The organism is Chitinophaga japonensis (genome assembly GCF_007830125.1).
In the GTDB taxonomy this organism is placed as follows: Bacteria; Bacteroidota; Bacteroidia; order Chitinophagales; family Chitinophagaceae; genus Chitinophaga; species Chitinophaga japonensis.
The window spans coordinates 1,505,115-1,562,785 of the sequence record NZ_VLLG01000003.1; the positions used below are offsets into that span (position 1 = coordinate 1,505,115).

Here is a 57,671-nt window from a genome sequence, read left to right on the forward strand (position 1 = left end):
AATTTTACGATTGAGATCAGCGACGGCAACGGCGGTACCACTACTGTGACTGTCAATATAACCGTTGCCGCTGTAAATGATGCTCCGACTGGTACGGGAGATACGCAGACCACACTTGAGGATACACCGGTGAATGGCGCTGTATCTGGCTCGGATACCGATGGTGACGCGCTCACTTTCGCCAAGTCCAGCGATCCCACGAATGGTGCAGTAGTCGTGAACCCGGATGGTACTTATACCTACACGCCGAATGCCAACTATCACGGCCCAGATAATTTTACGATAGAGATCAGTGATGGTAATGGCGGCACCATTACCGTGACAGTCAATATTACTGTTACTACTGTAAATGATGCTCCGACCGGGGCGGGTGATACACAAACGACGCCAGAGGATATACCTATAAGTGGCGCTGTATCCGGTTCAGATGTAGATGGCGATGTACTGACTTTTACCAAATCTGCCGATCCTGCCAATGGTACAGTAGTAGTGAACCCGGATGGCACATATACCTATACACCGAATGCTGATTACCACGGCCCAGATAATTTTACGATTGAGATCAGTGATGGTAATGGCGGCACCACTACCGTAACAATCAATATTACCGTTACACCGGTAAATGATGCCCCAACTGGTACGGGAGATACGCAAACTACAAATGAGGATACGCCTGTAAGTGGCTCGGTAAGCGGTTCAGATGTGGATGGGGATGCGCTTACTTTCATCAAATCCACTGATCCAATAAATGGAACAGCAGTAGTCAACGCCGACGGCACATATACCTATATACCGAACGCCAATTACCACGGTCCGGATAGCTTTACCATTGAGATCAGCGACGGTCAGGGAGGAACAACCAGTGTTACGGTAATGGTCACCGTTACCCCGGTAAATGATGCGCCAACCGGCACGGGAGACGACCGCACCACCAATGAAGGAACACCGGTCAGCGGTGCTGTAACCGGTGCAGATATCGACGGTGACGCCCTCACATTTACCAAAGCCACCGATCCAATCTATGGCATCGTGACGGTCAACCCCGATGGCACGTACACTTACACGCCAAACGCCGGTTATACAGGTACAGATCATTTTACGATAGAGGTCAATGACGGCCATGGGGGGACAATCACGGTGTCCGTAACCATCACCGTACTGCCGGTGACGGCCAATGCGGGTATCACGCTGGTAAAACTCGCCCTGCTGCGCTCAGATAAAACCAGCATTACTTATATATTCAATGTTACCAATACCGGCAATGTACCCCTGCATAATGTAACGATCACGGACCCCATGCTGGGCCTGAACAGAACGCTCACCGCCGTCCTGCAGCCGGGCGAGCTGGCTACAGAAACAGTCCTGTACCAGTTGACGCAGGAAGACAGGGAGCGGGGCAGCGTGAGCAACACGGCCACCGCAAGCGGGCAGACGCCGGTAAATACAACAGTAACGGATATCTCGGGTACCGCCGCTAACAATGACACACCTACGGAAACAGCCGTGCCGGCTGCACCACGGGCACATAATGACGAGGCGGAAACAAGAATGAACACGCCGGTTACTATCCCGGTGCTGGCAAACGATGATGCGCTGCATTCCGAATTCAACCCGGCGACCGTGACGATCATTACCATGCCGGTACGCGGACAGGCGACCATAAATGAAGACGGCACCGTGACTTATATCCCGGCGAACGGCTACACCGGGGACGATCATTTCAGCTACCAGGTGCAGGACGAGGACGGCTACCTGACGAACATCGCCATGGTAACGTTGAACGTGGTTGTGGGCGATATCAAAATTCCTACCCTGTTTACACCCAATGGTGATGGCAAAAATGATGTATTCGAAATACGCGGGCTCGACAGGTACCCGGAAAATGAGCTGATCGTGATCAACCGCTGGGGCAACGAGGTATTCCGGCAGCAGCATTATCAGAATAACTGGAAGGGCGACGGGCTGAACGAAGGCACTTACTATTACCTGTTACGCATTAGGAAAACCAGCGGGTCCGGGTGGGAAGTGTTCAAAGGATATACGACCATCATCCGCAAATTCAAACAGTAAAACCGATGAAAAGAGGGGCCATATTGACGATGTGCTTATTGCTGGGCAAACTGGTATTTGCCCAGCAGGATGCACAGTTCAGCCAGTACATGTTCAATGGCATCTATATCAACCCGGCCTATGCGGGTTACAAGGAGGTGCTGAACCTCCATGGCTACTACCGGGCGCAATGGACGGGCATCGAGGGGGCGCCGCGCAGTTTTTCATTGGCGATGGACGGTGTCACGAACGATGGCAATGTAGGGCTGGCCCTGCAGGTGGCCAGCGACAAGCTGGGCGCCCAAAGCACGCAATCCGTGTATGGCAGCTATGCCTATCGCATACGGATGAATGAAGATGGCACCGCCCGGCTGGCATTTGGCATCAGCGGCGGGATCGTACAGTTGGGCATCAACGGTGCGCTGCTTTCCACGCAGGACCCTGAGCTGGATATGCCTGCCGGTACACAAAGCACTATTGTGCCGGATGCAAGGGCGGGCGTCTATTATGCGGATCAGCGTTTTTATGCCGGCTTTTCAGTGGATAACCTCATCTCCCCGCATATCAATAAGTCGCGCTATGTATATATCCCGCAGCCGAAGCCGCACTACTATTTTACCGCCGGTATGCTGTTCCCGCTAAGCGAGCAGGTACAGTTCAAACCTTCTTTCCTGCTGAAGGACGACCGGGGCGGTCCTACCAGCCTGGATGTAAATGCGTTCATACTTTTCCGGGACAAGATCTGGATCGGCGGTTCTTACCGTACCCGGGTAGACCTGTATAGTAAGGACTACCTGCAGAAATCCCTGGTGGGCCGTAATGCTGCGGTAGCCGCGGTGGAAATATTCCCGGTTCCCAGCCTGCGCATAGGCTATGCCTATGATTTTTCAATAGGCCCGCTGGAAAGCTACAGCAATGGATCTCATGAGCTGTCCATTGGATTTTTGTTCCTGTCTTCCGGCGGTAAGGCCAAACGGGACCTGCGTGTAAGCTGTCCGAAATTTTTCTGATTCGTCGTATTCACTTATCCAGCACAGCCTGCAACTGTGCATGCAATGCCGCTATTGCACCTGGGGCGGCGGTAGCTGCTATGTTGGCGGATTCTTCGGCATCCTGTTCATGATCATACAGTTCGCGCGCTACTATGGCGTCACTTCTCATTTGCCGCCATTCCGTGTAGCGGTAGCGCTTGGTGCGCAAGGAATAGCCCATTACGGCAATGTTTTCCTCGTGGAAAAGCGCGTTGTAGGGCCTGATGAACTGGCTGAGCGCAAAATTTTTAAGGGGAGTGCCGGCGCCATTTAAATAAGGCTGCAGGCTGATACCATCCAGGGGCGCATGCGCCGGCAGGCCGCAGAGATCAAGCAGGGTAGGGTAAATATCCACCAGCTCCGTCAGCTCCTTGACGTGGGCGCCGCGCTGTTTTGCTGCAGGATCGGCAATGATCAGGGGCACCCTGGCGGCATTTTCAAAATTGGTGGCCTTGCACCACAAGCCCTGCTCTCCCAGGTGATAACCATGATCCGACCAGCATACGATAATGGTATTTTCCAGCAGGTGCAGCCGCTGCAGCTCGTCCAGCAGCCGGCCTACCTGTGCATCTACATAGCTGACAGTGGCATAGTAGCCCTGCCATAGCTGTTGCGCTGTCGGCCCGCTGATCGGGCCTTGCTTCGGCATATCCCGGTAGCCTCTTAACTCCTGGGAATGATGCAATGCCAGGGAAGGAACCTGTTGCGGTGGTTGGTCATTACTGATCACGAAGCGTTTTCCCTCATGCATTCGCCAATATTTGTCCGGTGCGGAAAACGGCAGGTGCGGGCGCCGGAATCCTACTGCCAGGAAGAACGGGTTGTCCTTTACCTGCCGCAGCAGTTGCAATGCTGCATCTGTTACTTTGCCGTCAATGTACGCGCTGTCCGTTACAGCCAGCCTTTCGGTGGCGTTACCTTTACCACTCCCCAGGTTTTCCGGCAGTATATATTTATGCCCGGGATCATTTTTTGTGATGTTATACCGGGCAGGTATAGACCAGGATGCCGGGTCCTGGTGGCTTTCCGGGTCATGGAAGATCTTCCCGGCCGATGCCGTTACATAACCATTACGTTTAAAATACTCGGGGAGCGTGACCAGCCGGGGATTACCGGTCCGGAAATGTTGGGTAAGCCCCCACACTTTCAGTTGGTCCGGGCGCAGGCCGGTAAGCACGGACGACCGGGACGGCGCGCATACGGCTTCCTGGCAGTAGGCCCTTTCAAACAGCAGCCCCATTGACGCCAGCCGGTCCAGGTTGGGCGTATAGGCCAGGCTGTCGCCATAGCAGCCCAGGGTAGGACGCAGGTCGTCTATTACGATGAAAAGCACATTGCGGCGTGCGGCGGTGGAACCTGTCTGTCCCATGGCCAGCATAGCGGGCAGCAGCAATATCCCGCATAGCAGGGCGGGTATCAGTTTACGATGGAAATACATACAGTACAGGCATGTGGTTCCCCGAAAGATATAATAATTATAGTATTTTTATGCGTCATGGAAGATGATAAATCCGTAATGCTTGCGTAGTGAACAATTTTTATGGGACGCCATCAGGAATAGCGATGTAACCGGCCTTGAGATGCTGTACAAGCAGTATAACGAGGTGCTTTACAGCTATGGGAAGAGGTTTACCGGGGATACGCACCTGGTGGAGGACGCCGTACAGGAAACATTTATCAGCATATGGAAATACCGTCACAACCTGGCCGCAGGCAGTAATCCCACCTATTACCTGCTCCGGTCATTCCGCAATACCTTGCTGCAATTGTTACAAACCCGCTCCGGTACTACCTATACGGAAGAAAGCCTGGATTTCTCTTTTGAAGTGGCTTTTGACAGCAAGCTGATAGCAGGAGAGGAAGCGGCCATACTTTCCCGGCGCGTACAACAGGCCCTGGCGCAGCTCACCGGCCGGCAGCGCGAGATCATTTATTTCCGGTTCTTTGAAGGCTTGTCCTTCGAGGAAATTGCCGGGATCATGCAAATGCAGGTACGGGCCACGTACAAGCTGTCCGCCAGGGCGCTGGCTGCCCTCCGCGGGATCATGGCTTCCGGGACCGGTAGCCTGCTACTGCTGGTCCTGATCCCGCATTGGGCCTAGCAAAAAAAAAAAATGAAAATAGTGGGGCACTTTTGGCCCCTTTCCTTCTTTATGCAAGTATAAGACCGTCATGAAGCACTCCATTCAATATTATGCGGACCTGAACATGTACCAACTGGCAGCGGAGCCCTACTTCCTGGAATGGGTGCGTTGCCCCGATGATGAGAACCGGGAGTTCTGGGAGGCGTTCCTGGCTGCTTTCCCGCGTAAAAAGGAGGACGTAGCCCGTGCGGCGGCTATTGCCGGCAGCATGTATGTCAAAAAAGACAGGCCCCTTCCTGCACAGCAAACGGCCATGTGGGACAGGATACGCGCCGGTATCGATGCGGACGTGGTTACCGCTGCTCCCGGAGGAATGCTGTATTTCCTGCGCAGGTATGCCTGGAAAGCGGCTGCGGTATTGGTGCTGGCGCTTGTGGCCTCCTGGTTGGTGTTCCGCCAGGATCAGCGGATGGTGCAGGTTGCTTCAGCATATGGAGAGGTAAAGCAGCTCATTTTACCGGACGGCACCATCGTAGTGCTGAATGGTAATACCAGCATACGGTACAGCAAATCATGGAATGCCGGCAAACCCAGGGAAGTATGGGTGGACGGGGAGGCCTTTTTTAAGGTAAAGCCCCTGGCGGTGAACGGGCCGCAGCAACGGTTTGAGGTGCACAGCAACGAGGTGGACGTCCGGGTGCTGGGCACATCCTTCAACGTGCGCAACCGCCGGGGAGTGACCGCGGTAGTGCTCAATACCGGTAAAGTAATGGTGGCCGCGGCAGACAACCGGCAAATGCTGTTGTCAAAGCCGGGGGACATGGTCCGGTATAAAAAGGGCGCGGGAAACCTGGAGAAAAGATCGGTACCGGTAAAGGCCTGTCTCAGTTGGCAGCAGCACAAGCTGCAACTGGACCAAACCAGCGTGGCCGACCTGTTTGCCATGCTGGAGGATGATTGGGGGTACCATATTGTGCTTAAAGACAGCTCGCTGCTGCATAAGCAAATAAGCGGCGAGCTGGATATGGCAGACAAACAAATATTGATAGAAGCGCTTGCCGTGACCCTGGATGCAAAAGTGACACAGCAGGGAACATCAACCATTATTGTAATGCCCAACTAACAGTTTTTTACCCGCACAAAAGGGGGACGTTTTTGTAATCAAAATCAACAGGCATGATCAATCTGAAAAGGATTGCGGCCTTCTGTTGCCTGCTCTTAAGCAGCATACGGATGTTCGCTGCCGTAATCAACCAAAGTCAACCAACCATTACATTAAAAGAGGCGCTGACGATGGCGTCGAAACAGTATGAAGTGTCCTTTATCTATGAAGACGAGCTGGTGCGCAACAAACGGGTAAGCCCCCCGGCAGCGGGCCAGTTCCGGAAAGTGGAGGATTATCTTTCCATTGTGCTCAAACCTTTCCCGCTCCGTTTTAAAAAGCTGGGCGGAACGCAATACGCCATTTATGCAAAACGGGCGGCTGCACCCGTGGAAGAAAAAGAGAAAACCAACCAGGTGGCTACCGGGAACGCTGCCAATACGCAGGCGGCTTCCGGTCAGCCATCTCCTCATGTTGCAGAGATTCAGGTTAGAACGGGAAGCGATACGGCTACCCGGCGCCTTGTACAGGGCATAGTGATGGACGAAAGCCTGGCGCCCGTCTCTTCCGCTTCCGTGATCGTACCCGGTGCAAAGGTGCTGGCCGTCACCAATACCAGGGGGGAGTTTGCCATACAGGTACCCCTGGCCGCCCGCACATTGCAGGTGTCCTGTATCGCTTATGAAACGCAGCAGGTGCCCCTGGGCAGTTACCTGTTCTATAAAGTGGTGCTGAAGGATAAAACCGGTTACCTGAAGCCGGTGGAGGTAGTATCTACCGGTTATGTGAACCTGCCGAAGGAACGCGCTACCGGCTCCTTTGGCGTAGTGACGAGCAAAGAGCTGGAAAAAGTACCGGTGGCCAATGTGATCCAGCGCCTGGAAGGCCAGGTTCCGGGCCTGCAGATGACGATCACCGCGGGAGATAACAGCTTTGTATATGACAATGTAACGCCCGCGCCAGCCAGCAATACCCGCACCATCGGCCAGAATGACTATAACCTGAACATCCGGGGCAACACCACCCTGCAAAGTGAAAGAATGCCGCTGATCGTGGTGGACGGTTTCCCCACGGAGCTGGACCTGAAAACATTCAACCCGAATGATATTGAACAGATCACTTTCCTGCGCGACGCTGCCGCTGCTTCCATCTGGGGCGCACGTGCCGCTAACGGGGTGATCGTCATCCAGACAAAAAAAGGGCGCGCGCGCATGCCGGTCGTGAACTTTTCCGTGGGGTTCAGCACGCAGGACCGCCCGTCCCTGGATCACCTGGGATTGATGAACGCTACCCAGGTATTGGCCTATGAAAAGGAGCTGGTGGACAAGGGCATCATTAACGACTATATATATAATCCTTACACGGCAGGCGTCAGGTATTATGTAAGCGACGGGATCGACCTTGCTTACCAGTTGAAGTCCGGCCGCATTACGCAGGCGGAATACGATACCCGCGCTGCCGCCATGGGCGCCCTAAACAACTATGGCCAGATCAGCCGTTACCTGATGCAGCGGGCCACCAGCCAGCAGTACAACCTTTCCGTGAGCGGGGGCAGTGATGTGCATACCTATTACCTGTCCGGTTCCTATTCAAAAGAGCGGCCCAGCACCATCGGCAATTTCGGTGAAAGAATGACTTTGACCGCTAACCAGGATTTCAGGATCATCCGTAAGATCACGCTGTCTATGAGCCTGAAGGGTTCTTTTTTTAATTACCGGCAGGGTGGGATAGGAGCAGGGGCGTTAAGCAATGGCGGCCGCACCTTTATGCCCTATAACAGTATTGTGGATGAGCAGGGCAATCATGGCAGGTTCTACTACAGTATAGGCAGGCACTACGCTGACTCCCTGCAGGGCCTTGGCTACCGGGACTGGGCATACGATTACCTGGATGAGCTGGCGCTGGCCGGTAACTCGGCATCGGATAACAACTATACCGGTACGCTGAACCTTAACATTCCAATCTATAAAGGCCTTTCGTTTAATGCGTCCTATGCGCTGGAAAGGAGCTATTTTACCAACAGGATATTCAACAGGGAAAACTCCTTTTATACCCGCGACCTGTATAACATGGGTACCACCATGCAAAACGGGCAACTGGTACATGCCCTGCCGCAGGGGGGCATACTCGCTACCAACCGTACAGACCTGAATAACTACAGTGCACGCGGACAATTTGCCTACAACGGGTCATTCCGCGGGAAACATGAGCTGACCACCCTGGCCGGTATGGAAGCCAGGCAGACCAGCGTAAGTGCGGCACGGGCTACCCTGTTCGGCTACAATGAGCAGACCGGCATCGCACAGGTGGTTCCTTTCGGCCAGATGTATAGCACGGTGACAGGCGTTAACTGGTTCTCCGGTTCGCCGGAGCAAAACGATAAAAGGAAACGTTTTCTTTCCTATTATGGCAATGCGGCCTACACGTTCATGGGGAGATATACGCTTTCCGGGAGCTTACGGTATGACGACTACAACAACTTTGGCCTGGACAGGAAGTACAGGGCCAAACCCTTCTGGTCTTCCGGTATCAGTTGGAACATTGCCCGCGAGCCTTTTATGGGAAGGGCCGTCTGGGTAAATGCGTTGTCCCTGCGTCTTACGTATGGCGTAAACGGCAATATCAACCAGGAGGCGAGGCCGTTCACCAATATCTACATTGCTGCCGCCGACCAGCAAACCGGGCTTCCCTACGCCGGTATCAGCGCTGCCGCCAATCCTGCGCTCCGCTGGGAAAGCACCTATGTCACTAACCTGGGCCTGGACTATTCCCTGTTTGACGGGCGGCTGGGGGGCAGCATTGACGTTTACAACAAGAGCGGGAAAGATATCATTTACCCGCTGGAGATCAATCCTACGTACAGCAGCATCTACACCCTGCTGCTGAACGGGGTCACCATTTCCAACCGCGGGGTGGACATTGGGGTGAACGGCGCCCTGGTAGATAACCGGCGCTTTGGCTGGAACATGGGCCTGAACTTTTCCTACAATACCAACAAGGTAACGGACAACCGGTTTCAACCCTCCTCCAGTTTCTATTCCAGCCTGAGCGGCACTATTGAAGGTTATCCTACCGACGCCGTATGGGTGTACCGAAACGCAGGGCTGGACAGTACCGGTATGACGCAGATATTTGATGAGAAAGGCGGGAAGGTGGGGCCTTCGCAGAATGTGTCTGATATCGGCGCCATGAAATATGCCGGCCGCAGAACGGCGCCTTATTATGGCGCCTTCAATAACACTTTGCGGTACGGGAACTGGTCCCTGTATGTGCTGGCCACTTACAACTTCGGCAGCGTGTTCCTCCGGCCCGCTGTAAGCAACTATCCCAGCACCCGCCGGTTCGACTACAGTCTTTCCGGCGATATTGCGGAGCGCTGGCAGCATCCGGGCGATGAAACCAATACCCTGGTGCCCGGTGTGCAGGGCATCTATGCCGGTCGTAGCGCGTACCGCTATGCCTTTTCGGATGCGAACGTGGAGCCGGGCGATTACATACGCCTGCGCGAGCTATCGCTGGGGTATACAGTGCCGGAAAGCGTGGCCGGAAAGGTATGGGCGCGGAACATTAAAGTGAATGCCGTGGTGCGTAACCTCGGCCTTATCTGGAAAAAGAACAAGGCCGGCCTGGACCCGGATTTTGTGCCGGTGCTTAGCAGCAATGTACTGCACATGCCGCCTGTCACCCAATACAGCCTGGTGTTAAATGTTGGTTTCTAAACGTCAAAAAAGGAAAGAATGCAAGCTAAAAATAAAGCCGTGATATTATGCAGCGCGCTGCTCCTGCTGGCCGGCTGCAGCAAATATACCGATATCCAGACGCAGGGGAGCCTGATACCCGGGCAACTGGAGAATTACCGCTATCTCCTGAACAATACATCCACATTCGAACCGGGCGGCATACTGCCCGATATTGCCTCCGCTGATGTGAACATCGCGGATAGCGTACAGCAGGCCGCCCTGTCTGGTAGCAGCTATTACCATTATTTCAGGGCCTGCTACACCTGGCAGTCGCCTATATACGAGTTGCCGACGGACAGGGATCGTGACTGGGACACTTACTACGCGCGTATCTATAACTGTAATGTAGTGCTGGATGAAGTGCCCGGCAGCAGCGGCAGTGATGCCGAAAAAACGGCATTGATGGCCGAAGCGCTCACCCACCGGGCAGACGCCTACCTAAACCTGGTAAATGAATATGCAAAGCCGTACAACATGGCAACAGCGGCAGCAGATCCCGGTGTGCCCCTGCTGCTGGCGCCTTCACTGGATCAGCCATTGAACAGGGCCTCCGTAGCGGTTGTATATGACCGTATCGCGGCTGATCTTACCACTGCTGTACGTTCCCTGCCGGAACACAGCGAGTACAATACCCTGCCTGGCAAAGCGGCGGCCTACTCGCTGCTGGCAAGGATGTACCTGCTGATGGCGGATTATCCTGCCGCCGGCCTGTATGCAGACAGCGCATTGGCGCTCCAGTCCACGCTGAACGACCTGGGCGCCATTACCACCTACCCGCACAGGCAGGAGGACCCCGAGATCATTTTCGGAAAGATCGCCTATACGGATGCCCGTTATCCGCCCGGTACATTCCGTTTGAGTGACGAGCTGCTGGCCTTGCTGGGCACGGCCGATATGCGCTACCAGCTCTTCACGGCCGATGCCGCCGCCTACCTGGGCAGCGGCTACACCGGGCGCTTTTTTTACCGGGAACGGCTTACCGGCGAAGCCCGGAACATCGGCACCTCCGTGCCGGAGATGATGCTTGTAAAGGCGGAAAGCCTGGCCAGGGCCGGCGACGCGCCGGCAGCCATGGAGATGGTGAACCGGCTCCGGCAGCAACGCTTCAAAGCAGAGGACTACGTGCCGCTGGCGGCCCTGGATGCCAATGACGCCATTGTAAAAGTAGTGGAGGAACGCAGGCGGGAATTCTTTTGCCGTATGCTGCCCTGGTTTGACCAGCGCCGCCTGAAAAATGATCCGCTGTTCTCCCGCACCTATACCCGCACCTGGCATGGCGATAGCTATACGTTGGAACCTAACAGCAACCGCTATGTATTTCCCATCGGCATGTATTATATCAACCTGAACCCGGAGATTGAACAAAATCCCTGAGCGGACGGAAACTATAAATCAAAGTAATGAACAAGCTACTCAGAAATGTTTTGGTATGCCTGGCGGCTCTTTGCTGCATTACGGACGCGCATGCGCAACAGAAAAGATGGATCATCACACCGGAAAGGCCCGTTACCGGGGATACGGTGCATATGCAGTACTACCCCGACAGCGTGATGCTGGCAACAGGACGGCCGCCCGGCGCTGTAGTGTATAAGTATGATACCTTGTATCACTGGTCCGTCAGCGACCTGGCGCTGCGGCCCGCAAAAGACGGAGGATACACCGCCGATATCCACCTGGATTCGACAACCGGGCTGCTCGCCTTTAAGTTCACGGCAGGGGAGGTGGCCGACAACAATAACGATACCGGTTATATTATTATGTGCGCCAGCGGGGGCAGGCAATACAAAGGGGCATACGCCGGCTACGGCCTGCTGCGCGCCCCCAGGTACAATATGGGCATTCCCGGCTACTATCAGCATCTCAATATCAGCGATACGGCCGTGTACTTCTGGATGAACCAGGAGATCGGCTACCAGCAGGGAGCGGCCAGGCAGGTAGTGCTCCCCTTCGTGGAAGCGCTGTCCAAAATGGAAATGCTTGCCGGCAACCCACCGGCATCCAACCCACGTATCCACCGCGCGGCCAGCTATATGCTGCACCTGCCGGCGCCCACGGAAAAGGAGCTGTATGTAACCGCCCTTATGTATAGTAAATACCTGGGAGACCAGCAAACGGCGGACTCCATCCACGCGGCTATGCGGCAGCAGTTTCCCGCCGGTATCATCAATAAACTGGATGCCTGGAATGCATTATCCGCCTATGTTCTGAAAGAGAAAGACAGCCAAAAGGTGCTGGCGCGGCAGGAAGAGTTTCTCCAACGTTTCCCACAGGACCATGCGCTGGACCAGTTGGCAGGTATAGATTATGACAGGATTTACCGGAGCATTGCCGCTATTTATATCGCCCGAAAGGATACTACTTTCCTGCGCCGTTACCTGGATGTTTTGCCGCTGCCGGTGCTGGCCCTTGCTTACTACAAGATGGTGGAAATACCTTACGATATCTGGAAAAGCGCGCCGGCAAAGGATGTGTACGGGGCGTCTGCCGCTATGCTGGAGCGGTTCCGGCAACTGAAAAATGAAAGGCCACAGGCGTACTGGTACTATTCACCCCGCGAATGGACCGCTTACTGCGATAAATTGTTCCGGAACAATTATGTGACGCATGCGCATATACTGCAGGAAACCGGTCGGGATAAAGCAGGGCTGGAAATGGCCGCCTTTGCGCAGCAGTTGTTCAGCTACAGGAACGCCACGCTAAATGAAGTACAGGCCAGGTTGCTGGAAAAGGCGGGGAAGGAAAAAGAGCTGTCGGCCGTGCTGCACAACAGCGTAAGGATGAACCAGGCTTCCGCCGCCATCTTTGATATGCTGAAAAAGGAGTACCTGCACACGTATAGCAATGAGGCTGGTTTTGATGCATGGCTCAACTCCCTGAAAGATGCGCATACAATGGAATTACTGGAAGAGGAATTGGCCGGCAGGATGATCCGCCAGCCGGCGGCGCCTTTTGTGCTGGAGGACATGAACAACCATAAAGTATCCCTGTCCTCCCTGTCCGGGAAAGTAGTGGTGCTGGATTTCTGGGCCACCTGGTGCGGCCCCTGCAAAGCGGCCATGCCGGGCATGCAGATGGCGCAGGAGCGCTTCCGGGATGACAGCAACGTGGTCTTTTATTTTATTGATACCCAGGAAAAGGACCCGCAGTACCGGGAAAAAGTAAAGGCCTTTATCGCGCAGAAAAGATATCCGTTCAGGGTGCTGTTTGATAATGGCGAAGCCACCTATGAGGCCTACCGTCAGTTGATCCATACCTCCGGTATCCCGTTTAAGATAGTGATTGATCCCGCCGGCAATGTACGTTTCGGGCAGGTAGGATACATGGGTAGTCCCAGTGCGCTGGCAGACGAGATCAGCATCATGGTGTCGCTGGCCAGGCAGGCAGAATGATCTTTCTCATAAGCAGTGTGATTGACCCGGGAGAGTGGCTGCGGCTGCTCTCCCTATTTTAAGTATCAGTAATGAAAACATGAAAGCAGTATATATCCTCATCGCCTGTATATGCTGGTGGCTACCGGCATCCGCGCAGGCAGATACGCCTTATATCGCTACAGACGTCCATTATTATAATGCAGACAGCAGCATTCGCTTCGGCGGTACCCTAACGCTGCCGCAGGGCGGGGAAAACTGCCCCGCAGTGGTGCTGGTATCCGGTACCGGCCGGCAGGACCGGGATGGAACTATGGCGGGCCATAAAATGTTCCGGGTGATGGCAGACTACCTGGGCCGCCATGGCATTGGCGTACTAAGGGTAGACGACCGGGGCGTGGGAACCAGCACCGGGAACTACGCGGAAGCTACTACCGCCGATTTTGCGGCAGACGCGCTGGCCAGCCTGCAATGGTTGCGCAGGCACAAAGGCGTAAACCCGCATGCTGTGGGTCTTATCGGGCACAGCGAAGGCGGCGCCGCAGCGTATATGGCGGCCGCTGCCAGCCGGGAGGTGGCTTTTGTGATCAGTCTTGCAGGACTGGCCACACCTGGCCTGCAGGCCCTTAAACAGCAGAACCGCGCCCTTGTGAACAGCGCGTCCATACCGGCACAGAAAAAGTACCGGTACAACAGCGTTAATGATCTCATGTTCGATACGGTATATACTTATGCGCAGTCACCGGACCTGGAGCAACATATCCGTTCGGCTTTTGCGGTATGGCAGCGGCAGGACAGCCTGTACCTGCTGCATCACCCGCCCGACCCGGATGACAAAGGCCGCTTTTTCTTCCCGCTGGAATCCTATATACACGTGGCCACCGGGCCCTGGTACCGCTATCACATCCGTTTTGACCCGGCGCCCTGGCTGGAAAAGGTGCAGGCGCCCATCCTGGCTGTGAACGGGGATAAGGACCTGATGGTGGATGCCGCGCAAAACCTGGAAAATTTCAGGAAATATACTTCCCGCAATAAGGATGTGATGATTGTAAAAGTGCCGGGCCTAAACCACCTGTTCCAGCATTGTATTACCTGCACGCGGGAAGAGCCGGCGACATTGAAGGAAGATATGGCTCCCGGAGTGCTGGAGATGATAGTGGAGTGGATCAGGAAGCAGGTAGTGTCCCCACCAGTGTTACCACGCTCCGCGCCGGCACACGCAACCCATCCTTCGCGGCAATAATTCCCCCCGGCGCCAGGCTGCCGGCGGCCGATGTGGTATAGGTACGGTACCGGTCCGGCAGGGAGGGGCCGCCCTTTAGCGTAACGTCCAGCGCGGCGGCGCTGTTATTCACCAGCACCATGCTGAAAGTATGGTCCGCATTGCGGTAGGCGGATACCAGCAGGGTGGGGGCCAGCGTGCTGTCGCCCAGGGTGGCCTGTACCCGCCGTGCGCCCGGCCTGATAAAGCGGCTGTAGTTACCCAGCACCCACAGCATTTTGCTCTCGTAGTATTGCCCGTCCGTTTTTTGTTTGTCAATGTACACCAGGCCGTCCTTGTAATCATAGGGCGACACCGCCAGCCAGTGATGCCAGGCTGCGGCATTGGCAATGGTGAGGTCCTGGTGTATCACGCGGGCCAGGTACAGGGCCGCATCCATGCCCAGGTCCCGGCCGCTGCCGTTGATCTCGCCCGCATTGTCGCCCAGTATGCAGTATTCGGACTGCCAGTATTCCAGTCCCTTCACCCCGGCTACTTGTGCCGCCAGCCTTTGCCGTACCTGTACGGCGGTATCATAGGGAGAAGAAGTAAAATAACTGTGCCCGGCAATGCTGTGCTCCACTGCCGGCAGTTGCCCCAGGTAAGCGGAGGAGGCGGGATCAAAGAAGGCGCTCACCTGCGCGCCGCGGGCGGGCTTGTTGGCGGTTTCATACAGGTAGTTGAGCTGCCCGGCTTCCGGCACCAGTATCTTCGTGGGCAGGCGTTGGGCCGTAAACGTTTGGCTAATGGCCTTTACCAGGCCGCTTACCTGCGCATTGCTGTAGGGGCAGCCTTCCTGGCCGCCATCGCTCCAGTCCCATTGCGGCTCATTCACCGGGCTCAGGTAGCCGAACAGGATGCCGGTATGGGCCTGTACGCCTTTTATGACCTGTGCTACATAGGTAGCCAGGTCCTGGTAGCGGCTGCTGTCTATGTTGCAATTGCCTTTTGTGGCAAATGCTTTCCCGTTCCGCGTGAGCTGCACCGGGGGGCTGTTCAGGAAAGCCAGGAACTGGCTGACGCCTCTTTCCCTGGCGGCCTGCAGGAACCACTGCTGTCCTGCCTGCCTGTTCCAGTTATAGGTGTGGTCCGGTTCCAGGAACGATTCCGCCCGCCGCCATTCATCGCCGATGCCGCTGTTGTCGCCCTGCTGCGCGCTGCCTGCGCCTACATTGAAACGCCAGAGGGAAAGCCCGATGCCCTGTGGTTGCCCGCCGGCGGTAGTGTCCATGCTGAATAAGAGGTCCGCGATGGCGTTTTTCTTATCCGCCGGCCAGGCGCCTGCAAACTGGCAGGCCCAGGCATCGGATGCGCCAAAGCTGCGGATGGTCTGGTAAGTAACGGCTGCATCCACGTTAACGGATACCTGCTTTACCTGCCCGTACAGGCGCGGTATGCCCGGCAGGCAGGCCAGTAATAATATGATGATGTTTCGCATAGCGTTAGTGGAATGTAAAATGTAAAATGATAAATGTAAAATGTAAAAGTTGGTAGCAGTGGTTTAATAATACTGTAAAGTTGCGTTGCAACATATCCATCCAACTTTTACATTTTACATTTATCATTTGAAATTTATCATTTAATATCCGTCATTCTGTGTAATACGGCCGTTGGAAGCCTGTATCTCCGACCGGGGTATGGGCAGCCAGTAGTGTTTGTTGCTGAAGGAGCGCCCGCTCAGCGCCACCTTGCGGGTGTAGGTGTAATTGCCGTTACCGTCTGTGGTAACGTCCACGCCGTAGGCCGGCTCATTTTCCGTTACATCGGCGATCCTCCAGCGGCGCACGTCGTAAAAGCGGTGCTCCTCGAAGGCCAGCTCCACCTGCCGCTCTTTGCGGATAGCGTCCCGCATGGCGGACTGTGATAAGCCGGCGGGCAGGGGTGGCTGGTTCACGCTGGCCCTTTGCCGTACCAGGTTTACGGCGTTGTACACGCTGGCGTCGGGCCCCACAGCTTCATTCTGCGCTTCGGCATAGTTCAGCAGCACTTCCGCGTAGCGGAGGTATATCCAGGGTTGCAGGCCTGCCACATTCCAGGGATTATCTATAGGGTTATTATCGTCCATGAACTTGCGCAGGTAGTAACCGGTTTTGGTGGTGTTCCAGTTGGAAGGGCCGTCCTTGCTGTCCTTTCCGCCGGGCGTATATATCTGCACGGTGCTGTTCCGGTAGGTAGCGCCGTTGTACAGGATGGTGGCGTAAAAGCGCGCATCGCGGTTATCATACGGATGCTGCGGGTCGTAGCCGGAAGTTGGATCGGTAATATCCTTCCCGTTATCCATCTGGTAAGCGTCCACGAGGTTCTGCAAGGGCGTGTTGCCCGCCCAGCCGTTGTAGCCGTTGGGACCATTGGCAATTTCCAGGCACACATGGCGCGCGCCGATGGCAAACTGCCGGCAGAAAATGATCTCGTTACTGCTGGCATCCAGGAACAGTTGGCTGTAATTGCCAGCCAGCGAATACTGGCCCAGGTCCATCACCGCTTTGGCGGCGGCGGCGGCATCGGCCCAGGAGCCGCTGTTGTACAGGGGGCTGGCGGCATATAAGGCCAGGCGCGCTTTCAGCGCCAGCGCAGCGCCTCTGGTAGCCCTACCCAGTGGCCAACTGTTGTCATTGGCTGTGGGCAGCAACGGCGCGGCAGCATCCAGCTCCGCGATGGCATAGTCCAGGCATTCCCTGATGGTGGAGCGTGTAAACAGGGCGGCGTCGGAAAGATCGTCGTCCAGGTTGTACACTTTATCGCCCATCAGTATCACGCCGCCGTAATTGCGGATCAGGTCATGATAACGGAACGCGCGGATAAAACGCAGCTCGCCTGTCAACCGTTCGCGGAGGCCGGCGCTCATTTGTACACTGTCTATATGGGTCAATGCATAATTACATTCGCGGATGCTGCGGTAGCTTCTGCCCCAGATGGTGCCTGCAATACCGGTGTTTTCCGGGGCCAGTTGCCCGCGCTGCACCAGCCAGGTGTTATCGTCGTTGTTATAAATGGATTCATCTGTCAGGGCGCTCCACATAGCGTATTCAAAGCCCCTGCCAAAGCCGGGATTGGTACCCTCGCCTTCCTTGTCCTGCAGCTTGATGCTCATGTAGCGGTTGATCACAAAATCTTCAAACAGGGCGGAGTCACCCAGCACGGCGGCATCAGAAACGCGGTCCGTGGGTACAATGTCCAGGTAATTCTGCTTACAGGAGGCGAACGCGCCTGCTATAACGAGTACGGGTATATATATAATCTTACTGATCTTCATGGCTTCTTTTTTTCGGTTTAAAACTTAACATTCGCACCAATATTCACGATCCGTTGCTGCGGGTAGAACTGCCCGGAGCTGCTGCTGCCTTCCGGGTCGTAATCTTTTACCTGCGTGATGGTGAACAGGTTGAACGCATTCACATATACGCGCAGCCCCGCGATTTTTATCCGGTTGAGCAGGTCCGCATTGATGGTATAGCCCAGCTCAATGTTCTTGAGGCGGAGGAAGGAGGCATTGTTCAGCCAGAAGTTGTTCCTGTAAAGGCCGCCGTTAATGGAAGCGGATGCCCGGTTGTCCGCACGCGGGTAGGTGCCGTTGGGATTGGTGGGGCTCCAGCGGTTGTCGGCCCAACTGCTGTAGAAGTTGCCAACGGTGCCGGATTCCGGCAGCACGTACTGGCTTACACGGGTTTGCCCGGCCAGCACTGCGGAAAAATCAAAGCCTTTGTAATCCGCTCCCAGCACCACGCCATAGGTGATCTCCGGGATATTGCCGTACTTGGTGCGCACCTGGTCATCAGCCGTGATCTGTTTGTCGCCATTGTAATCCTCGTAGATCAGGTCCCCTAACTGCGCCCCGGCCAGGTGCGGGTAGTTATCCAGGTCTTCCTGCGTTCTGAAAATGCCGATCACATTGTACAGCAGGTCCGTATTCAGCGGGCGCCCGGTTTGCCGCTGGTAGTCCAGCGCGCCGGCGGCTTCGTCAATGAAGATGATCTTGCTTTTGGCGTAGGTGAAGTTGCCGCTTACGCGGTAGTGCAGGCCGCCCGGGGTGGAATTGTCATAACCCAGGGTAGCTTCTATACCATTGCTGTTCACTTTCCCGATGTTCTCGGAGGGCACCAGCGGGTCGCTGCCGTTGGGATTCACAATACCGGATACCTGCGGTATGGAGGCATTCCGCTGGGTGAGGATGTTGGAGCGTTTTTGCTGGAAGTAAATAAACTCCAGTGAAAAATGCTGCAGGAACTGCGCGTTGATGCCCAGGTCCAGCTTTTTGGCGGTCTCCCAGGTGATGTTGGGATTGGCCAGTTTGGTGATGTCTATGCCCGGGTGAATATCTGTACCCACCACGTACTGGTTATAAAATGAATAGTTATCGAAGTACTGGAATAGTCCCACGTTGTCATTGCCCAGCGTACCATAGGAGCCGCGCAGCTTCAGGTCGTTGATGAAAGACACCGGTTTGAACCAGTCTTCCTGCGATACCCGCCAGCCGGCGGATACGGAAGGGAAAAAGCCGTACTGGTTACCCGGTGGGAAGGTGGAGGAGCCATCCACACGCGCCTGTGCTTCCAGCAGGTATTTTTCCCGGTAGTTATAAGCCAGCCGGCCGATGTAGCTTTTACGGGTAAAATTATAGCTCTTGCCCCCGTTGTTCTTGTCCGTAGCGGCAGATCCGCCCTGGGATAGTTCCGGGGTTTGCGTGGAAGGGAAGTTCAGCCGGGAAGCGGCAAGGCTGTCCAGGGTGGTTTTGCTTTGCTCATAGGCCACAAAAGCATCCACATGATGGTCGCCGAACTGCCGGTTGAAATTCAGCTTGATGTTGGAAGTGACCAGCGACTGGTTCAGTTGGTTCTGCGTGAGCGACGCCAGGCCGTTGGACCCGCCCACCACGGTCTGGTTGTAGGCATCCGCTGATGCGTTGTAGCTGTATACGATATACGGCTTGCTGAAGGATTTGCTGGAGCTCCAGGATTTATCCACGGAGAAGAAGCCGTCCAGGAAAAGCCCTTCCACGCCGGGAATATCATAAGCGCCTTTCAGGATGCCGTTGAACACCTGCGTGGGATTTTTATTGGTGCCGCCAATGTCCGTTACCTGCATCACCGGGTTGTTGTTCTCAATACCGGTGGTAGGCAGCCCGTTCGGGTAGCGGGCCGCCACCGTAGGATACGCGCGGTAAATGGAACGGAAGATATCGCCGGCGCCGGTTTGCGGGAAAATGCGGTCTTCCTGCCTGCCGGACAGGTACAGCCCCACTTTCAGGCGTTTGGTCACATTGGCGTCTATATTGGACCGGAAATTATACTGGTTATACTGCGTAACGCCGTTCCGGTACAGGCCCTCCTGCCCGGTCATGCCCAGGGATACGTAGTACCGCACGTTCTCGCTGCCCCCGTTCACAGAAAGGCTGTGCTGGTGCTGCAGGGCCATGCTGCGCAAGGTTTCTTTCTGCCAGTCGGTATTGGGATAGTTCAGCGGGTCCGAGCCGTCCCGGAACTTTTGCACCTGCTCTTCGGTATAGAACTGGTTCAACCCGCCGGAGGGGTTGGTATAATATTGTATCTCGTTCATGAGGGTGGCATAGGTAGCCGCATCCGCCATTTTGGGCAGGCGGGTAGGGAAAGAGAAGCCCTGGTTAAAGCTGTAGCTGATGGCCGGCTTCCCGGTCTTGCCCCGCTTGGTGGTAATGAGTATCACCCCATTGGCGGCGCGGCTGCCGTATACGGCGGCGGAAGCGTCTTTCAGCACGGTCATGCTCTCTATATCGTTCGGGTCCAGCCTTTGCAGGCCGCCGATCTGCCCCGGCACACCGTCTACCACTACCAGCACATCGTTGTTGCCGGTGGTGGCCAGTCCTCTTATATATATATTGGACCCGTCGTATCCCGGTTCCCCGGAGCGGTTGTTGGCTATGAGGCCCGAAAACCGTCCCGACAGGGAGTTGGATACGTTGGGCTGCGGGCTTTTCACAATGTCGGCGCCCTTCAGCACGGAAAGGGAGCCGGTGAGGGTAGCCTTTTTCTGGCTGCCGTAACCCACTACCACCACCTCGTTCACGTTCTGGCTCAGGGAGGCCATCGTAATGGTGAGGGAGGAAAGGTCCTTCACCGGCACTTCCTGCGCAGTGTAGGAAAGGTGGCTGAATACCAGTGTATCCCCTACACTGGCCGACAGGCTGAATTGCCCGTTATTGTCGGTAGCGGCGCCCCGGTTGGTGTGCTTTACCCTTACGGCCACCCCGGGCACGGGGGCGCCTTCCGAGATCACCTTCCCCGTGATGGGCTGTTGCTGGGCATGGAGCAAAGCCGCGGGGAGGAATAAGATCATAAGTAACAGGAATTTTTTCATACGTGGATGTTTGGTGTTTATAAAAGTCCCCAGGAGCACCCTGCCGGAGGCCTCCGGTGGGCGAAAATGCACGTTGCTCAGTTTCATAACGAGAATGTTTGATTAAATAAATAGCTCAAGTTGGTTCAGACCTGGCAGGTTTTTAAAACCTGCCAGGTCTTTTCAGTTTTTTGTGAAGTTTTTATTGTTCACTGCCCCTTTCAGGAGGTGGTGTTACAGGAAATTGCCGTTCCCTGACAGCAATTTGCTCCTGTACAACCCCATTGAGGAGGTTCAGAACAGGAAATTGCTGTTGCCTAACAGCAATTTGCTCCTGTATATCCCCATTGAGGAGTTTCAGAACAGGAAATTGCTGTTGCCTGAGAGCAAATTGCTGTTGTACAACCCCGTTGCCGGGGTTCGGAACAGCAAATGGCTGTTAAAGAACTGTTAATGCGCAAAATACCCCTGCAAAAAGGGGGTAGAGAGGGGGTAAATCATTTAAAAAGGGGGGTAAAATCAGATTTTTATCACGTTCAGGTCCCCGTTGAAGGAGTGGCGGTACTTCTTTATATATTCGGAAGGGTTCATGCCAAACAATTTGCAGAACTGCTCCCGGAAGTACTTGATGTCATTGATCCCCACCTGCTGGGCGGCCTGGTTAATGGTGTAATGCTCCCGCAGCATGAGCACCGCCGCTTTCCGGAGCCGGATGGAGCGGATGAAGGCATTCACGGTTTGCCCGGAAATGGATTTTACCTTTTTATACAGGCTGGAATGGCTCATGCCAATGGCCAGGGCAAATGTTTTGATGGAAAAGTCCTCGTTCCCCAGGTTGGTTTCCACGATCCGGATGCAGCGGTCCAGGAAATCGCGGTACTCCGCCGGTACTTTAATGCTGGTATGCTTCAGGGTGATCTGGTCCAGGAAATACTGCCGCAGCAGGTAGCGGTTCTTCAGGATATTATCCACCTTGGCCAGCAGCAGCTCCTTTTCAAAGGGCTTGGTGATGTAATCGTCCGCCCCTTCGGCCAGTCCTTTTATCTGGGTGTCTGCAGACGAGGCGGAGGTCAGGAGGATCACGGGGATATGACTAAGGCTGTCGGTCTGCTTGATCCGTGCGCACAGCTCCACGCCGTCCATGCCTTCCATCTGGATGTCGCTGATCACCAGGTCCGGCAGGTGCTTTTGCACCAGCGCAAAGCCGTCCCGGGCATTGTCCGCTTCATACAGGATGAACTGGGCGGCAAAAAGCTGCTGCAGGTATTCCCTGATCTCGGCGTTATCGTCTATAAGCAGGATGGACCTTTTTTCCGTGAGCAGCTCCGGTGCGGCGACCGGCGGGTCTGGCAGCGCTTTTTTTCCCTTTTGCGGGGCAATGGCGGCGCCCTCGGCCAACTCCTCCAGTATGCCGGACCTGCCGGCGGGGCCGGGGGCCAGGTGGGCGCCGGGCAGGTGCGCCTTCCCCTTTTGCAGCCGGATGAGGAAGGTGGTGCCTTCGTTGGCGCCGCTCCGGTAGGCAATGCTGCCCTGGTGGCTTTCTATGAAATGTTTCACCAGGTACAGCCCGATGCCGAACCCGGTCTTTTTATGCTCCTGCGCGTTGGCGCGCCGGAATTTCTCGAATACCCGGTCGCCCATTCCCTCCGGGATGCCGCAACCGCTGTCGGAAATGCAGATGTTGACGGAAGCGCCGGTCTCCTGCAGGGCAAACAGGATGGCGCCACCATCCGGCGTAAACTTGAAGGCGTTGGACAGGAGGTTGAAAAGGGCTATTTCCAGTTTCTCATGATCGGCATACAAGGTCACCTGTTCGCTGCCGGCGCTGAAGCGGTAGGTGATGTTCCGGGCCCTGGCCTGCTGGGAAAAGCAGAGGTATACCTCCCGGCACAGCTCTACCAGGTTAAGGGCGGTTACCTGTAGCCGGTCCCCTTCCGTGTCCGCCTTGCGGAACAGCAGCAACTGGTCCACGAGGCTCAGCAGGCGGCGGGCGTTGCGGTACACTACGTTCAGCTCTTTTTCGCTGCCATCCGCCTCGCGGTTTTGGAGCCGCTCTTTCAGGGGATTGATGATCAGGGTGAGCGGGGTCCTGAACTCGTGGGAGATGTTGGTAAAGAAGGTAAGCCGGCGCTCGTTCAGCTCTTTTTCCTTTTCATTTTCCAGGTGGGCCAGCTTTATTTCATACTTCAGGCGCTCCTGCCGGGCCTTGTAGCTGATGTAAAAATAGATGCCGGCGGCTGCGCAGGCGGTGTACAGCAGCCAGGCCCACCAGGCCCGGTACCAGGGGGGCAGCACGGTGATGCGCAGGGCCCGTACCTCCGGTCCCCACGTTCCCCCGGCATTGGCCGCCTTTATTTTGAAGGTGTAGCTGCCTTCCTGCAAGCGGGTGTAATTGGCGTTGCGCAGCTCTCCTACATAGTTCCAGTCCTTATCCCAGCCTTCCAGGTAATAGGCGTAGCTGATCTTGTCCGGGGAGCTGTATTCCAGCGCCACGAAATCGAGGGACAGCACCGCTTCATTATAGGGTATCCGTACATATTGCGTGTCTGGCCTTATCGGGGCATTGTTGATCTTCAGGCCGGTGAGCAGCACGGGCGGTACTTCCTCCCGTTCGTACAGGCTGTCCGGGTAGAAGATGTTGAACCCCTTGATGCCGCCGAACATCAGCTCCCCGGAGCGCAGCTTCAGGGCTGCGTTGTAGGCAAACTGGTTGCTCTGCAGACCGTCTGACTGGCTGAAGTTCCGGAACGACGGCCCGGCAGGGTCAAACCGGGACAGGCCATTGTAGGTGCTGAGCCACAGTCGCCCCTTGTCATCTTCCAGTATGCGGAGGATGGTATTGCTGGGCAGCCCGTCCGTGTCGGTAAAGCGGGTGGCGGCGCCGGTTTCCGTATTGAACAGCAGCAGGCCGCCGCCGTCCGTGCCCACCCAGAGCCGGCCCTGCCGGTCCTCGTGTATGGAGCGGACGGTATAGCCGATATCGAAAAACCGGTGCTGTTTGTATTGCCGGTCTATTTGTATCAGCGCATGGTAGTTGCCGCCCCAGAGGCGCCCCCGGCTGTCTTCCGCCAGGCACTGGACATTGGCTATCGCGTTGTCAAACAGCTCGAAGCGGCCGGCGGCGCGGTTAAAGGTGTACAGGGTGCCATTGTTGGTGGTGCTGGCCCAGAGGGTGCGCGCCGCATCTTCATATACCAGCCATACGTTGTTTTCCGTTGCGCCCGTGTAGGGATTAAAACAGGGGAAGCGCTCAAAGGCGCCGCCGGCTTTGTGAAAGCGGTTTACGCCGCCAAACCAGGTGGAGAGCCAGATGTCGCCCTGTGCATCGCAGAGGATACTGGTAATGAAATTACTGCTCAGGGAGCCCGGAACCTTGCGGTTACGGGTGTAACGGGTATAGGTGTTCTGCTCCCGGTTCCAGTATTTCAACCCGCCACCGTCTGTACCGACCCATATGTTCCCGGTCTTGTCTTCGCAAAAGGAGAAAATGAAATTGTTGATGGAGCCGAAAATGCTGTCGTCATGAAAAGCATGCAGCTCAAAAGGTTGGGGGCGCGGATCAATGATATTGATGCCGCCGCGCAGGGTGCCGATCCATTTGCGGCCTTCCCGGTCTTCGTACAGGGAGTAAACAGCGTTGCTGCTGAGCTGCTGCCGGCTGCCGGGGGCGGGGAAGGGGCTGGCCTTTTCCCTGCCGGGATACAGCACCAGCAGGCCGTTGCCGTCGGAGCCTATCCAGAGCGCGCCCTGGCGGTCTATGCACAGGGCCACCACGTTGCAGTGCTCCGGCATGTAATCGGGGGAGAAGGTGTTGCTGCGCGGGTCGTACCTGAAAAGCCCCTCGTCTGTGCCCAGCCAGAGCTGGCCGCCGGCGCCCGCTTTCAGGCAGTTCACCTTGCCGGGCGTGCCGTTCAGGATGCGCAGCGTTTTGGCGGCGGCGTCATACCAGCAGAGGCCCCGGCCCTGTACGGCCACCCAGGCGCTGCGCCCGTCTGCCGCCAGGTCGATTCCCGTTACTTCATAATCCGTTGATGCCCGGCCGCCCTCCTGCAGGGGGATCTGCCGGCCCGTGTGGATGTTGCCTTCAAACAGCAGCAGGCCGCTGTTTTCCGTGCCGATCAGCACCATGCCGTCCCGGCCGGCTTTAATAACATGGATGTTGCCGCTCACGGGCCGGCTGGCGGTGCTGCCGGCCGGCATGTACCTGGCGGCGGAGAACCGTTCCGTTGCCGGGTCAAACACGCTGGCGCCCTTGCGGCCGCCTATCCACAGCCGGTGCTGCCCGTCGCCTTCAATGGTATATATACCATTGTCCACCAGGGAAGTGCTGTCGCCCACCCGGTTGCGGTACACCTTGAAGCGGTAGCCGTCATAGCGGTTCAGGCCATCGTAGGTGCCGAACCACATAAAGCCTTTGCGATCCTGGTAAATATTGATCACTGCATTATTGGACAGGCCATTCTCTATGCCCAGGTACCTGACGGGATGGTCTGCGGCGGGCAGACGGTTCATCATTAAAGTGACGGACAGCAGCAAAAGCAGCATCCTGTTTCTCCACAGCTCCATACAACCGGTTTAAACGGCATAAAACTATAAATTTTTATTTCTCTACCTTTAAATACCTGGCAGGTATACAAACATGCGCACATGAAAAACACCGAACGTTTCAGCAACCGGGTTGAAAACTATATCAGGTACCGCCCGCACTACCCGCACGCTATTATTCCCGCACTGGAGGAACAAACGGGGCTTACTCCCAATACCGTGGTGGCGGATATCGGGGCCGGCACCGGCATCTCTTCGTTGCCCTTCCTGGAAAACGGGAACCAGGTGCTGGGGGTGGAACCGAATAAGGAAATGCGGGAGGCGGCGGAAAAGGCGCTGCAGCGGTACGCCAATTTCACAGCGGTAGCGGGCAGCGCGGAGCATACCATGCTGCCGGACGCCTGCGCAGACCTGGTAGTGGCGGGACAGGCCTTTCACTGGTTCAACCAGGAGGCGGCCAGAACGGAGTTCCGGCGCATTGCCCGCGGCCATGGCTGGGTGGCGCTGATCTGGAACGAGCGGGAAACCGGGACGGGCTTTGAAAAGGACTATGAGCAATTGCTGGAACGCTATGCCGTTGATTACAAAACCACCCACCACCGGAACGTCAGCATGAAGCAGATCGCCGCGTTCTTTGCGCCGGCGCCCTGCCGGGAACAGTCCTTTCCCAATGCACAGTTGTTTGATCTCCATGGGCTGAAAGGCCGGCTGCTTTCCTCTTCCTATGCGCCCGATGCGGCGCATCCTGCCTACGCGGCCATGATGCGGGAACTGGAAGAAATATTCTACCGGCACCAGCAGCAGAACATGGTGAAATTCCATTACACCACGAAACTGTACACCGGGCAGTTGTTGCCCTGATGCTTGGGACTATGGTTACGCGCTGCCCACCATCAGCAGGCACACGCTGGTTTCCCGCTGCACCATTTCATTGGCCACGCTGCCCATGAACAGGTTGGTGAGCGAGGTAGCGCCTTTTACGCCCATAATGACCATGTCGGCGCTGATGCCGCCGGCATATTCCAGCAGGGCGGTGGCGATGCTCTTTTCATGTACGGATATGATCTGCAGCGGCGGGTACCCGGGGAAATGCGCCGCCCATTTTTTACGCCGGGCGGCTTCATCCTGTTTCAGGGAGTCTGCGATCTCCCCGTCGGAGAGCAGCGGGAAAAAATGATAGCTCATTTTGGATACATATACGGGATGGAAGCGCAGCGCGCCTTCCGGCGGCGGGAAGGCTTCCATGGCGCGGCCCCATTGCAGGATCACCGGGGTGTATTTTGAGAAATCGATGGCCTGCACCACCTGCAAAGGCCGGCCCCTGAAGGTTTCCGGCACCAGCAGCACCGCTGCCGGCAGCATGCGCAGCAGTTTCTGGTTCAGGCCCCCGCTGCCTTCCAGGTATTGCTTGTTGCCCAGTATCACCAGGCCGGCTTCCTTTCTTTTCACTTCCCGGGTAAAGGCCAGCTCAGAAAATTCGTCTACCGTTACCATCACCTTGTACGGGCAGGCCGGTGCGTGTATAGCGGTGATCTGCTCCTGCAGCTTCTGTTCCAGCGTCTGCGTGATCTGTGCCAGGCGCGCAGGCGTTTTCAGCTCCGGGGGCAACTGTCCCAGCTTGATGTTGTGCAGGAAGGTGATGTGCGCAGGCGGCAGCCACTGCTCCAGCAGGCCGGTGTAGCGGATCAGCGCCTGGTCCATTTCAGACAGGTCCAGTCCTACCAGTACGTGCTGCCTCCGGTGAATATGCGTAGCGGACATGTTAATCAGGTTTTCTTTTGTTCGTCAATCAGGTCCACGATGGTATCACGGTAATTTTTCTGCTGTTTCTGCCGTTGCTTTTTGTGCATGGCGGCCAGCTCCTCCTTCAGTCCCTGCCAGAGGCTGTAGCACATGAGCAGGATGATGGCGGCAAAGGGTAGCCCGGTAATGATCACGGCCGTCTGCAATGCCTGCAGCCCGCCGCCCAGCAGCAGGATAATGGCTACCGCGCCCTGCAGGAATGCCCAGAACACGCGCTGGATGGCCGGCGTCCTGGGCGCGCTGCCGGAAGTGATGTTGTCGATCACCAGGGAGCCGGAATCCGAGGAGGTGATAAAAAAGAAAGATACCAGTATGATAGCCAGCATGGACAGCAGGGCAGTGAGCGGCAACTGTTGCAGGAACACGAACAGCGCCGTGGAAATGTTGTCGTTTACGGCCGTTACCAGGGTATTATCTCCCTTCAGGATAAACGAAAGCGCCGTGCTGCCGTATATCGTCATCCACAGAAAGGTGAGCAATGCCGGTACAATGAGCACGCCCAGTATAAACTCCCTGATGGTGCGCCCCATGGAGATACGGGCAATGAAGCTGCCCACAAAAGGCGACCAGGCTATCCACCAGGCCCAGTAGAACACCGTCCAGGTATTCTGCCACCCCGTTTGCCGGAAAGCGTCATTCCAGGTGCTGATCTGTATAAAATCCGCCAGGTAAGAGCCGGTATTCTGGATAAAGCTCTTCAGCAGGTAGGTGCTGGGCCCGCAGATAAAGACAAACAGCATCAGCGTAAAGGCCATGATCATATTGGCGTTGCTCAGTATCTTCACGCCTTTGTCCAGCCCGGAAACGACGGAAATGGTGGCAATAGAGGTAACCACCAGGATCAGGATGGACTGTACGGAGGTGGACAAGGGCCAGCCAAACAGGAAGCTCATGCCGGCATTCATCTGCTGCACGCCCACGCCCAGGGAGGTAGACAGGCCGAACAGGGTAGCCAGCACGGATAATATGTCAATGCTATGCCCCCACCACCCGTGAATGCGCTCCCCCAGGAAGGGGTAGAACAGGGAACGGAAGGTAAGCGGCAGTTTTTTATTGAAGGAGAAAAAAGCCAGCGCCAGCCCTACCAGCGCATAAATGGCCCAGGCATGCAGCCCCCAGTGCAGGAACGTAAAATCCATGGCCTGCCGCACGGCCGCTACATCGCTGCCCACGGGGCGGGGCGGCATGGAGAAATGAGAGACCGGCTCCGCAACGCCGAAGAACATCAGCCCTATACCCATACCGGCGCTGAACAACATGGCGAACCAGGACACAGTGCTGAACTCCGGCTCCGCCTGTTCCCCGCCCAGCCGGATGTGGCCAAACCGGCCAAAGGCCAGTGACAGGCAAAAGATGAGCACAAAATTGACGGTAAGTATCAGGAACCATCCCAGGTGCTCCGTGATAAAATAGCGGGTGCGGGAAAACCACTCGTCCACCGATTGCCGGTACAGCAGGCAGAGCAACATGCTGGTAAATATCAGCAACACGGCGGTGAAAAAAACAGGCCTGTTGATGATGAATCGCTTGTTTCCGAACATACACAGCCAGTTTTAGAGGGTGTATTTTAGATGCCGGCTACACTTCAAACAAAAAGAAAGGGGATTTATACCCGGCTTTTACCAGTACCGGCCTGGATACGTTGTACACTTTTACGCCGCCGGGCGCGTTGCCTTCCAGCGTGCCCATATGTGCATGCCCGTGAAAGGCCGCCACTACGCCGCGCCTGCTCAGCGGCTCCGCCAGCCTGGAGGAGCCGAGGAAAGGGTAGATCTCCTCCGATTCGCCTGCAACGGTGGCCTTTACCGGTGAATAGTGCATGACAGCGATCTTTTTAATGTCTGCGTGCTCCTGGTCCAGGCGGGCCAGCGCGCGGTCCAGGTGCAGCGTTTCGTCCACCACCTCCTGCACAAAGGCTTTCATGGCGCCTTCCCCGAACATGGATACCATATGGTTGTCAAACCCGCCGCCAAAGCCCTTTACGCCGGCAAAGCCCACATTCGCCACTACCACGGCCTCCCCGTCCAGCACATGCAGGTGGTGATGCTGCTGCATGATCTGCCGGATCAGCTTGTGGCGTCCCTTTTCGTGGTCATGATTGCCCAGTACGGCCACAACCGGGATGGTGCAGGCTTTCAGCTCCTCCACCAGCACCTGGGCTTCGGTTTCATCGCCGGTATCGGTAAGATCGCCGCATATCAGCAATACATCCGCCTGCTTTGATATCTCCTCGAAAAGGGCGGTCCATTTTCCTTTGTCCCCCTCCTGGGTATGAATATCCCCAATGGCGGCGATGCGTGTTTTGCGGGATGGTGATGCCATAAGCCTTATACGGTTTTAATAGTGTAAGATTTATAGTTCCATTCTTTTACGTCTGTCTCGTACTGGGTCTGGTCTATCAGCGGGCCGCGGCACACCGCCTCTACGGAAGGGGGCAGCTCGTACTGCTCATAGGCCCGGTGCATCAGCTCATCAAAGAGCCAGCGGGGAATGATCTCCCGGTAATCCGCCGGGTATACGAACTGGAATACCAGCAACTGGGCCAGCAGTAGGTGCCAGTGATGCTCCAGCCGGAACAGCAGCCATTTCCAGTCAAACTGCCGCTGGCGGAGGATGATGTGGTTCACGTCCGCACCGTCAAACCGTTCCCGGTTCTGCACATAGATCTTGCACCATACCAGGTCTTCCGGCGCAAGCACCCTGATCTTTACTCCCACAAATTCCGCATCGTGCGCGTGTGCATACCAGCTTTCGTCCACGCGGAAGATATTATTGACCGCTGCAAAGATGATGTCTATATAATATTCCCCTTTAAATACTTTCGCCAGCCAGCGTGTATCCGTTAATTCGGTACGGAAACCTTTTGCAGCAAAGTATTTGAGTATTCTGGGATATTCGCCCGGCTCACAAAAAACATCCAGGTCCTTGGTGTCGCGGTAAATACCCGTATAGTGGAAAAGGGCAAAAGCGCCGCCTAACATGAACTTTGCACCGCTTTCGTGTAACAGCAGCAGCGCTTCTCTGTAGAACCGGTGCGCTTCACTGTTTTGTTGTTCCGCTGGAATCATATCACTATGCCACTCCAAAAGTCATTCCAGCCACATCAGGCTCTGCTATGCCGGAATCCCGGTTTTAACATATTATAAACCAATAAATTGCCCGGAAGGTTCGTTTTAACAACCAGCGGAGGCGATATTTTTTGTCGGGTAATCCGGCCTGCCGGTCTTTTTTAACGAACAGCTTTTTTCGCAGTGTTGTATCTTCGCGCGCGAAAACAGTCGCGCGGTTAAATCCTCTATCCATGACACAAAGAACTAGGAAAATACTGTTCCGGTTTATCCTGATACCTGTTGTTGCCCTTTTGGTCCTGATCGGTATAGCAGCCACCATCCTGTATTCCCAGCAGCGCCGCCTGGTAGCGCTGGCAGTAAAGGAGCTGAATAAGCAGTTGGCCGGGGAACTGGTGGTTGGCGGCAGCAATATTTCCCCCTTCCAGAACTTTCCCTACATTTCCATCCGCCTGCAGAACGTGCAGTTCTACCGGAGCAAGCGCAAAACCGGCCAGCCCATATACGAAGCGGAGCGTATGTACGTTGGCTTTAGCCTGCCGGACATATTGCAGCAGAAATACCATGTAAAAGTGATCTTCCTGAAGAACGGCCACCTGGACCTGGTGCAGGACCGTCACGGCCGGCTGAATATCGTGGAGGCCAGCCGCATGGATACCGATACCGCCGCGGTAGCCGATACTACGGCTACGGAGCTGGACCTGGATGTGAAGAAAGTGGTGCTGAGGAATATGCGCATTGCTTACCTGGACCAGCAGAGCGGGCACCGCGTGGCCGCGGATATTGACAAGATCAAATCCTCCTTCCGGGTAGACAGCGTGCATATTTACGCGGACCTGCAGGGGAAGATGCTGGTGGACTACACCCGCCCCGGCGACACCACCCTGTTCCGCCATAAGCACCTGGCCGCGGATATCAGGCTGTCATACGACAAACCTACCCGGATGCTGCAGTTGCCCGTGGGCAGCCTGCAACTGGAAGATGCTGTTTTCAACATTACCGGGAAGGCGGACCTGGCGCATGATAACACGGTGGATTTCAAGATCAAAGGCGATAAGCCGGATTTCAGGCAACTGTTTGCCTTTGCACCGGAAAACGTGGCCAAAGAGCTGGAACATTTCCGTTATAACGGTCACCTTACTTTTGACGGTACGGTGAAAGGCCCGCTGAAGGACGGTCAGCTCCCGCTCATCACGCTGAACTTTTCCTGCGCCAATGCCTGGCTGCATAATACCGAAGCGGATAAAAAACTGGACTCCCTGGCCTTCAAAGGATATTATACCAACGGGGCGGAGCATTCCCTCAAAACCTCGGAGCTGCGCCTGCTGAACATGTACGCCCGGCCGGACAAAGGCATTTTCCAGGGCAATTTCGTGATGCGCGATTTCACGGACCCGAAAATACTGATGCAACTGAACTCCGAGCTGGAGCTGGGCTTCATCGGCGCTTTCCTGGGTATAAAGGACCTGCAGCGCATTACGGGCCATGTGAGCCTGAAAATGGACTTTAAGGAGCTGGTGGACGTGAGCGTGCCGGAGCAGTCCATGGGCAAGCTTACAAAGGGCATACAGAGCGAGCTGACGGTGCGCGGGCTTACCTTCCGCATTCCTTCCTACCCGTACATGATAGAGCGCCTGAACCTGCATGCGGACATGCGCAACGGTTTTGTGAACCTGGATACCCTGTCCTTTTACATCGGCCAGTCCGATTTCCAGATGAAAGGATCGCTCAGCGACCTGCCGGCCATTTTCCACCAGCAGCAAAAACCGGTGCGCCTGACCTTCAGCGCGCGCAGCAACAAAATGGTGATGAAGGAGCTGCTGGCGTTTGACACGGCTAAAAGCCGGCGGGCAAAGGAAGAGATCTACGGCTTTAACATCGGCATGTCATTGCAGACATCCGTACAGGAAATACTGCACCCCGATCCGCTGCCCAGGGGCCAGTTCCGGCTGGAACGCCTGAACGCCGCCTTCAAGCATTACCCGCATGCTTTTCATGATTTTGGGGCGGAGCTGACAATTGCGGATACGGTGCTGCGCCTGCGCAATTTTGCCGGCAGGATAGACAGCAGCGACCTGCGTTTCAGCGGCCGCGTGATCAACTATGCGCTGTGGTTTGACAAGGTGATGCGGGGCAAAACCCAGGTAGCCTTTGACTTTAAGTCCCAAAGGCTGGCTATGAAGGACTTGCTGGGGCGCATCAGCAGCAGGCATGTACCAAAGGATTACCATGAAGAAATAGGCTCCAACATCTGGCTGCGTTCCAAAATTGACCTGCGCTATGATTCTACTTTCCGGTTTGCGAAGGTCAGGATCGCCAATATTTCCGGTGAGCTGGAAAAGCATGCGCTCCGGCTGGAAAATATCAGCGGCGGCATGATGTTCAGTCCCAACAAGTTCATCCGGCTGGATACGCTCCGGGGAAAGATCGGGCGCAGCGATTTTGACATCAGCATGCGGATCTACGCCGGGGATGACAGCGTATACCGGAAACGGGAGAACTACCTGCGTTTCAACTCCCGCTTCCTGGACGTGGACCAGCTCACGAATTACCGCCTCACGGCCGCGCAGGATACGGCGCCGGCCATTTCCAATATGCCCGCCGCCAACGCCGCAGTAGCGAAGACCTCCAAACATGCCAAAGCGTTCAATATCTTTGAAATACCCTTTATTGATTTCAATGCCACCGTGAACATCGGCCGGGTGAAATATCACCGCCTCTGGCTCAAAGATGTATCCACCAAAGCGCGCATGCTGTCCAACCAGCACCTGTACCTGGATACGCTCACAATGGGCGTGGCCGAGGGCAGGATAGCCGCCCACGCGCATTTCAACGGCAGCAACCCGGAGAAGATATACCTGACCAGCCGTATCAACGTGGAGGATGTGAACATAGAAAAGATGATGCTGAAGCTGGATTACCTGGGCCAGGACTACGTGATCAACAAGAATATCAAAGGCCGGCTGAACGGGCAGATCAGGGGCTATATGCGGGTGCATCCCGACCTGACCCCGCAGATAGAGCACACGGCCGCCCGGCTGGATGTGGACATCCACAACGGCGCGCTGGTGAACTTTGCGCCCATGCAGGCCATGGCATCGTACTTCAAGGACAAGAACCTGAACATGGTGCGCTTTGACACCCTGCGCAACAAGCTCACGTTCCGCAACGGCGAGCTGACCATCCCGAATATGAACATCAATTCATCCCTGGGCTTTATCGAAATATCCGGCAAACAATCCCTGAACACACAGATGGAATACTACCTGCGCATTCCCATGAAAATGGTGACCCAGGTGGGCTTCCGCATGCTCTTCGGTAAAAAGCAGGAAGAAGTGGACCCCGACCAGGTAGATGCGATAGAATACCGTGACAAGGATAAGAAGATACGTTTCATGCACCTGAAGATCACCGGTACGCCGGACGATTATAAAATAGGCCTCGGCAAAGCGGCCAAAGTAACGAAATCATAGATAATGAGATCTGTACTGTTAATTCTTGTACTTGCATGTACCGCATTCGCCGTAAAGGCGCAAACCCGGGCCTCCCTGAACCAGCCTTTCGAGGAGTGCCATATGAAGGGAAGCATCACCGTTTATGATTACAACGAAAAAAAATGGATCACCAATGATATCCGGGACAGCCAGTATCCTACGCTGCCCGCCTCCACCTTCAAGATCGTGAATACCCTGATCGTGCTGGAAACCGGCGTGGTGGCCGACGAGCACGAGATTGTGCCATGGCCGGGCAGTACAGACACGGTGAAGTACGGCTTCCGGCCGGACATCTACCACGATATGGATATGGCGGAGGCCTTTAAACGCTCCGCCGGCTGGGTGTACCGGGAACTGGCCAGGAAAGTGGGACGGGAGCGCTACCGGGACTATCTTACGCGGTTGCATTATGGTAATGTAGACCTGTCCATAGCTGACCCGGACTTCTGGAACTACGGCCCTTTTGCAGTGTCGCCCGCCAACCAGTTGGAGGTGCTGGTAGGTATCTATGAAGAGCGCTATCCCTTCTTCTCGAAGAAAGCCTATGCCACCCTGAAGCAGCTAATGATAGCAGAGCAGCAGGAAGGATATACCATCCGCGCCAAAACCGGCTGGACTATGGAAGGTGGAAAGGACACCGGGTGGTGGGTAGGCTACGTGGAAACGAAAGACAATGTGTATTTCTTTGCCACCCGCATTATAAAAGACCGCACTACGGTGAACCGCGACTTTAACAAATGCCGGATGATCATTACAAAAAAAGTATTGCGGCAGTTGGGAATACTTCCTGCTGCGTAGGGTTATGACAGTTGTTGCTTATCCCCGGTCCTGCAGGCCTCGTAGATGGCGTCGATGATCTTCAGGTCCCGGACGCCTTCTTCGCCGCTCACGTCCACTACAGGCTGCTTGCCGTCCAGGATAATGCCGGCCATTTCATCCATCTGGAGGGTCTGGTGGGTAATATGCGGCTGCGTTAGCTCTCCTTTATGCGTGCGGCCTTTAATAGGCCCGTAACCGGTAGAGGGTTGCATTTCGGCAAAGCCTTTTTCACCGTTCAGGAAAAAGCGGTCCAGGTGGCTCATGTTGTAGGTAGAAAGGCAGGAAGCCACGGCCCCGCTGGGAAAGCCCATCTGGAACTGGATAGTTTCATCTACGCCTTCCTTAAACTTTTCCGGGTTGGTTTTGGTTTCCTGGGCGGTGATCCATACGGGTTCTTCGCCGGTCATATAACGGGCGCCGTTAATGGCATAAATGCCGATGTCCATCAGTGCGCCGCCGCCGGCCAGTTCCCTGTTCAAACGCCACTGCGTGGGATCGCCGATAGTAAAGCCGCATTGCCCCTGGAAGAACAGGATCTTGCCAAACTCCCCGGCTTTGCGCATACGGATCACTTCCAGCGTTTTGGGCTCAAAGTGCATGCGGTAGCCTACCAGCAGCTTTACGCCGGCCTGGTTGCAGGCGTCCACCATTTCCTGCCCTTCCTTTGCATTCACCGCCATGGGCTTTTCGCAGATGGCGTGCTTGCCTGCTTTGGCCACCCGTATCACCTGGTCGTGGTGGAGGCCGTTAGGCGTGATCACGTATATGGCGTCAATATCAGGATTATCTTTTACCTGGTCGAAGTTCTCGTAGTTATAGCAGTTCTTTTCAGGAATGTTGTACCGGGCCTGCCAGGCTTTGATCTTGGACGGGGTGCCGCTGATCACGCCGGTGAGCCTGGCCCGCTTGCAGTCCTGCATGGCTTTGGCTACGCGCGTGCCGTAGCTGCCCAGCCCCATAATGGCTACACGCAGTACCGGCCCGTCGTAGGGAGTGTTGTAAAAGTTTGCATATTCGGCGCTGCCGGCCAGGTTTTGCAAAGGCAGGAGTGGCAGGGCCATGGCAGAGGCGGCCAGTTTTTGCAGAAAATCGCGACGTGAATTCATAAGCTACGAAGATGCTGAAGGTTAATAGTAACCAATTTAAGGATTCTGCTTATAATCTCACAAATTACTTGACCTGCGGTTGCTGATGGCAGCGCCTGCTATCTTATACCTTGTCTACCGCCACGCGGTAATGCGGATCTTCCAGCACATTCACCTCAATAATGGAATCTGCGTTCTTCAGCAGCAGTTTGCAGTCTTCGCTGAGATGGCGGAGATGCAGTTTTTTGCCCGCCTGCTTGTATCGCTCTGTCAGGCGGCTCAGGGCTTCAATGCCTGACATGTCCATAATGCGGCTGTCCCTGAAATCGATGATCACTTCCGCTGGATCGTTCTGCACGTCGAACTTTTCATTGAAGGCGGCAATGGCCCCGAAGAACAGCGGGCCATATATCTCGTAATGTTTTACGCCCTGCTCGTCCACGTACTTTTTGGCGCGAATGCGTTTGGCGCTTTCCCAGGCAAATACCAGCGCGGATATGATCACGCCGATCAGCACGGCCAGGGCCAGGTTGTGCATGAGCACCGTAATGGCCGCCACCAGTATGCCTACAAAAATATCGTGCAGGGGCATTTTACCGATCATGCGGATGCTGGCCCATTCAAAGGTGCCGATCGCCACCATGATCATCACGCCGGTGAGCGCCGCCATGGGCACTTTCTCTATCAGCGAGGAGCCGAACATGATGAACACCAGCAGCATCACGGCGGCTATAATGCCGGACAGGCGCGCGCGGGCGCCGGAGGAGATATTGATCAGGCTTTGCCCGATCATGGCGCAGCCGCCCATGCCGGAGAACAGGCCCGTCACGATGTTGGCCGCGCCCTGCGCCGCTGCTTCCTTATTGCCACGGCCGCGGGTGCCGGTAATTTCATCGATCAGGTTAAGGGTAAGCAGGCTTTCGGTGAGGCCTACGCCGGCTATTACCAGGGAATAGGGAAAGATGGTTTTCAGCGTGTCTAACGTAAACGGCACATCCGGGATATGGAAGGGTGGAAAGCCACCTTTGATGGAGGCAAGATCGCCCACGGTGCCGGTATCAACGTTAAAACCGATCACGATAGCGGAGATCACCAGGATGGCGGTTAGTGAGGAGGGGATAGTCCGTGTAAGCCTGGGCAAGCCCCAGATGATCAGCATGGTGAGCAATACCAGTCCCAGCATCACGTATAGCGGCGTGCCGCTCATCCAGTGCAGGTTGCCGGCGGCATCTTTTGTTTTGAACTGCACCAGTTGCGACATAAAGATGATAATAGCCAGCCCGTTCACAAAACCGAACATCACGGGATGGGGCACCAGGCGGATGAATTTACCGAGGCGCAGCAGGCCGGCTGCTACCTGTAAGATGCCTGCCAGCAGCACGGCTGCAAAAATATACTCCGGTCCGTGGGACTTGGCAAGCGCTACGATCACAACCGCTACTGCTCCCGTAGCGCCGGAGATCATGCCTGGCCGGCCGCCGAAAACAGCCGTTACCAATCCCATGGTAAAAGCGGCGTACAGGCCGGTAAGGGGGGAAAGGCCGGCAATGAGCGCAAAGGCCACCGCCTCCGGTATCAGCGCCAGGGCCACGGTAAGGCCGGATAAGATCTCGTTTTTGTAATTTACCTTTTGTTTAAAGTCAAATAAGTTAAAGTAAGCCTTCATGTTCATGATGGTTTATAAAAAGAAACAAGTATGTGCGTAAACTGAAATGAATAGGGAATGCACGCTGCCGCCGGCAGCGTTGTTAAGCAGTGCAGGTGCTGCTCATCATGGTGGAGTAACCGCTGAAGATGTAAATGTGTTGTTCATTCCGAGCGCGAAGGTATTAAAAAATATCTAAGGTTGCATCTTTTCTATCTTTTCATGCACTTCCAGGTATACCGGCAGCGCGGCGGAGCCGTACCATTCAAACAGCTCTGCGTCCAGCAGGCCGGCTGCTATTGCGGGGTCCGTGCGCAGCAAATCACTGGCCGCTGCGATGGTTTTTACGTCAAAAATGAAAATGCCGCGATAACTGCGTTCGTTCTTTCCCAAAGGGCCGGCCACCACCAGTTTTCCTTCGTCCGCCAGTCGCTGGATATTGGCCATATGTCCGCGGAACAGGCTGCGCAGCGTGTCTTTATTGTTAATTTCTTTTGGCCCTGTTTTCAGCATGACCAGCACATACATTTTCATGCCGTACTCGTCCGCCCCCAGGGAATCGGCCAGCGCCTTGTCGTAGCGGGGATTGCTGGTCTGGGCGCTGGCTGCGGCACAGCAAAGGCATAAGGACATTATTGAGATGAACCGTTTCATGACAATACGTATAAGGGGTAAGTTAAGCGTGTCTTACCCAAATGTAACGTAAAATATACAGCCAGCCGGCTATTTTATCTCAAAGCGGTACTGCCCGGCTGTTACCGTGTAGGTGTCACCGCTGCCACCTGCCGTGGTATGCACCTTTTGCCCTGCCGGTACTTCCAGGCGGATGGTAGCTGTGGTATTGGCCGGTATGGTGGCGGTGTACACCACGGCATTGCCGGCGCGCTTCCAGGCGGAAACGATGTTGCCATAAGGGCCGTTATGCGTGGCCTCAAAATGCTCCAGTCCTTTCACAAAATGGGGTTCCAGCAGGATGTGCCGGAAGCCGGGCGCCTTTTCATCCGGCAGGATGCCGCCGATGCCTTTGTACAGCCAGGCGCCGATCTGCCCGAACATAATGTGGTTGCGGGAAATGTCGGACTTGGCGTCAATGGGCCAGTTCTCGTAAAGGGTGGTGGCCCCGTTCACGATCCACCATCCCCAGGAAGGGAAGGTTTCCTGGCTGGCCAGCCGGTAAGCGGCATCTGCATAGCCGTTCTGGCTCAATGCGCCCAGGATAGCTTTGGTGCCCAGCAGCCCCACGTCCAGGTGAAAATTGTCCTGCTCCACCCGTTTGGCCAGGTTGGCGGCCACCTTGCTTTTTAACCCTTCCGGCACCAGCCCCCAGTACAGCGGCACGCTCAGCTCCGTTTGCAGTCCTTTGCCGTAGATGCCGGTGGCGGTGTCCAGGTATTTGGCGTTAACGGCGCTGCGGATCTTTTCCGCCAGTGCGGCGTACTGCTGCTGATCCTGCGCATGGCCCAGTATGCCGGCGGCTTTGGAAAGGATCAGCGCATCCACGTAGTAGTAAACAGAAGAAGTGAGCTCCACGGGAGACACGGATTTCACCGGCACCCAGTCGCCCAGCCCCCAGGTGGTGAGGCCCCCGGGGCTTAGCTCCGTGATGTGGTCTACGTAACGTTTGATATTGTCATAGCAATCCGCCAGCAGCGTGGTATCGCCGTAAAAGAGGTAAATGTTCCAGGGGATGATGGCAATGGTGCTGGTCCAGTCCGGACCGTTGGCCCATTCATATCCCCAGCCACTGGTGGGAATGATGGCGGGGAGCACGCCGTTGGGCTGCTGTTCGTCCCGGTGGTCGGCCAGCCATTTTTCATAGATCGTGATGCCGTCAAAGTTATACAGCCCGGTCTCTATGGCGATATGCGCATCGCCGGTCCAGCCGTTCTTTTCCCTTTGCGGACAGTCCGTGGGATAGCCGAACAGGTTAGAGAGGTAGGCGTTATTGGTGGCTTCCCATATTTTATTGATAACCGGGTTGGACGTGCTGATATGGCCCACCGGCGGCACATTGCTGTGCATGAAGTACGCCGTCAGGCTTTCTTTACCCAGCGTTAGCGGCCGGCTGCTGGTTACTTCCACGTATTGAAAGCCCTTGTAGTTGAAGCGGGGCATGAAAGTTTCAGCGCCTTTGCCCGACAGGATGAATATATCTGTCTGGAAAGGATCGCTGTCGTCCGTAGGACGGTAATGCACATCTATGTTGGACTGGTCCACGCGGCCGTCTGCACGGAGCTGCTCGCCGTGTTTCAGGCGCAGCACTGTACCGGCTGGTCCGCTGGCCGTGATGCGGCTTACGCCTGCAATATTGCGGCCCAGGTCAAATACATAGGTGGTGTCATTTATTCTTCGTATGGTCCTGGCCGGTACGGTTGTTACGTGCTCAATGGGATGCAGGGCCTGCGCTACAATGTGTTGCGAAGGGGCGGAGCGGTAGATCACGTCCTTCCAGGCGGTATCGGCAAATGCAGGCGTATGCCAGCCGGGCTGCTCACGCCGTGCATCATAATGCTCCGCGGTATAGATGCTGTTAAAGATCACCGGCCCCTGGGATGTTTTCCATTCCTTGCCGGTGCTGATGGTCTCCACGCTGCCGTCCTCGTAGGTTATGCGGAGGTCCATGCAGAATGCGGGCCTGCCCCGCCAGGGCGCTTCATGAAAATACCATACGGCGGTGGACTGGTGATTGTACCAGCCATTGCCCAGCATTACGCCAACGGCGTTCCGGCCGTTACGGAGCTGTGCTGTTACATCATAAGTTACATACAGCGTACGCCGGTCAAAACGGGTGTACATCGGGTCCAGGCGATGGTTGCCGATGCGGTTTCCGTTCACATACAGCTCATACAGGCCCGCTACGGCAATGTAAGCCCTGGCGGACCTTACCTTTTTGCCGGTTTCAAATACCCTTCTGAAAAGTGCGGCAGGCTGCAGCGCGGTGTTGCGGGTATCGCTGATCCAGGCGCCTTTCCAGTGGCGCATGCCCATCATGCCCGTCTCAAACCTGGCTGTTTCCGGGGCTGGGCAGGGCTTCCCGTCCTTGTCCCATACGACTACTTTCCAGAAGTAGCGGGTAAAGGGCTGCAGGGGCTTCCCCGCATATACGGCCCGGCAGTCGTTGCTGCTGATGCGCGGAGAGGCCCACATATCGCCCTTTTCCACGGCGGCGGAGTCGGTAGATACGTATAGCCGGTAAGCGGTTTGCCGGGCGCCGGGCCGTTCGTCTGCCAGGCGCCAGCTCAGGCGCGGCCGGGGGGCGTCAATGCCCAGCGGGTTGGCCAGGTATTCACATAACAGGCCGGCCGGCTGGCAGGGCTTCTGCGCATAGATACAGGAAACGGATAAAAACAGGCTGAGCGTAAGGAAAACTGCATAACGGAAATGCCGGCTGGATATTTTCATGCTGTATAAACGATTGATGATCTGTGGAATAATAGCTGTATAAGCGTATCCGGCGGTAAAATAACCAAAATGATAGTACAGCGCAACCCATACTGTCCTGTACGCGGCAGCGGGCGGGAACTTTGGCAGAAATGTTGTGCGCAGTATCCTGCACGTAAAGCAATATCCGTTATGAGCAATAACAACAGTAAATGGTGGCAGACCGGTATCCTGTACCAGGTGTACCCGCGGTCTTTCCAGGACAGCGACGGCGACGGCATTGGCGATCTGAAAGGCATTCACCGGCGGCTGGACTACCTGGAATGGCTGGGCGTGAATGCCGTCTGGATCTCGCCCATATACCCTTCGCCGATGGCGGATTTCGGTTATGACATCAGCGACTATACGGATATTCACCCCTTGTTCGGTTCCATGGAAGATTTTGATGCGCTGTTGCAGGCGGTGCATGACCGGGGCATGAAGCTGATCCTGGACCTGGTGCCCAATCATACATCCGGCATGCATCCCTGGTTCCTGGAGTCGCGCTCTTCCCGCGACAACCCGAAACGGGACTGGTACATCTGGCAGGACGCCCGGCCGGATGGCTCCCTGCCCAACAACTGGCTGAGCGTATTTGGCGGCAGCGCCTGGGAATGGGATGAGCACACGCAGCAGTATTATTACCACGCTTTCCTGAAAGAGCAGCCCGACCTGAACTGGCGAAACCCCGGGGTGCAGGCGGCCATGTTTGACGTGATGCGGTACTGGCTGGCAAAAGGAGTGGACGGTTTCCGGGTGGATGTCATGTGGCACATGATCAAGGATGCCCAGTTGCGCGACAACCCGCCCAACCCGGATTACCAGCCATACATGGGCACCTACCAGCAACTGTTGCCCATTTATTCAACCGACCAGCCGGAGGTGCACGAGATTGTGCGCCGGATGCGCGGTGTGCTGGAAGAGTTTGACAGGGAACGGGTAATGATCGGGGAGATCTACCTGCCTATCCAGCAACTGGTGGCCTATTATGGTACAGACAACCAGGGGGCGCACCTGCCTTTCAACTTCCAGTTGCTGATGCTGCCCTGGGACGCCACGCAATTATCCGCAGCCATAGACCAGTATGAAGGCGCTTTGCCCGCGCAGGGCTGGCCCAACTGGGTGCTGAGCAACCACGACAAAACGCGCATTGCCAGCCGGGTGAGCCTGTTGCAGGCCCGGGTGGCGGCCATGCTGCTGCTCACGCTGCGCGGCACGCCCACCATTTATTACGGCGACGAGATAGGCATGCGCGATGTGGCCATCCCGTTTGAAGAAGTGCAGGACCCGCAAGGGCTGAACATGCCGGACAAGAACCTGAGCCGCGACCCTGCCCGCACCCCCATGCAGTGGGATAACAGTGAAAACGCCGGCTTTACGGAAGGCAAACCATGGCTGCGGCTGGATAAGGCCTACAGCCGGGTGAATGTGCGCGCCCAGAAAGAAGATCCTTACTCCATGCTCTCCCTGTACTGGCGCATGATACGCCTGCGCAGCCAGGAGCCGGCGCTCATGGAGGGGAAGTACATCCCTGTATATTCGGATACACAGGTGCTGTCCTTTATGCGGCAGCAGGAAGGGCAGGCCTCTTTCCTGGTGGTGCTGAACCTTACGCACCGCCCCTGCTACTTCCGGCCGCCGGGCTTTTCCTTTAAAGGGAAGGTGGAAATAGCCACTACGCCTGAAATGGAAGGCAGTGCCGTGAGCAGCACCATTAGCCTGGACGGGGATGAAGGGGTGCTGATACGCCTGGAAAACGGTTAGTGCGCGACACCTTCCACCGGCGGCAGCGGCCAGCGGTACAGCCAGCGATAGCCGTAGGGACCTATACGGATATGGTCCCACTGGCCGTCGAATGTTTCATAGGGATGATCGGATAATATTTCTGTAATGCACCTGCCGTCACCTTCCGGCAGGTCCAGCGTTACGCTGCATTCCTGTTCCGTAAAATTATGCAGGGTAATGGCAATGCTGGTGCCTTGCCGGGATATATGCGCCAGCACGCCCGGGTGATCCGTTTCAACAATATCGTACCAGCCCCAGCCAAAGGCGGGGTATGCCTTGCGGGTATTGATCATGATGGAAATGGTGTTCAAAAGGGAGGCCGGCTGGTGGGCCTGTTCGTAGACGTTTACTTTCTCGAAGCTGTATTCCCCGCTGCTGATGGCAGGTTGCACCAACTGGTCTGCAGGAGCGGAGGAAAAGCCGCCATTGGCCGTATGGGCCCATTGCATCACCGTGCGCACGCTGTAGCGCTCCTTTTGTGAAAGCAGGTCGCCCATGCCGATCTCTTCCCCGTAACGGAGTACAGGCGTGCCCGGTAGGGAGAACAGCAGGCTGTAGGCCAGCTTTATCCGCCTGCTGTCATTGTGCAGCATAGGGGGTAGCCGCCTGCGGATACCGCGCCCGTAAATACGCATATCATCCTCCGGGGCAAACTGCTTCATTACCAGTTCCCGCTCTTCTGCCGTAAGACGCTCCAGGTCCAGCTCATCATGGTTCCGGATAAAGTTGGCAAACTGTTCCACGGTATTTACATGCGGCAGTATTTTCAGGGAGTGGGTCAGCGGTTCTGCGCTTTGCCTGGCCAGGGCCAGGAAGAGGTAGTTATTCAGGTAAAAGTTCAGCAGCATGTGCAACTGGTCGCCGTTACCGAAAAAGTCCTTGTAGTTATAAGGTTTGGTGTCGGCTTCGCCCATCAGCACCACATCGGGATCGCGCGTTACGGCAAATTTCCGCAGTTCCCTCAGGAAGTCATGCGGGTCGCCATCGAATTGCTCCGTTCCTTTTTGCCGCAGCATATGCGGTACGGCGTCTATGCGGAAACCGTGCACGCCCAGCTCCAGCCAGAAACGGACCACGTTCCTGATCTCTTCCTGTACGGCGGGGTTGGACACGTTGAGGTCCGGCTGGAAATCATAAAAGGTATGGTAGTACCATTCGCCGGCCGTTTCATCGTAGGCCCAGTTGCTGTCCTGTACGCCTTTGAAGATAGGGTCCGGGCTGTCATTTTCCGGTTTTTCCCTGGCCCATATGTAATACTTGCGGTACTTGCTGTTCGGGTCCCGGCGCGCTTCCCGGAACCAGGGATGCTGGTCCGAGGTATGGTTCACCACCAGGTCTACCAGTATCCGGATGCCCAGCTCCTTTGCCTTGTCTACCAGCAGGATAAATTCCTGCAGGGTGCCCAGCTTTTCATCCACATCATAATGATCCGTGATGTCGTAACCCCCGTCCTTGCCGGGAGAAGGATAGAAGGGCAGTATCCAGAGGCAGTTGATACCCAGGCCGGCCAGGTAGTCCAGGCATTGCATCAGCCCCGTAAGGTCGCCGGTGCCGTCGCCATTGCTGTCCTTGAAGGTCCTGACATCCAGCGAGTAAATAATTGCATTTTTATACCAATACATGTTGCCGTGCTTGTAGCGGTATTGCTGCAAGCGTCATGCCATGGGGAAAATGTCGCAATTCCCCCCTTACAATGTCGTATCCGCTACCCAGCCAAGCGGATAGTTCCCTATAATTTCGCACTTACACATGGGAGTGCTTATATTTGCAGGCACAAAAGCCCAAGATCAAGCTCCCTGAAAAAATAAGCATTCTCTAATCAATTAAAACCACAGACCATGGCAACCATCAATCCTTACCTCAATTTCGAGGGAAATTGCGAGGCCGCCTTCGAGTTCTACAGGTCCGTTTTTGGTGGATCGTTCACCACCAAATCATACCTGAAGGACGCGCCTTCCGATCAGCCCGTACCACCGGAATATGACAATATGATCATGCATATTGCGCTTCCGATCGGCCCTTCCGCCGTCCTCATGGGCAGCGACCGGCCCAAAACGTTCGGGCCCATGACCACGGGCGATAACTTTCACATTGCGGTGCACCCGGCCAGCGAAGCAGAGGCGGACCAACTGTTCAACGGCCTCGCTGCAGGCGGACAGGTGATCATGCCGATGAACAAAACGTTCTGGGGCGCCTACTTCGGTATGCTGAAGGACAAGTTCGGCGTACAGTGGATGGTGAACCACGATCTTAACCAGCAGCAATAGGCTGGAGAAAGTTATCAGCGACTGTGGCCTTTCCGCTTCTTAATTCCTGAAGCATACTGTAGCAGCCTTTTATCCGTCATTCTATTTTAAAACATTTAAAAGACCACTTATGCCGCAACAATCGATGACTACGAACAAAGTATCGTATATCTTTTCCCTGATCAAACAATCCCTCCGCGGTGAGGACATGGACTATACCACGGGCAGCCTTCGCAAGGCCGTATTTACCCTGGCTATTCCCATGATCCTGGAAATGTGCATGGAGTCTGTATTTGCCGTGGTGGACCTCTATTTCGTCGGCCACCTGCCGGATGCCAGCCATGCCATACAAACGGTAGGCCTTACGGAATCCGTGATCACCATCGTATACTCCCTGGCCATTGGTATCAGTATGGCCGCAACTGCCCTGGTGGCGCGCCGTATCGGCGAAAAGAACCCGGACGCCGCCGCGCATGCCGGTGTGCAGGCCATCTGGCTGTCGTTTTTCGTAACGGCCGTTATCAGCGTGGCAGGCTACATCTTTGCAGCGGATATCCTGCGCCTGATGGGCGCTGAGGAAACGACTGTGCAAAAGGGGGTGAATTATACCCGGGTAATGATGGGCAGCAGCCTGGTGATCATGCTGCTGTTCCTGATCAACGGTATTTTCCGCGGCGCGGGCAATCCCTCTATTGCCATGAAAAGCTTGTGGCTGGCCAATATCTGCAATATCATCCTGGACCCGCTGTTCATCAGGGGCATCGGTCCGTTCCCGGAAATGGGGCTGACCGGCGCAGCAGTGGCTACGGTAACCGGCCGTGGCATAGGCGTGCTGTACCAACTGTACCATTTATCCAAAGGCAGCGGGCAGATCAAGATCAAAGCCCGTCACCTGAAAATAGACTGGCCGGTGATCAGATCGGTGATCAAGATCGCGTCACCCGGCACTTTCCAGTTCATCATCGCATCCTGTAGCTGGATATTCCTGGCCAAGCTGGTGGCGGAAACCGGTGGTGATTACGGTTCCGCAGGTTACCAGACCGCGGTGCGCCTGCTTATTTTCTTCATACTGCCGGCCTGGGGGCTGAGCAATGCCGCCGCTACGCTGGTGGGGCAGAACCTGGGCGCCAAACAGCCGCAGCGGGCGGAAGACTCCGTGCTGAAAACCACCAAGTACAACGTGATCTTCATGATGTGCGTAACCGTACTGTTCCTGGCAGGCGCAGAGTTCTTTATCTCCTTCTTTACGCAGGACCCGCAGGTGAAAGCCATTGCGGCCGATGCGCTGCGCATCATGAGCGCCGGTTATGTTTTCTACGGTGTGGGCATGGTGATGATCAACGCCTTTAACGGCGCGGGTGATACCTGGACGCCTACATGGATCAACTTTATTGGTTTCTGGCTGTTCCAGATACCGCTGGCCTACCTGCTGGCCCGGTACCTGCAAATGGGGCCGCTGGGCGTGTTCATTGCCGTACCGGTGGCGGAAACGGCTATCAGCATCACGGCCTTCGTGCTTTTTAAACGGGGCAAGTGGAAGAAGGTAATGATATAAGCAATTAACTGTTAGTAAACGCCTATAAAACCTACATTGCAACATGAAGAAAGTAAAAATTATCTACTGGATCTTTACCATACTGCTGGCAGCAGGGATGGCCTTTTCCGGCATTACCAACCTTTTCCCGAGCCCGGAGGCTTTCGCCGTTTTCGAGCACCTGGGGTACCCGGACTACCTGACGTATTTGCTGGGTGCAGCCAAGGTGCTGGGCGTGATCGCCATCCTGACGCCCGGCTTCCCGCGGCTGAAGGAATGGGCCTATGCCGGTTTTGTAATTGACTTTACCGGCGCCACCTATTCCCTGATCGCGGTGGGCGATCCTCCCGCTGCCTGGGGAGTTATGATCATCCCGTTTGTACTGGTGGCGGTATCCTACATCTACTATCACAAAAAGCGAAAGCTGGAACAGGCGTGATGGGTGAATGTTAAATGTAAAAGTAAAATGCAGCGAACGCTATGTCGCTGCATTTTACTTTTACATTCAAGATTTTACATTCATCATTTTACATTTTTATTCTGCACCGGTAACGCTCGTCACCGGTTTGCCCACACAGCCGTTCGGCATCTGTATCTGCAGCATGGCGGCAATGGTGGGCGCAATGTCTGTCATATGCACCGTTTCATTGCTGGCGCCGTGCTTTACATGCCAGCCCATGAATACAAGCGGAATATGTATGTCGTAAGCATTCCAGTTGCCATGCGTGGTGCCCTTTGCCGCGCCCTGGTACCAGCCGGGTTCGGGAATGATCACCACGGAGCCGCAGCGTTTGGTATTATAACCGTTGATCACCATGCTTTTGAGCGGCTCCGGCAGGGGGCTGCTGCCGATATTGTCCACATCCGCGGCAAACTGGATGCCCGGCAGGCGTTGCAGGTACTGCACCGATGCTTTTTTGATGGCATCGTAATCCAGGTTGGCGGCTTCTATTTTCGGGATATCGTAGTTCACATGATAGTTCATGCCGTTGCGTACCAGGCCCTTTACGCCGAAACGTGCGGCCAGCAGGCTGTCCAGGCCGGCCATGATCTTCCTGTCCTGCACCAGCCCGGCCGGCATTTTATGCTCCTGCATAAAACCTACGGAGTTGGCCGCTCCGTGATCCGCTGTCAGGAACACCAGGTAGTTGCCTTTACCCACGCGCTGGTCCAGGAAACGGAAAAAGTCCGCCAGGTCCCTGTCCAGGCGCAGGTAGGTATCTTCCACTTCTATGGAGTTGGGCCCGAACTTATGGCCTACATAATCCGTGGAAGCGCAGTTGATGGTCAGGAAATCCGTCGCCTTGCCCGCGCCTAGCTGGTAGCCCTTTACGGCCTCTTTTGCAAAGTTCAGCGTAAGCGTGTTGCCAAAAGGTGTTATGCGCAGGCTGCCGCGGTCTTTCTTGTATATCTCCGGCATATTGTGCGGGAATACCGGCGCTGTTTCCCCGGTGAAGGTGCCTTCCCAGTCCGCATTGTCCGCCGTGCTGTGCCGGTAGGTGCTGATGGGGTAGAGCGTTTCCCAGGGCCTGGACATGAGCTGCGCCGGCTCCCTGCGGTCATTGAAACGCTGCGCCCATTCCGGCAGCTCCTGCATGTAAAAAGTGCTGGTCACAAAGCTGCCGTTGCTGTCGTCCAGCCAGAAAGCGGCATTGGCGGCATGGCCCGCGGGCAGTATGGCCGCGCGATCCTTGAGGGATACGCCCACTACTTTAGAACGGAAGTTGCTGGCAATGCGCAGCTCGTCCGTAATGGTGGTGGCCAGCAGGTTGCGCGGCGACATTCGTCCTGCATTGGTTGTGGTGCCTACGGGCTGTACGATGGTGTCTTCCGTGCAGTACCAGCGCCGCCCGGTCAACTGGTCGGTCCAGTCATTGCCGGTAATACCATGGATGGCCGGTACGGAGCCGGTATACACCGTGCTGTGGCCCACGGCGGTAAAGGAGGGCAGGTGGCTGATATAGGTGTTCTCGCAGGAGAAGCCCTCTTTCAGCATCCGCTTAAAGCCGCCTGCTTCATACCGGTCGTAATAGCGGTATAAATAATCCCAGCGCATCTGGTCCACTACAATGCCCACTACCAGTTTGGGCTGCTCCTTTTCCTGCGCTGCCGCCGGCATGCATTGCAGTAATGCAAAGGCGCCGCCCAGCAGCACAACGGAAAATGTCTTCATGATTCCCTTCATAGTTAAATAATTGTGATGACGTAACAGGCTGGTAAATTAATTATTCATTATTAATTATTAATAATTCGGGTTCTGCGTCAGTTCCGGGTTCAGGTCCCTTTCCACCAGCGGGATGGGCCACCAGTAATCCCTTTGCGGGTTGAAAGAACGTTTCTCCAGGAATTTGCCGCTCCAGGTATATACGTTGGCGTTCAGCACGGTTTCGGCTGTTTTCCAGCGGCGGATGTCATTATAGTACATGCCTTCGCCGGCCAGCTCTATACGCCTTTCATGGCGGATCTCTGCGCGTAGCTGGTCCTTGCTGAGCCCTGCCGGCAGGTGCGGCATATCGATGCGGTCGCGGAGGGCGTTCAGCGCTGCATAAACGGTGGCGTCCGGGCCGGCTGCTTCATTCTGCGCTTCGGCATACATCAGCAGGATATCGGCATAGCGCAGCACAATGAAATTGGTCTCGGACTGCCCGGTTTTCAGGTCGGACAGGTTGGACGGCGGCGCCGCGCTGTCGTAGATGCTGTATTTCTTCATTCCGAAACCGGTTACGGCAAAACGGGTGGAGTCAATCGTTTTACCCCGGTACATATCACCGGGATAGGTAAAGGTGGCGTATAAACGCGGATCGCGGTCCTGGTACGGGTTGGCCGGGTCGTAACCGGAAGCTGGGTCGGATGTGGGCAGCCCGTTCTTCATGTAATAGGCCTGCGCCAGGTCCAGCAAAGGCGCATTGGTGTTGTACTGGGTGCAGATGAGATCGAAGGAGCTGCCCTGGTTGGGGAAGATGTACTGCACATCAAAGATCACCTCCTTGTTGTTCTCGTTGGCCGGCAGGAACAGGGCGCGGTAATCGTCAAACAGGCCGTAGGTGCCCAGGTCCATCACGGCTTTGGCCGCAGTAGCGGCCGCCTGCCATTTGGATACGTCGTTGGCGGTGTTCAGCAGGGGGCTGGCCTCGTACAGCAGCACCCTCGCCTTCAGGGCCATGGCAGCGCCTTTGGTGGCACGGCCTTTATTAGCGCCGCTATAAGAGGGCGGTAATACGGCTGCTGCTTCGTCCAGGTCCTGCAGCACCTGCTGCACTACTTCCGCACGGGGGGTACGGGGCAGGTCCGCCTGTTCATCCAGGTTCGGCGGGTCCAGTATCAGCGGCACATCGCCGTAATAGTTCTGCAGCGTGAAGTAGTAGAGCGCGCGCAGGAATTTGGCTTCCGCTTTCATCCGCGTTTTCAGGTCTTCGTCCATATCCGGCACTTCGTCCACTTTGGCCAGGAAGGTGTTGCAGCGGCCTATCCCGGAGTAGCAGTCGCCGAAGCGGTAGGGGATGATGCCGTCATTGCTGGCTTGCTGCTGCCCGGTGGCAACCAGGTTGAATGACATGCCGCCGCTGTAGTTGATCGCGTTGGGCGACAGCGTTTCTTCCCACAAAGCCGTTGTATTGGCGGAGCCGGGGCCGTTGTCCTGGCCGCCGTACAGGCCGTCGTAACGGAGTACGGCATAGCAGCCTACCAGCCCGGCATTGGCCGCTTCCGGGGTGCTCCAGAAAGTGGCCTCGGTATACCGGTCGTGCGGGGAAGTATCCAGCAGGCTTTTGTTACAGCCTGCAGCCAGGAAACCCGCGCAGGCGATCAGCAGATATATTTGCTTCTTCATCGTCATCATGTTTTACTTGGTTTAGAAAGTAACGTTCAGGCCACCGTTAAATGTTTTCAGCATCGGGTAGCGGTACACTGTTGTCTGGTCCAGGATGGCTTCCGGGTCAAAGTCCTTGTACTTGGAGAAGGTGAGCAGGTTCTGCGCGTTCACAAATACGGAGAGCTTGCTGATCTTCACTTTGGACAGCCAGTTGTCCGGCAGGGCGTAGCCCAGTTGTATGTTCTTCATACGCAGGTAGGAATTATCCCTGATCCAGAAAGTGGAGCGCTGGAAGTTGTCAATAGCACCGGTGCTGGTAGTAAGGATGGGCAGCCGGGCGTCGCGGTTTTCAGGCGTCCAGGCATCGGTAGCCCATTCCCAGGTGGCGTTGGCCCCGTTGTTGAAAGGATAGGCCAGGTTGGCGGTGGGCAGCACTTTAACGCCGGTAATGCCCTGGAAGGCGGCGTTCAGCGAAATGCCTTTCCAGCCCAGGTTCAGCCCGAACCCGTAGGTCACTTTCGGGAACATGGAAGATGCGTTTACCACTACGCGGTCGTCGCCATTGATGATGCCGTCGTTATTCTGGTCCCTGAACTTGATGTATCCCGGTTTGGTGTTGGCGCTTTGTTTGGCGTGGCGGGCTACTTCGTCCTCTGTCTGGAAAATGCCTTCTGCTTCCAGCACATAGAAGGACTCCATGGGCAGGCCGGCTTTGGTAATGGTGCCGCTGCCGTAAATGATCTCGCCCTGCAGGTCTACCACCTCGTTCTTGTTGTAGGACACGTTGCCGTTAAAGGAGTAATCCAACTGGCCGATATTGTTCCGGTACTGCAAGGTCACTTCCAGGCCGGTATTGTCTACTGTGCCTACATTCCTTTTCGGGCCGCCCAGGTTACCTACCTGCGCGGCAATATTTACCGGGCGCAGGATGTCGGTAGTACGTCTTTTATAGGCATCCACGGTAAAGGCCATGCGGTTCTCCCAGAAGTTTACATCCACACCGGCATTATAGGTAGTGGTGGTTTCCCAGTGAATGGTAGGATCGGCATAATCCAGTACCGCCGCGCCGGAATTAAGCGTGCCGCCAAAGCTGTAGTCCTGGCCCAGTCTTACAGTAGGGTCGTAGCTGTAAAGCGCTACGGCCTGGTTCCCCATTCGCCCTGCGGATACGCGCAGCTTCAGGAGGTTGAAGAAGTTGGACTGGAAAAAGTTTTCCTTGTCCACACGCCAGCCGGCGGACGCGGCCGGGAAGAAACCCCAGCGTTTTTCCGGGGCAAAACGGGAGGAACCGTCGGAACGGAAGGAGAGCTCCAGCAGGTATTTGCCGTCATAGTCATAGTTCAAACGGCCGAAATAGGATTCCAGCACATCGCGGGTATAGTTGCCGCTGGTGGCATTCCATACCGTACCGGCATCAAAGGCGTCCAGCGTACCATCCAGGTAGCCGTACATGCTGGTGGCCCAGTTGTCCTCGTCAAAATTATCGTAGCTGGCGCCCAGCATTACGGACAGGTTGTGCATCCGCGCAAACTGGTGCTGCCAGTTCAGGGTATTGTAGAAGTGGATGTTCATGTTGTTCCAGTCTTCTTTCGTGGACCTTGGCGCCGTGGCCGGGCTGTTCCAGTTAATGGCCGCCCCGGTTTTCGGGTTGAAGGTCTGCATGCGCGGGGTGAAGCCGCTCAGCAGCCCGTCGTATTTATCCACGCCGAACTTGATGTTGTAGGTAATGTCAAAGGGTAGCTTGTATTCCGCAAACACGGTAGCCAGGAAACGCTGCACCACTTTCTTGTACAGGCCGTTGTATGCGATCATGCGCGGGTTCTCCCAGTTGTTGCGGCCCAGGGTGCGGAGCCAGGAATTACCATAGCGGCCATCCTGCAGGGTATCCGTCAGGATGGGCAGGGCCCTGGAAAGATATTGCCAGACGTTAGTATAGAAGGGCTCCGTATAGTCGCGGTAGTAACCGTCCAGTGTTACGCCTACTTTCAGTCTTTCATTCACGTTCATGCTGGCGTTCAGACCCAGGGAATATTTATTCTCGTGGTTGCCGGGGCCAAAAAGCACGCCGTCCCTGTTCAGGTAGCCTATTGAAAGGCGGTACTGGTATTTATCCGTGCTGCCGGATACGCTCAGGTCGTGCTTTTTAATAACGCCGTTCTTCAGCGCTATGTCGTACCAGTTGTTGGCAGGGTAGGTGAAAGGGTCGGTGGCCATGCCCTGCTGGTATTCTGCAATGTCGTCTTCCGCATATTCGGGCGCTTTCCCTTCGTTGATGTTCGCCTGGTTCTTCAGCCGCATATAAGCGATCGGGTCGTCTATAATATCCGGCAGGTACGTGGGTTTTTGTATACCATAATAATAGCTGTAATTAACGCGGGAGGTGCCGCGGCCTTTTTTGGTGGTGACCAGCAATACGCCATTGGCTGCACGGGAACCGTAGATGGCGGCCGCTGCATCTTTCAGCACGGTTACACTTTCAATGTCGTTCGGGTTCAGCTCGTCCATGGAGTACTCGATACCATCTACCAGCACCAGCGGGTTGCTGTTGTTCATGGTGCCTACGCCGCGTATGCGGATGGTGCTCCTGTCCACGCCGGGCTGGCTGTTGCTCAGGTTGGCAAACACGCCGGGCACACCCTGCAGGGCGTTACTGATGTTAGTGAGCGGCTGGCCCTGCTTATCCACCATGTCTACGGTAGTGATAGCGCCGGTGAGCGTGGCTTTCTTTTGTGTGCCATAGCCTACTACCACTACGTCGTTCAGCTTCTGCACATCTTCTTCCATCGTCACATTCAGCGTTGTGTTACCGGATACTTTTATTTCTTTGGGCAGGTACCCTACAAAGGTGAATTTGAGGGTGGCGCCGGCAGGTGCGCTCAGCTTAAAATTACCGTTCACATCGGTGGCGGCGCCCCTTGAAGTGCCTTCTATCAGTACGTTTACGCCTATCAGCGGCATGCCGCCGGGGGCTGTAACTTTCCCGGTAAGGGGCAGATCCTGCGCCTGCAGGGTGCTTACAGTGAGCAGAAAGATTCCCAGCATCAGCGCCTTTAACAGGCCCGATGTACGGGATCGTGGTAACAGTTTCATAAACGTTTGTTTTTTGCAGTTTGTGTTTTGGTTGATCGCTTGTTCGTTACTTCTTGTCTCCTACTTCCTACTTCCTATTTCCTGCTTCGTACTTCCTCCAGCCTGTCCGGGTAGTCGGTAATGATGCCGTCTACGCCCATTGCCTGCAGCTTTTCCATTTCGCTTGTTTCCTGTACTGTCCAGGGGACTATTTTGATTTGCCTTTCATGACATTTGCTGATCAGCTCCGGTGTTACCAACTGGTACTGCGGATTGTAGAAGAAGGGCGTAAAGCCCAGTTGCTCCAGGTGCTGCTCAAAAGTGGTGTTTTTGTCCCCGGTAAGAAAGCCCAGTTTAATATGCGGGTGTGTGCGGTGCAGCACCTGCAGGGGCCGCATGTCAAAGGACTGTATCAGCAGCCGGTCGCCCAGCGGCTGCAGTTCTTTTACGCCCATGAGTATGCGCATGTATTCTTCCGGCGCGGGTTGCTGTTCTCCATCTGTTTTAGCGGATGACTTGATCTCCAGCAGGTAATAGGCGGGCGGCAGGCCGTGTGCCGCCGTATAGGCTTCCACGGAGTCTACCAGCTCGGACAGCAGCGGCGCGTAAGTACGTACCTGTTGCTGCTCCGGGTAAGCAGGATAAGCTTTTTCACCGATGATGAACCGGCGGATGCTGTCGTAGTTCATTTGGTACAGCGTATATTTTGACCGCTCTTCTTCCGGTATATCGCTGCCATCGGGCATCGTGGTATAGGACGGCGTCAGGGAGGCATCGTGGTATACCACCACCTGGCTGTCTTTCGTGATGTGCACGTCAAATTCAATGGTGTTGGCGCCTGCTTCCAGGCCCTTTGTCATGGCGGGTATCGTGTTTTCCGGCATCAGGCCGCGGGTGCCCCGGTGGCCTACTTCAAAAAATCCGGGCAATGCGGTATCGGCCTCCGTCCCGGCGGAGGGCTGCGCGTTGTTGCAGGCAGTAAAAAAGCTGCTGCCTACGCCGATGGCACATGCCAGCAGCGCAATGCTTGTAAGATGTTTCATTCGTTAATGTTTTGTCTTCGTTGACTATTAAATGCTACAGTATCCCCCAACTAATGTTAAGTATTCATTAAGCTATCGTAACAACATGTACAGCCCTGCCGCGAGCGCACCGCCGGCCAGCGGCCCCAATACTGGTACCCATGCGTAGCCCCAGTCGCTGCCGCTTTTGCCTTTTATGGGCAGCAGCGCGTGCATGATACGGGGCCCCAGGTCCCTGGCCGGGTTAATGGCGTAGCCGGTAGTGCCGCCCAGTGAAAGCCCGATGGACCATACCAGGAAAGCAACCGGCACGGCGCCCAGCGAGCCAAGCCCTACCGGCGTTTTTTCCGGCCCTATCTCTGCGTTGGTGAAATAAAAAATGGTGAACAGCAGCACGAAGGTGCCCGTTACTTCGCAGATGAAATTCCTGGACATTCTACGTATAGCCGGCTCCGTGCAGAACACGGCGCGCTGCAGGCCGGTGTCGGGTGTTTCATCCAGGTGGTCCTTATAGTTGAGCCATACCAGGAAAGTGCCCGTCATGGCGCCCAGCATCTGGGCAAGGATGAAGAAGGGGACCTGTCCCCAGTCAAACTTGCCGGCCAGGGCCAGGGCTACGGTTACAGCGGGGTTGATATGCGCGCCGCTGTAAGGGCCTGCCAGCACCACGCCTACAAATACGGCGAGGCCCCAGCCGGTGGTGATCACGATCCATCCGCCGCTGTTGCCTTTGGTCTTATTGAGCACTACGTTGGCCACTACGCCGTTGCCCAGCAACAGGAGCAGGGTGGTGCCCAGGAATTCCGCTAAATATGGGTGCATGATATTTGGTTGAGTTAAATATTGGATTTAAGCGATGTTATCAGTTAGCCGCCCAGCTTTTGGCCGCTTTTACGGCTTTGTTCCACCCGTTGATCCATTCCTCGCGGCCGTTCTGCGCGGTGTCCGGCTCAAAGTATTTATCCACCTGCCACTGGCTGCGTATCTCTTCCAGGTCTTTCCAGTAGCCGGTAGCCAGCCCTGCCAGGTAAGCGGCGCCCATGGCGGTGGTTTCCGTGATGCGCGGCCTTACCACTTTAGTATGCAGGATGTCTGCCTGGAACTGCATCAGCAGGTTATTGCCGGTAGCGCCGCCGTCTACACGCAGCTCTTTGATGTGCATGTTAGCATCCGCTTCCATGGCGCGCAATACTTCCATGGTCTGGTAGGCGATACTTTCCAGCGCAGCCCGTGCAATGTGCGCGGCGGTGGTGCCGCGGGTCATGCCTACCAGGGTGCCGCGTGCGTGCTGCTCCCAGTGCGGTGCGCCCAGCCCGGCAAAGGCCGGCACCAGGTATACGCCTTCATTCTGCGGGGCGCGGGCGGCCAGCGCTTCCACTTCTGCGGAAGTGCGGATGATGCCCAGGCCGTCGCGCAGCCACTGTACAATAGCGCCCGCTATAAAGATGCTGCCTTCCAGTGCATATTGCACTTCGCCGTTCACCTTCCAGGCAATGGTGGTGAGCAGGTTATTCTTGCTGAGTATGGGCTGGTTGCCAATGTTCATCAGCATAAAGCAGCCGGTGCCGTAGGTGTTCTTTACCATCCCGGGCGTGGTGCACATCTGCCCGAAAAGCGCGGCATGCTGATCGCCGGCGATACCGGCAATGGGCAGCGTTGCGGAGAACAGGCCTGGTGCGGTATGGCCGCATACCTCGCTGGACTGCTTTACTTCGGGTAGCATGGAGGCCGGTATGTCCAGCAACTGCAGCAGTTCGGCGTCCCACTGCTGCGTGTGAATGTTGAACAGCATGGTGCGGGCGGCATTGGTAATGTCGGTAGCATGCACCTTTCCATGCGTAAGGTTCCACACCAGCCAGGCATCTACGGTGCCGAATGCGAGCTGGCCCCTGGCCGCGCGGTCGCGTGCGCCGGGCACATTGTCCAGTATCCATTTCACTTTGGTGCCGGAGAAATAGGAGTCGATCACCAGCCCGGTTTTTTCACGGATCATCTTTTCGTGGCCGGCAGCTTTCAGGCTGTCGCAATAAGCGGCGGTGCGGCGGTCCTGCCACACGATGGCGTTATGCACCGGTTTGCCGGTTTCGCGGTCCCATACAATGGCCGTTTCCCGCTGGTTGGTGATGCCAATGGCGGCAATATGGGCGCTTTCCAGGCCGGCTTTGGCCATGGCCTCGGTAGCTACGCTGATCTGGCTGCTCCAGATCTCTGCCGGGTCATGCTCTACCCATCCGGGTGCAGGAAAATGCTGGGTGAATTCTTTTTGCGCGATGGCTACAATCGCGCCTGATCTGTCAAACAGGATAGCCCTGGAGCTGGTGGTGCCCTGGTCCAGCGCCATAATGTATTTGTTCATGTTTTCCTTTTTTATCAACGTGGACGTTCGTTTTTCGTTTATGTTAGTGTCGTGTCAACCATGCTCTTTCGCACCAGGTCTTGTTTTTTTTGCCCCTGGCTGCTTTAAAAAATGTTCACGTAGTCCCCGCTATGCTCACATTTTTTGCATTGCCCGGAAAAAAATAACGGCGACTTATGCGAAATTTCATGGTTGACATGACACTAGGTGTTTAGTTGATGTGGTGTTTTGGTATCGTTGTGAATGCCTGTTAAAAGATAATGTTGTGCTACGGCGTTGAATGCCTGTACCTGTTCCTGCTGCCAGGCATCATCTTTTTCCAGCTCTGCCGCCATCAGTGCCGCTACCTGCGGCGCCATGCCGATGGCGGCCTGCGCATCCAGGAACAGCGCGCGCATGCGGCGGGCCAGCACATCTTCCACGGTGCGCGCCATTTCGTGGCGCACGGCCCATATAACCTGCGCTTTGATATAGGGCAGGCGGGCATGCAGCGGGGCTTTCAGCTCCGGGTGCTTTAATGTCAGCGCCTGCAGCAGCGGCGCGTCGCTGCCGTACACGTCCAGCGGAGCAGCGGTAGAAGGCTGCGGCAGGTACCCGTGTATGCGCAGCGTTTTGGTGCGGCATGCTGCGGCCGGCAACCCGCCGGTTTTCACGGCCTCGTTCACGGTGTCTTCCGCCATGCGCCGGAAGGTGGTCCATTTGCCGCCGGTAATGGTGATCAGGCCGGAGGGCGCTGTGATGATCTTGTGGCTGCGGGATATTTCCTTGGTGCTGCCCGTGCTTTTCTGCGGCGCGGCCAGCGGGCGCAGGCCGGCAAATACGCTCAATACATCTGCCCGGGCAGGCGGCCGGGAAAGGTAGCGGGCCGCGGTCCCTAAAATAAAATCTATCTCCGTTTCCAGCGCTACCGGCTCCATGCTGTGCTCGTCCAGCGGGGTGTCGGTAGTGCCCAGCAATACTTTGTTATGCCAGGGTACGGCAAACAGCACGCGGCCGTCGTCCGTTTTCGGGATCATGATGGCGCT

The 57,671-nt window shown here is 55.8% G+C and carries 36 protein-coding genes (1 of these 36 only partly in view); 15 read left to right on the top strand and 21 right to left on the bottom strand.

Translation table 11 applies throughout. The features are described from left to right. The coding region (locus LX66_RS28160) for an Ig-like domain-containing protein (protein ID WP_158642648.1) at window positions 1-2,070 on the top strand (2,070 nt) is incomplete at its 5' end. Window positions 2,071-2,075: 5 nt separating this feature from the next. Then, window positions 2,076-3,059, top strand: a complete 984-nt coding sequence (locus LX66_RS15180; RefSeq protein ID WP_145714947.1) for a PorP/SprF family type IX secretion system membrane protein — start codon at window positions 2,076-2,078, stop codon at window positions 3,057-3,059. A gap of 10 nt (window positions 3,060-3,069) precedes the next feature. Here LX66_RS15180 and LX66_RS15185 read toward each other — a convergent pair whose 3' ends face one another. After that, entirely contained in the window at window positions 3,070-4,518 is a 1,449-nt protein-coding gene (locus LX66_RS15185) for a sulfatase (protein ID WP_145714949.1), read from the bottom strand. A gap of 82 nt (window positions 4,519-4,600) precedes the next feature. On the opposite strand from LX66_RS15185, the gene LX66_RS15190 reads away from it, so the two are divergent. From LX66_RS15190 to LX66_RS15215, 6 genes are all read left to right on the top strand, one after another. Beyond that, the gene (locus LX66_RS15190; protein ID WP_145714951.1) at window positions 4,601-5,182 is read left to right on the top strand and encodes an RNA polymerase sigma factor; all 582 of its coding nucleotides are present in this window, start codon (window positions 4,601-4,603) and stop codon (window positions 5,180-5,182) included. A 70-nt stretch (window positions 5,183-5,252) separates the two neighbouring features. Next, window positions 5,253-6,287, top strand: coding sequence for a FecR family protein (locus LX66_RS15195; RefSeq protein WP_145714953.1), 1,035 nt, complete (start codon window positions 5,253-5,255; stop codon window positions 6,285-6,287). A 53-nt stretch (window positions 6,288-6,340) separates the two neighbouring features. Further along, complete coding sequence (locus LX66_RS15200) at window positions 6,341-9,985, top strand: SusC/RagA family TonB-linked outer membrane protein (RefSeq protein ID WP_145714955.1); 3,645 nt, start codon at window positions 6,341-6,343, stop codon at window positions 9,983-9,985. 18 nt (window positions 9,986-10,003) lie between these two features. Next, complete coding sequence (locus LX66_RS15205; protein ID WP_145714957.1) at window positions 10,004-11,380, top strand: RagB/SusD family nutrient uptake outer membrane protein; 1,377 nt, start codon at window positions 10,004-10,006, stop codon at window positions 11,378-11,380. Between the two features lie 26 nt (window positions 11,381-11,406). Further along, window positions 11,407-13,395, top strand: a complete 1,989-nt coding sequence (locus LX66_RS28570; RefSeq protein WP_145714959.1) for a TlpA family protein disulfide reductase — start codon at window positions 11,407-11,409, stop codon at window positions 13,393-13,395. Window positions 13,396-13,474: 79 nt separating this feature from the next. Beyond that, window positions 13,475-14,617: an alpha/beta hydrolase family protein gene (locus LX66_RS15215; RefSeq protein ID WP_145714961.1), complete on the top strand. Its 1,143-nt coding sequence runs from the start codon at window positions 13,475-13,477 to the stop codon at window positions 14,615-14,617. Here LX66_RS15215 and LX66_RS15220 read toward each other — a convergent pair. The 4 genes from LX66_RS15220 to LX66_RS15235 all read right to left on the bottom strand — a co-directional run bounded on the left by LX66_RS15220 (window position 14,541) and on the right by LX66_RS15235 (window position 25,510). Further along, window positions 14,541-16,073, bottom strand: coding sequence for a glycoside hydrolase (locus LX66_RS15220; protein ID WP_145714963.1), 1,533 nt, complete (start codon window positions 16,071-16,073; stop codon window positions 14,541-14,543). The two genes, LX66_RS15215 and LX66_RS15220, sit on opposite strands and share 77 nt — an antisense overlap. A 141-nt stretch (window positions 16,074-16,214) precedes the next feature. Further along, window positions 16,215-17,888, bottom strand: a complete 1,674-nt coding sequence (locus LX66_RS15225; RefSeq protein WP_145714965.1) for a RagB/SusD family nutrient uptake outer membrane protein — start codon at window positions 17,886-17,888, stop codon at window positions 16,215-16,217. A 17-nt stretch (window positions 17,889-17,905) separates the two neighbouring features. After that, window positions 17,906-20,944 (bottom strand): SusC/RagA family TonB-linked outer membrane protein, encoded by a 3,039-nt coding sequence (locus LX66_RS15230; RefSeq protein ID WP_244620410.1) that lies wholly within the window; start codon window positions 20,942-20,944, stop codon window positions 17,906-17,908. Window positions 20,945-21,463: 519 nt separating this feature from the next. Next, window positions 21,464-25,510 carry a two-component regulator propeller domain-containing protein gene (locus LX66_RS15235; RefSeq protein WP_244620411.1) on the bottom strand — a complete coding sequence of 1,349 codons (4,047 nt, stop codon included), beginning with the start codon at window positions 25,508-25,510 and terminating at the stop codon, window positions 21,464-21,466. An 81-nt stretch (window positions 25,511-25,591) separates the two neighbouring features. Between LX66_RS15235 and LX66_RS15240 the strand changes: the two genes are divergently transcribed. Beyond that, window positions 25,592-26,350: a class I SAM-dependent methyltransferase gene (locus LX66_RS15240; protein ID WP_145714967.1), complete on the top strand. Its 759-nt coding sequence runs from the start codon at window positions 25,592-25,594 to the stop codon at window positions 26,348-26,350. 15 nt (window positions 26,351-26,365) lie between these two features. On the opposite strand, the gene LX66_RS15245 is transcribed toward LX66_RS15240, so the two are convergent. Genes LX66_RS15245 through LX66_RS15260 form a run of 4 tightly spaced genes read right to left on the bottom strand, consistent with a single transcriptional unit; the run spans window position 26,366 to window position 30,360 of the window. Continuing rightward, a complete protein-coding gene (locus LX66_RS15245) occupies window positions 26,366-27,250 on the bottom strand; it encodes a universal stress protein (RefSeq protein WP_145714969.1) in 885 nt (294 codons plus the stop codon). Window positions 27,251-27,255: 5 nt separating this feature from the next. Continuing rightward, window positions 27,256-28,833, bottom strand: a complete 1,578-nt coding sequence (locus tag LX66_RS15250) for a BCCT family transporter (RefSeq protein ID WP_145714971.1) — start codon at window positions 28,831-28,833, stop codon at window positions 27,256-27,258. A 37-nt stretch (window positions 28,834-28,870) separates the two neighbouring features. Beyond that, on the bottom strand, window positions 28,871-29,614 hold the full coding sequence (locus tag LX66_RS15255) for a metallophosphoesterase family protein (protein ID WP_145714973.1): 744 nt from the start codon (window positions 29,612-29,614) through the stop codon (window positions 28,871-28,873). Window positions 29,615-29,619: 5 nt separating this feature from the next. After that, window positions 29,620-30,360: a nucleotidyltransferase gene (locus tag LX66_RS15260; protein WP_145714975.1), complete on the bottom strand. Its 741-nt coding sequence runs from the start codon at window positions 30,358-30,360 to the stop codon at window positions 29,620-29,622. 233 nt (window positions 30,361-30,593) lie between these two features. On the opposite strand from LX66_RS15260, the gene LX66_RS15265 reads away from it, so the two are divergent. Together LX66_RS15265 and LX66_RS15270 are read left to right on the top strand one after the other, a co-directional pair. Next, window positions 30,594-33,833, top strand: coding sequence for an AsmA family protein (locus tag LX66_RS15265; RefSeq protein WP_145714977.1), 3,240 nt, complete (start codon window positions 30,594-30,596; stop codon window positions 33,831-33,833). Between the two features lie 3 nt (window positions 33,834-33,836). Then, entirely contained in the window at window positions 33,837-34,652 is an 816-nt protein-coding gene (locus tag LX66_RS15270; RefSeq protein ID WP_145714979.1) for a penicillin-binding transpeptidase domain-containing protein, read from the top strand. 2 nt (window positions 34,653-34,654) lie between these two features. On the opposite strand, the gene LX66_RS15275 is transcribed toward LX66_RS15270, so the two are convergent. The 4 genes from LX66_RS15275 to LX66_RS15290 form a co-directional block, all read right to left on the bottom strand. Then, window positions 34,655-35,779, bottom strand: a complete 1,125-nt coding sequence (locus tag LX66_RS15275; RefSeq protein WP_145714981.1) for a Gfo/Idh/MocA family protein — start codon at window positions 35,777-35,779, stop codon at window positions 34,655-34,657. 103 nt (window positions 35,780-35,882) lie between these two features. Beyond that, the gene (locus LX66_RS15280; protein WP_145714983.1) at window positions 35,883-37,424 is read right to left on the bottom strand and encodes a SulP family inorganic anion transporter; all 1,542 of its coding nucleotides are present in this window, start codon (window positions 37,422-37,424) and stop codon (window positions 35,883-35,885) included. A 174-nt stretch (window positions 37,425-37,598) separates the two neighbouring features. Next, window positions 37,599-38,057, bottom strand: a complete 459-nt coding sequence (locus LX66_RS15285) for a YciI family protein (protein WP_145714985.1) — start codon at window positions 38,055-38,057, stop codon at window positions 37,599-37,601. A gap of 69 nt (window positions 38,058-38,126) precedes the next feature. Further along, the gene (locus tag LX66_RS15290; protein WP_145714987.1) at window positions 38,127-40,805 is read right to left on the bottom strand and encodes an alpha-L-rhamnosidase; all 2,679 of its coding nucleotides are present in this window, start codon (window positions 40,803-40,805) and stop codon (window positions 38,127-38,129) included. 171 nt (window positions 40,806-40,976) lie between these two features. Here LX66_RS15290 and LX66_RS15295 point away from each other — a divergent pair, with 171 nt between their 5' ends. Continuing rightward, complete coding sequence (locus LX66_RS15295; RefSeq protein ID WP_145714989.1) at window positions 40,977-42,587, top strand: alpha-amylase family glycosyl hydrolase; 1,611 nt, start codon at window positions 40,977-40,979, stop codon at window positions 42,585-42,587. Here the strand turns inward: LX66_RS15295 and LX66_RS15300 are convergent. Then, entirely contained in the window at window positions 42,584-44,230 is a 1,647-nt protein-coding gene (locus LX66_RS15300; RefSeq protein WP_145714991.1) for an alpha-amylase family protein, read from the bottom strand. The genes LX66_RS15295 and LX66_RS15300 overlap by 4 nt on opposite strands. Window positions 44,231-44,446: 216 nt before the next feature. On the opposite strand from LX66_RS15300, the gene LX66_RS15305 reads away from it, so the two are divergent. From LX66_RS15305 to LX66_RS15315, 3 genes are all read left to right on the top strand, one after another. Then, window positions 44,447-44,875 (top strand): VOC family protein, encoded by a 429-nt coding sequence (locus LX66_RS15305; protein ID WP_145714993.1) that lies wholly within the window; start codon window positions 44,447-44,449, stop codon window positions 44,873-44,875. 109 nt (window positions 44,876-44,984) lie between these two features. Further along, entirely contained in the window at window positions 44,985-46,409 is a 1,425-nt protein-coding gene (locus tag LX66_RS15310; protein WP_145714995.1) for an MATE family efflux transporter, read from the top strand. A gap of 43 nt (window positions 46,410-46,452) precedes the next feature. Beyond that, window positions 46,453-46,827, top strand: coding sequence for a DoxX family protein (locus LX66_RS15315; RefSeq protein ID WP_145714997.1), 375 nt, complete (start codon window positions 46,453-46,455; stop codon window positions 46,825-46,827). A gap of 96 nt (window positions 46,828-46,923) precedes the next feature. Here the strand turns inward: LX66_RS15315 and pafA are convergent, their stop codons facing one another. The 7 genes from pafA to LX66_RS15350 all read right to left on the bottom strand — a co-directional run. After that, a complete protein-coding gene (gene pafA / locus LX66_RS15320; RefSeq protein WP_244620412.1) occupies window positions 46,924-48,561 on the bottom strand; it encodes an alkaline phosphatase PafA in 1,638 nt (545 codons plus the stop codon). Between the two features lie 69 nt (window positions 48,562-48,630). Further along, a complete protein-coding gene (locus tag LX66_RS15325) occupies window positions 48,631-50,217 on the bottom strand; it encodes a RagB/SusD family nutrient uptake outer membrane protein (RefSeq protein WP_145715001.1) in 1,587 nt (528 codons plus the stop codon). 21 nt (window positions 50,218-50,238) lie between these two features. Further along, window positions 50,239-53,289 carry a SusC/RagA family TonB-linked outer membrane protein gene (locus LX66_RS15330; protein ID WP_145715003.1) on the bottom strand — a complete coding sequence of 1,017 codons (3,051 nt, stop codon included), beginning with the start codon at window positions 53,287-53,289 and terminating at the stop codon, window positions 50,239-50,241. Window positions 53,290-53,363: 74 nt separating this feature from the next. Next, entirely contained in the window at window positions 53,364-54,311 is a 948-nt protein-coding gene (locus LX66_RS15335; RefSeq protein WP_145715005.1) for a glycerophosphodiester phosphodiesterase family protein, read from the bottom strand. Between the two features lie 72 nt (window positions 54,312-54,383). Next, window positions 54,384-55,112, bottom strand: coding sequence for an MIP/aquaporin family protein (locus LX66_RS15340; RefSeq protein WP_145715007.1), 729 nt, complete (start codon window positions 55,110-55,112; stop codon window positions 54,384-54,386). 40 nt (window positions 55,113-55,152) lie between these two features. Next, entirely contained in the window at window positions 55,153-56,646 is a 1,494-nt protein-coding gene (gene glpK, locus LX66_RS15345; protein ID WP_145715009.1) for a glycerol kinase GlpK, read from the bottom strand. 203 nt (window positions 56,647-56,849) lie between these two features. Then, window positions 56,850-57,671, bottom strand: partial view of a glycerol-3-phosphate dehydrogenase/oxidase gene (locus LX66_RS15350; RefSeq protein WP_145715012.1) — the 3' portion only. It continues 789 nt past the right edge of the window; only the last 822 of its 1,611 coding nucleotides appear in the window; its start codon lies beyond the right edge, outside the window; it ends in the stop codon at window positions 56,850-56,852.

Coding starts and splice junctions, on each gene's coding strand:
- glpK (WP_145715009.1), bottom strand. CDS start 56,646: ATGAACAAATACATTATGGCGCTGGACCAGGGCACCACCAGCTCCAGG.
- LX66_RS15285 (WP_145714985.1), bottom strand. CDS start 38,057: ATGAAACGGTTCATCTCAATAATGTCCTTATGCCTTTGCTGTGCCGCA.
- LX66_RS15290 (WP_145714987.1), bottom strand. CDS start 40,805: ATGAAAATATCCAGCCGGCATTTCCGTTATGCAGTTTTCCTTACGCTC.
- LX66_RS15225 (WP_145714965.1), bottom strand. CDS start 17,888: ATGAAGATCAGTAAGATTATATATATACCCGTACTCGTTATAGCAGGC.
- LX66_RS15220 (WP_145714963.1), bottom strand. CDS start 16,073: ATGCGAAACATCATCATATTATTACTGGCCTGCCTGCCGGGCATACCG.
- LX66_RS15215 (WP_145714961.1), top strand. CDS start 13,475: ATGAAAGCAGTATATATCCTCATCGCCTGTATATGCTGGTGGCTACCG.
- LX66_RS15205 (WP_145714957.1), top strand. CDS start 10,004: ATGCAAGCTAAAAATAAAGCCGTGATATTATGCAGCGCGCTGCTCCTG.
- LX66_RS15195 (WP_145714953.1), top strand. CDS start 5,253: ATGAAGCACTCCATTCAATATTATGCGGACCTGAACATGTACCAACTG.
- LX66_RS15280 (WP_145714983.1), bottom strand. CDS start 37,424: ATGAAGGCTTACTTTAACTTATTTGACTTTAAACAAAAGGTAAATTAC.
- LX66_RS15315 (WP_145714997.1), top strand. CDS start 46,453: ATGAAGAAAGTAAAAATTATCTACTGGATCTTTACCATACTGCTGGCA.
- LX66_RS15325 (WP_145715001.1), bottom strand. CDS start 50,217: ATGAAGAAGCAAATATATCTGCTGATCGCCTGCGCGGGTTTCCTGGCT.
- LX66_RS15295 (WP_145714989.1), top strand. CDS start 40,977: ATGAGCAATAACAACAGTAAATGGTGGCAGACCGGTATCCTGTACCAG.
- LX66_RS15335 (WP_145715005.1), bottom strand. CDS start 54,311: ATGAAACATCTTACAAGCATTGCGCTGCTGGCATGTGCCATCGGCGTA.
- LX66_RS15340 (WP_145715007.1), bottom strand. CDS start 55,112: ATGCACCCATATTTAGCGGAATTCCTGGGCACCACCCTGCTCCTGTTG.
- LX66_RS15330 (WP_145715003.1), bottom strand. CDS start 53,289: ATGAAACTGTTACCACGATCCCGTACATCGGGCCTGTTAAAGGCGCTG.
- LX66_RS15275 (WP_145714981.1), bottom strand. CDS start 35,779: ATGAATTCACGTCGCGATTTTCTGCAAAAACTGGCCGCCTCTGCCATG.
- pafA (WP_244620412.1), bottom strand. CDS start 48,561: ATGAAGACATTTTCCGTTGTGCTGCTGGGCGGCGCCTTTGCATTACTG.
- LX66_RS15270 (WP_145714979.1), top strand. CDS start 33,837: ATGAGATCTGTACTGTTAATTCTTGTACTTGCATGTACCGCATTCGCC.
- LX66_RS15200 (WP_145714955.1), top strand. CDS start 6,341: ATGATCAATCTGAAAAGGATTGCGGCCTTCTGTTGCCTGCTCTTAAGC.
- LX66_RS15260 (WP_145714975.1), bottom strand. CDS start 30,360: ATGATTCCAGCGGAACAACAAAACAGTGAAGCGCACCGGTTCTACAGA.
- LX66_RS28570 (WP_145714959.1), top strand. CDS start 11,407: ATGAACAAGCTACTCAGAAATGTTTTGGTATGCCTGGCGGCTCTTTGC.
- LX66_RS15305 (WP_145714993.1), top strand. CDS start 44,447: ATGGCAACCATCAATCCTTACCTCAATTTCGAGGGAAATTGCGAGGCC.
- LX66_RS15185 (WP_145714949.1), bottom strand. CDS start 4,518: ATGTATTTCCATCGTAAACTGATACCCGCCCTGCTATGCGGGATATTG.
- LX66_RS15250 (WP_145714971.1), bottom strand. CDS start 28,833: ATGTTCGGAAACAAGCGATTCATCATCAACAGGCCTGTTTTTTTCACC.
- LX66_RS15255 (WP_145714973.1), bottom strand. CDS start 29,614: ATGGCATCACCATCCCGCAAAACACGCATCGCCGCCATTGGGGATATT.
- LX66_RS15265 (WP_145714977.1), top strand. CDS start 30,594: ATGACACAAAGAACTAGGAAAATACTGTTCCGGTTTATCCTGATACCT.
- LX66_RS15245 (WP_145714969.1), bottom strand. CDS start 27,250: ATGTCCGCTACGCATATTCACCGGAGGCAGCACGTACTGGTAGGACTG.
- LX66_RS15235 (WP_244620411.1), bottom strand. CDS start 25,510: ATGGAGCTGTGGAGAAACAGGATGCTGCTTTTGCTGCTGTCCGTCACT.
- LX66_RS15310 (WP_145714995.1), top strand. CDS start 44,985: ATGCCGCAACAATCGATGACTACGAACAAAGTATCGTATATCTTTTCC.
- LX66_RS15180 (WP_145714947.1), top strand. CDS start 2,076: ATGAAAAGAGGGGCCATATTGACGATGTGCTTATTGCTGGGCAAACTG.
- LX66_RS15300 (WP_145714991.1), bottom strand. CDS start 44,230: ATGTATTGGTATAAAAATGCAATTATTTACTCGCTGGATGTCAGGACC.
- LX66_RS15240 (WP_145714967.1), top strand. CDS start 25,592: ATGAAAAACACCGAACGTTTCAGCAACCGGGTTGAAAACTATATCAGG.
- LX66_RS15230 (WP_244620410.1), bottom strand. CDS start 20,944: ATGATCTTATTCCTCCCCGCGGCTTTGCTCCATGCCCAGCAACAGCCC.